The following is a 57,554-nucleotide window of genomic DNA, read 5'->3' as shown; positions in this document are numbered from 1 at the left end:
ACCGATAAAGTTAAAAAATATCAATTTACCTTTAATCTTTTCCTGATGCCATAACCACAATGTTAACCCAGAAAAAATTAATCCTAATCCTGGAGTAATCAACGAAATAAAACAAAGGTAAAAACCAAATAAAATACTGATTACGCTGATAAATTTAGATAGCATTTTCAGTAATTTAATAAATTTGGAAAATTTTCCTATATTTCTTTGTGGTAACGAATATTCCATTTTTTACTCTGGCTAGGGGCTATACTTTAGCAGATAAAGCAATTTTATTAGTTTTTTGAAGTAATTGATACCCGATTAACTACGGAAAATTAAGAATTTGTAATGAAAGAATATAACTCATACTAAATCCGGGTGAAAAACCCCTTTTATTAATGAACCGCTCCAGACACAGAGGACGCAGAGGAAAGACGGAGAAGGTAGAGGGGGTAACTAACCCGGATTTGGTATCAACAAATAGTTAAAATCACATACAAGTAAACCCCGCCTAGAGAGACGGGGTAGCGCCGAGAAATATTTAGGATGTGGTTATCATTTATTGGTTGCGACGATCGGGAAATCTAGTCCCCTGTACCCAGTCCCCAAAACTAGGATTTTCCACCACCAGTAAAAGATATTTTAGATAGTAGAGAGAACTTCCTTTGCAGCGGTTAAAGTGCGATCGATATCTGCATCCGTATGCGCCAAAGAAGTAAACCCAGCCTCAAATTGAGAAGGTGCCAAATAAACACCATGTTCTAACATTCCGCGATGGAAACGACCAAATTTAGCCGTATCCGACTTCTTGGCATCCTCATAATTATGCACTGGGCCACCAGTAAAGAATAGACCAAACATGGCGCTAATGTGACCGCCGCAAACAGCATGACCAGCGTCTTTCGCAGCTTGCAACAAACCATCGCTAAGTTTTTTGGTAATTTTTTCCAAATACTCGTAAGTGCCAGGTTTTTGCAATAATTCCAAAGTCTTAATCCCCGCCGTCATTGCCAAGGGATTGCCGGATAAAGTCCCCGCTTGGTACACTGGGCCAGCAGGTGCCACCATAGACATGATATCCTGTCTACCGCCATAAGCACCCACTGGCAAACCACCACCAATAACTTTACCTAAAGTGGTTAAATCGGGAGTAATGCCAAATTTTTCTTGTGCGCCGCCGTAAGCAATGCGGAAACCAGTCATTACTTCGTCAAACACCAGCAATGCGCCGTTTTCTTTTGTAATTACCCGTAAACCTTCCAAAAATCCGGCATCGGGAGTAATAAAACCTGCATTACCGACAACTGGTTCCAGAATTACCCCGGCAATTTCACCTGGGTTTTCAGCAAACAAAGCTTTCACCGCTTCTAAATCGTTGTAAGGTGCGGTGAGAGTGCTGCTGGTTGCAGCTTTGGGAACGCCGGGGGAGTCGGGTAAACCAAGGGTAGCAACGCCGGAACCCGCCTTCACCAAAAACATATCGGCGTGCCCGTGATAGCAACCTTCAAATTTAATTACTTTTTCACGTCCGGTAAAAGCACGCATCAAACGCAATACCGCCATGCAAGCTTCGGTTCCAGAATTGACAAACCGCACCATTTGAATGCTAGGAACGGCATCAATTACCATTTCTGCCAGGACATTTTCCAGGACTGAAGGTGCGCCGAAACTGGTACCTTTTTCTAAAGCTTCGTGCAGTGCTTTAATTACTTCGGGATGCGCGTGACCGCAGATTGCTGGGCCCCAAGTTCCTACATAATCAATGTATTCATTTCCATCGACATCCCAGATATAAGCGCCTTTAACATGGTCAAAGACGATGGGTTGTCCTCCCACTGATTTGAAAGCACGCACAGGAGAACTCACGCCTCCTGGCATGATTTTCTGTGCTGCTGCAAAAATTTCTTCTGATTTGGTGGTTTTAAAAGAGGTGGTCACCAAAGCTGTCTCCTTAACTGTAAGTCTTTGCCTGTCTTGGCTTTAAAGTCTGTCTCAAGTTAGACGCAACCTAATGATTGACAATGTTACTCTCTCGTTACCCCCAATCTACCCGTAAACCAAAAATGTTATATAAGAGCAATCAAGATTTACCAGCAGATGTGCGCGATCGCCTTTCGGAAGCTGCACAAGAATTATACCGAGCAGCGTTCAATTGTGCTATTCATTGGTACGGTGAAGAGTCAAAAGCTCATCAGGTTGCTTGGTGTGCTGTAAGAACTCAAGCCGCAAATTCTTATAGTACCCTGACTGAGGCTGCAAAACCTTTACTAGTTTAACAAGGCAGAAGTTAAAAATTCTCCCTGTTCCCTGTTACTCGCTCCCAAAAAGGGATCGAAAACGGTTAGAATAAGCAATCTACTCTGCTTTTGTGACCGAAGTTTATGCCTGCTGATTTAACGGCTCTTAACCAGTCTATCCCGATCGAGCAAATTCGCTATGACGAAAAGGGATTAGTCCCGGCTATTGTTCAAGATTACCTTGATGGTACAGTTTTGATGATGGCTTGGATGAATCGGGAATCTTTAGCCAAAACTTTGGAAACTGGAAGAACTTGGTTTTGGAGTCGTTCTCGATCGGAATTATGGCCTAAAGGGGAAACTTCTGGTCATGTGCAAAACGTAAAAAGTATGCGTTATGACTGCGACAGCGACGCACTACTAATTACTGTGGAACAGATTGGTGATATTGCTTGCCATACTGGGGAACGCAGTTGTTTTCATCAAGTAAACGGCTCGAAGATTGCGCCACCTGCTGATACTTTATCACAGGTGTTTGAGGTGATTTGCGATCGTAGAGATCATCCCAATGAAGAGTCTTATACTTGCAAGTTATTTGCGGGTGGAGATAACAAGATTTTAAAGAAAATTGGCGAAGAATCCGCTGAAGTGGTAATGGCTTTTAAGGATGATGATAAAGAAGGTATTGCCGGAGAAGTTGCCGATTTATTTTATCATACTTTGGTCGCTTTAGCGCATCATAATGTTGATATTAAAGCGGTTTATCGGAAGTTGCAGGAACGGCGGAGATAGGTTTTTTGCTATTACTGGGATTGTAGTTTGCAGATTGCTTTGAGGACTTGTAGGATTTGGGGGGTGCGATCGATCTCCCACAAATTTAAATCAGGCATAATCTGATAAGTTGGCGAATCTCCTAACCGAATATAAACAAACTGATAACGCAAACCATTAGTAGCTAATCCCCAAACAGATGTTTGATGATCTAAACTTTGATAAGCATAAGTGAGTAATTGAGACAAACCTGCAACTGGATCAACTAGACTGTTTTTAGATTCAACCACAATAAGCCAAAAAGGTGTATCAGTTGCAGTTCGGATACTCTTATTAACAGCTAAAATGTCTAATCTTCCAGTAATATTGGTATCCTCATCTTCAATCTGAATTTGAGCGATATTCTCTTCCAAACCTATTTTAATAGGAGAACGGTAAAAACCAGCCAACCGCAATAAGGGAAAAGTAGTTAACGCTTTTACCAACCCTTCTCCAACTTTACTTTCTAAAAAATAGTTACGATAATCTTCTACAATTTGCGAAAGTTCCTGCTGTTCAAATTCGGTTAAAGGTTCCAGATTTAATAAAGGTGTAAAAGAACCATTAAATTGCATCTGGAAACCGAAGATACGTTGCACATCTGCTAAGGTTAATTCTTTAGCGTTGCGAGTGTTTGTCATAGCTTTGTTACGATTTTCAAGAACTAAACTCTAACTTACAGATAGCTTTAAGAACTTGCAGCAACAATACAGATTGCTGAGAATAAAATAAATCTAATCTTGGCATAATTAACTGATAAGTTTGCGGATTTCCTTGTTGAATCAACACAAACAAATATTGCAATCCATTAGTCACCATTCCCCAAACTGATGATTGGCGTTCTAAGCTATTGTAAGCATAAGCAAGCAACTGTGGTAAACCTTGAAGAACATCTACTCCCAGTTCTTTTGATTCAATTACCAAAATCCAAAAAGGAACGTTATTTGTCGTAAAAATATTTCTGTTAACTGCGACAATATCAAAACGTCCAGTAATAGTTGTATCTTCGTCTTCAACTACAATATTATCGATACCTTCTTCTACATTAATTTGGATTGGGTAATGATAGAAACCAGCTAATCGCAGCAAAGGAAAAACCGTGAGAAGTTTTACTTGTCCTTCCGAAACTTTTTTCGATCTCACGTAAGGACGAAAATCATTGCAGATTTGGACAATTTCTTGTTGTTCTAAATTAGTTATTGGTTCGAGGGTTAATAAATCTGCAAACGAAACTTCATCTAGTTTTTCTTCTATATTAAGCAGACGATTAACATCGTTAAGATTTAGGTTTCTAGCTCTTAAGGTTATCATGGCTTTCACTCCCGTTTATTTTAGGTTAATGTCAGTTCATATTGCAATACAATCAGTTCATCTGCTTTCAAAATAGCCATTGCATATTCCTGTCCTTGGTTATCAGCAAATTCTACTAAATATTTGCTTTCATTTTCAAAATTGTATACTTCAACAACCGTCCCAACTAACCCAACGGGTAGACTGTTTATAGAAGTATACTGAGGTTCAACTAAAGTTAATCTTTCAGCAGAAATTGGATTGAGGACAGCGACAGTATCTAAAAGTTGGAGGTTTTTATTCTGATTCTTCATGTTCCTGATTAGGATAAAATAAACTTTCTAAGTAAAGTTCAACAGCTTCTTTAATATTTGCTTTCACTTCTTCTAAAGTATCTCCTTGACTTTGACAACCCTCAAGCTCAGGAGAATAGGCGTAAAAACCATCTTCGTCTTTTTCAATGATAATGTTTATTTCCATTAATCTACTAATTTTGCTTGTATAGTTTAATTGTTTTATCTTGACTACCACTAGCAATGAAACTGCCATCAGAAGCGATCGCAACACAACTAACCAAATCTGTATGACCGACGAGCATTCCTATTTCTTTTCCACTACTAATTTGCCACAATTTTACAGTTTTGTCCCAACTTCCACTGATAAGAATTTGATTATCGGGGGAAAAGGTAAGTGCAGAAACTAACCAAGGATGTCCTGAAAGAATAGAATTGCATTGCCAAGTTGTGGTATCCCAAAGGCGAATTGTTCTGTCTTCGCCGCCTGTGGCTAGTAATTTGCCATCGGGACTAAATACGATCGCTCTAACTCCCCCAGTATGTCCAACCAAAGTACAAATTAATTCAAATTTTATTAAATCCCAAATTAGGACAATTTGATCGGAACTTGCACTTGCTAATAGAGGCGAAACTGGACTGAAAGCGATCGCATTTATCCCTAATTTAGCTCCCGATAATGTTGTTATCTGTTCTCCTGTTTCGGGATGCCATAATTTTACAGTTTTATCCGCACTACCACTGGCAAGAATTTGCCCTTCAGAACTGAATGCTAAAGCGTTGACAGCGCCATTGTGACCGACTATTGTGTGAATTTCTTGGCGTTTTTGCAGATCCCAGAGCTTAATTTTGCGATCGCTACTTCCGCTTGCTAATATGTTTGGTGAATGGGGATAAAAAGCAACAGATTTAACTTTTCCTGTATGACCTTTTATGGTAAAATTCTCTTTGATTGTGCTGATATCCCATAAGCAAATTGTTCGATCGTCGCTGACACTGGCAAGCATTTTATCATCAGGAGAAAGAGCGATCGCATTAATCCCAGAAAATAGCCCTCCATCACCGACAAGTGTGGCGTAATTTTCCCAATTTTGTGTGGCAGGAGGTACGGGAATCGGGATTTTTTTACCTCTGAGTTTTTGCATTTCGGTGAGTGCAACTTCAGCAGAAGTAAATCGCTTTTCTAATGAAGGTTCGATTAGGCGATCGAGAATTTGCGCCAAATCATATTCTACAGAACTTGTCAAGTCTGACAGCCAATAATTCCGCCACACCCAACAGTTATTCGCCAAATCAAACAGGTGAAACGGACGAATTCCTGTTAGTAAATTCAGGCAAATAACGCCTAAACTGTAAAGATCGCTGCTGAAAACTGCGCTTCCTCTCACTTGTTCTGGTGCAGCATATTCAGCACTACCGATCGTCGTTTCTGGCACAACAAAGGAAGTTTCTGTCACCAGTTTTGCTGCACTAAAATCGACTAAAAATAAATCATTTAACGATTTTATTTGAATAATATTCTCAGGTTTAATGTCGCGATGGATGACTTGATGGGAATGAATAAATTGGAGAACGGGAAGTAAGTTTTCCAAAATTTGCCAGACTTCTGCGGCACTAAATTGACCCTTTTCTCCTAAAAGTATTGCTAAGTTTTTTCCGGTTATGTATTTTTGTACGAGGTAGAAATAGCCATTTTCGGCAAAACTGTCTATAACATCAGGAATTTGGGGATGCTTGGCTAATTCTTTTAATTTGTCGATCGCATCTCCCCGATCAAGAACTTGCCAAAATTGTTTGATAACGCAAAGGGTAGGAGAATCTTCAGCCAAATCAAAGGCTAAAAATGTTTGTCCAAAGCCTCCCCTACCCAAAACTTTAACCGCACGATAGCGATTTTTGAGAAGCAAAGTAGAGCCACAAAATTGACAGGTTAAAGAATTGCGATCGTAATTTTGTGACTCATTACAACTAGGGTTGAAACAAATTACTTCTTTGCCTTCATGACTCATTTTTATCCTAGCAACTGAAGTTGCAGGCTATATTTAGATCTTGCACCTGTCGTTTTAGCCCGCCTGCGAATCAATTCGCAGGCTAATAGCTCAACTCCACTGAAGTGGACTGAAAGCTTTTGATTTCAAATATTGAAAGCTTTTGATTTCAAATATTTTAGTCCTCTTTAGAGGACTTTAGCTACTCGCGGTGCGAATTGATTCGCAGGCGGATTTTGGGACTGGTGCAAGATCTGAGTATACAGACAAAACCTGCTTTCGCAGGTTAGAAGTCCGCGAAGGCGGACTTCGTTTGTGTAGACGCGGTTTTAACCGCCCTTTTCTAACTCATCTTCTATTTGGCTTTTGACAATTAAATTCTGACCATTACTTTTACCATTACTTTGCAATTCTTTAGTTTGATTCCACAACAACATTCCCATCAAACCATCAACTAAACCTGAACCTTGGCTATTACCGCTAACAGCTACATCGGGAACAACTCGCACTTTGCGATCGCCAATCACCTGCATTAATTGTAACGCCGTGTAAGATTGCGAACCCAAAGCATTTACACCAGCTTGATAAGCATCGGCTTTCGCTTCTCCAGTGACTCGAATTGATTCCGCTTCCCCATGCGCCTCATTAATTTTTGCAGTCGCATGAAGTTCCGCAATTTTAACACCTTGTTCTGCTGTCACGACTTCTTTTTGAATGTCCGCCAAAGCTGTTTCCCGCACCAGTTCTTGACGCTGCGACTGCGCCACCCGTTGCACTTCGTAAGTTTTTTGTTGTTCTTCAGCGATTTTGCGATCGGTCAAAGTTTGCATCAGTTCTGGTGGAGGCGAAATCAAGCCAATCAGCGTATCAACCGCTTGCACATCATAAGCACGCAACGCCTGACGCACGTACTCGGCTGCTTCTGCTTGGCGTTGTGCGCGATCGACCAAGAAATCCAAAATCGTGTATTCTTGTGCAGAATTGCGGAAATAATTACCTACAATTGGACGCAAAACATGATCTACTAAATTCTGCATCGAACCCAAACGAGAAATTACTTTTGGTGCATCAACAGCAGCAACATGAATAATTTGGAAAACTTCTAAATCGAATGTAAAACCATCAAAAGAAAGCAACTTCAAAGCAACCAATTTAGAATCATAACCATGTTCGCCGCTGAATCGTGCCGTAAAGTTCAACACTATATTAGTTGTGGGAACCAATTCCACTTTCATAATCTTTGTGTTGAGGGGATGTTTACCGGGATACAAAGGTTCAATCCAAACGCCTTTGTCACCTTTATTAACTAAATTTCCGTGAGTAAAAGATTCGCCGCTGATATCTTCGTGCGATCGACCCACAAAAGAAATTACTACGCCTACATAACCGATCGGCACTTCCGTCATCGGCACTTGTTCCACCTTCACAAACCAAGGATTGAGATTCCAAGAACCCGACAGCATTACTTGTTCCTGCAAACCTCTACGTCCCCCACCATTGATAAAACTTTGCGCTTTTTGGAAATTATCATGTTGGGGAATTATAGGCCCAGCGATTTCACCTTCTTCAATGGGAATACCATCTAAAGTAGAGACAATTCCCACTCGTTCTGGATCAACTTTGTAGAGTTTAAGTTGCTCTGGTTTCATGCCATGTTTACTAGCATTAGTGGAGGTAATTACCTCAAACAAAGCCGTATTAATTCGATAAGTTCCGGTAGTCAGAACAGCCAACTGCCGACCTTTTTCGCCTCCATTAGTCAGGAACTTACGAGCATTCTGAAAATCATCACAGTCAATGACTTTGCCTAAAATTCTATTAGGTGGAATAGTTCCCCCATCATTAGCAACAATTAAACCGATTTCATCTTGAGGAATAGCGATCACTTGCTCTTTGCGAATGCTATATTGCCAAGGGAAATAACCAAAATGCCATCCCGGTGGCAGGGTATCTGCTTGCAAACCCGCTTCACCATTAAGGGCAATTAATTTACCTGCTGGCAAACTCTTAGCGGCAAATTTTTTGGTAACAATTCCTACTTCTCTTTCGCCAATAACTATTAACCCTAAAATCCAACCAATTTTAGGTAAGAAGATGAAAATTATTACAACCCCTCCTACTGCATAAATCCAGATTGGCAAACTGAAGCCGAAATCAGCTTGCATCAACTGAATTTCTTCAGATTTGGGTTGCTGCTGGTTGATTGGTTGAGGTTTGTTTGAGGCGATCGCACCCGCTGGTATTCCAGCCACCAACAAAGATGCTGCTAAAGGTAAAAACTTGTTAAAAAATTTGAAACGAGACATATATCTTCTATCTCCAATAAAAGTGGAAACTCTCCACTTGCTAACTAATACAATGCCAGCCCTACTTTTTACTGACGTACTTAATTAAGAATTGGGAAAGAATCAAAAAAATATGCAATCTTAAGCCTTAACTTAAACTTAATAATTAAGGCTATTTTCCAGACACCTAGAGAGTATAAAGTAGATTCTAGCCTAACAAATTTTCTCAGTTTGTCCATAGCAGCCTCTCAGCCGCCAAATTGTATCAAAAGTTACAAAAAACTTAACTAAAACATTAAAATATCTAAAATCCGGTAGGAAAGATCGGATTTTATGGCATGATTGCAAAGTAAATATTTTAGCGGTTTCAGCGCAGAGGAAACCTGATTATGGCGCTTAGACTAGGCGACACCGTTCCCAACTTTACTCAAGCCTCCAGCGAAGGCGAGATTAACTTTTATGACTGGGCTGGAGACAGCTGGGTTGTCCTGTTCTCTCACCCCGCAGATTATACACCAGTTTGCACCACCGAATTAGGCGAAGTCGCCCGTCTCAAACCAGAATTCGACAAGCGCAACGTAAAAGTATTAGCGCTGAGCGTGGATGATGTAGAATCGCACAAAGGCTGGATTGGCGACATTGAAGAAACACAAAGCGTAACGCTGAACTATCCAATTCTGGCAGATCCAGATAAGAAAGTTTCAGACCTTTACGACATGATTCACCCCAATGCTACCAACACGGTAACAGTTCGGACAGTTTTTGTGATTGACCCGCAAAAGAAACTGCGTTTGAGCTTTACCTATCCTCCGAGCACTGGAAGAAATTTTGATGAAATTCTGCGGGTAATTGACTCTTTGCAACTGACAGATAATTACAGTGTAGCGACACCTGCTAACTGGAAAGATGGCGAAGATGTAGTAATCGTACCATCTTTGAAAGATCCCGAAGTTTTGAAAGAGAAATTCCCCAAAGGATACGAAGAAGTTAAACCTTATTTGCGGATGACTCCTCAACCAAACAAATAATTTTTAGTTTGGCTGAAGTTTGCCAATTTAGATCCCCGACTTCTTGAAGAAGTCGGGGATCTGAGGGTTTTACTTTATCAACAGGTGCGAAACGTGCGCCCGACGCATCTTGGATAAAATTAGAAAGGTGGAATAGTTTAACCCCAGAACAACAACAAAAGTTTGCGCCGATTTGTCCAGATTTCGTAGTAGAATTAAGGTCGCCTTCAGATAATCTAAAACCTTTGCAGGAAAAGATGGAAGAATATATGAGGGAACCAGGAGTACAGTTAGGCTGGTTAATTGATAGAAAGAATCGCCAAGTTTATATTTATCGTCCAAATCAAGCAGTAGAAATTTTAGATAACCCAACAACTATCAGCGGAGATCCAGTATTACCTGGATTTATTTTAAATTTGAGTAAAGTTTGGTAAATTAAGAGAGGAAATAAAGTATGCTTTCCGAACAGATAGTATTGCGGATGCCGCCACAGTTGCAAATGACAGACGACCAATTTTTTGAATTCTGTCAAATCAACCGGGATTTTCGCATTGAACGCAATCAATTAGGAGAGTTAATCATTATGCCACCCACAGGTGGAACTACAAGCAATCGCAATTTTAGTATAGCTGGGCAATTATATATTTGGTCAGAGCAAGACGGAACGGGTATTTGTTTTGATTCCAACGGTGGTTTTAAACTATCTACAGGTGCAGAAAGAGCACCCGATGCTTCTTGGATGAAACTTTCACGTTGGAATACTTTATCACAAGAACAACAGGATAAATTTGTGCCGATTTGTCCAGATTTTGTAATCGAACTCAGGTCGCCTTCAGATAATCTGAAACCTCTGCAAGAAAAGATGGAAGAATATATGAGGGAACCAGGAGTTCAGTTAGGTTGGTTAATTGATAGAAAGAATCGAAAAGTTTATATTTATCGCCCAAATCAAGAAGTAGAAATTTTAGATAACCCAGCAACTATCAGCGGAGATCCAGTTTTACCTGGATTTATTTTAAACTTGAGTAAAATTTGGTAAGAATATAGGTCAAAATTTTTAATGGGAAGCACTAAGGTAAACTGAGCATGGACATCAAAAACGGATTTATCGGCACAATTGGCAACACGCCCCTAATTAGATTAAACAGCTTCAGCGAAGAAACAGGTTGCGAAATCTTGGGAAAAGCAGAATTTCTCAATCCAGGTGGTTCCGTGAAAGACCGCGCCGCACTTTATATTATTAAAGAAGCAGAAGAGAAAGGCTTACTCAAACCGGGGGGTACAGTAGTTGAAGGAACTGCGGGAAACACAGGTATTGGACTAGCGCATATTTGCAACGCCAAGGGTTACAAATGCCTGATTATTATCCCAGACACTCAATCTCAGGAGAAAATGGACGCATTGCGGACATTAGGTGCAGAAGTTCGTCCCGTTCCTGCCGTACCCTACAAAGACCCAAACAATTATGTTAGACTTTCCGGCACGATTGCTTCGGAGATGGAAAACGCGATTTGGGCGAATCAGTTTGATAATCTAGCGAATAGACTTGCCCATTACGAGACTACCGGAAAAGAAATTTGGGAACAAACAAACGGGAAAATTGATGCTTTCACTTGCGCTACGGGTACAGGTGGAACTTACGCCGGAGTCTCGATGTTTCTCAAAGATCAAAATCCCAATGTTAAAACCATTTTGGCAGATCCAATGGGAAGTGGATTGTACAGTTACGCCAAAACTGGAGAAATTACAATCGAAGGAAGTTCTATCACAGAGGGGATTGGTAACAGTCGGGTGACAGCTAATATGGAAGGCGCACCGATCGATGATGCCATTCAAATCGATGACAAAGAAGCTATTCGGGTAATTTACCAATTATTACGAAAAGACGGCTTATTTATGGGAGGTTCTGTAGGCATTAACGTTGGCGCAGCTGTCGCCATTGCCAAAAAATTAGGCCCCGGACATACAATAGTTACCATTCTCTGTGATGGTGGTTCCCGCTATCAATCACGATTGTACAATCAAGAATGGTTAGCCTCAAAAGGACTATCACCAGATTAGTTATTTGTCATTGGTCATTGGTCGTTGGTCGTTGGTCGTTGGTAATTTGAAAATATTAAACTAATGACAAATGACAAATTGACAAATGACCAATAACCAATGACAAATAACCAATAACCAATGTCTGCGAAAACAGTTTTAATTTGTCAAAGTAAAGGTTGTCGAAAATTAGGTGCTGCAAAAGTTTTAGCAGCTTTTTTAGCGCATCCCGTACCCGACGTTACTGTTACTGCTAGCACCTGTTTAGGACAATGCGGTAATGGCCCGATGGTATTGATAGAACCTGAGCATTTTTGGTACGATCGCGTAAACCCAGATGAAGTACCAGCAGTGATAGAACGACATTTAAAAAATGGTAAACCAGTCCTAACAATGCTTTATGCTAAATTCCATCCCCAATTAAAGTAATCCTCCTTCTCTTCTCTCTGCATCCTCTGCGTCTGGAGCGGTTCAATATTAACCTTAATCTCTAAAAAACTTATGATTGTAGCAACTTCACCCGCCGAACAAAGGGTAATCTTAAAAAATGTCAGTTGGCAAACTTTTGAGAGATTGTTAGTAGATTTAGGAGAAGACAGAGCAATCCGCCTAGCTTATTATGAAGGATTTTTGGAAATTATGACACCTTTGGGAGAGCATGAAAATAACAACCGCTTTATTGATGATTTGGTGCGTGCGATCGCAGATGAGTTAAACTTAAACTTAAAGAAATTTGGCTCTTTAACCTTAAAACGAGAAAGTATGCAACAGGGTGCAGAACCCGATTCTTGTTATTATATCCAAAGTGAACCTTTAGTTAGGCATAAGCAAAACATTAATCTTGAAATTGACCCTCCTCCAGATTTAGTAGTTGAAATTGATATTACCAGCAGTTCTTTAGACAAACGTCCGATTTATGCTGCACTTGGAATTCCCGAATTTTGGCGTTATGATGGGCAGAAATTAGAAGTTTATGTGTTACAAGAACCGATTTTGATTTATAATCAAGTATCGCAAAGTCGGACTTTTCCTTGGTTAGCTTTGGATGCGATTCCTCGCTTCATTCGTCAAAGTTTAATTGATGGGGAAACTGCTACTTTAAAAGCTTTTCGCTCTTGGGTAAGAGAACAGCAATAATTTATTTTAAGTAGATGCAAATAAATAAAGTGATAATAGTTATCTCAGGATAGGGCGGGGCTCTCCTGCCCACCCCACAAGAGTTATAGCTTTCTTGTGGGGTGGGCAGGAGAGCCCGCCCTAGTTTTCACGAGTCAAAAACGGAACTTCGACAACTTCACCTTCCACCTCACCAACTCGCACTTTTAAACCTTCTCCGCCAGCTTTTGTACGCACATAACCCAAACCAAAATAACCATTTTCAGTTTCGGTAAAACTCGTAAGTTTTCCTACCTTTTCATCATCCAAAGTAATCACACTTCCAACTTCCACAGGCGCAGCTAAACGAATCCCCCAAAGTTGCTGTTTCACACCTTTATAAGTGTTCAATCTGGCAATAGTTTCCTGACCAATATAACATCCTTTAGTGAAAGAGATTGTTTGCCACAAACCCGCCTCTAAAGGATTATAATCATCTGTTAATTCTTGGTCTGGAATAGGTCTTCCTTGAGTAATTCTTAACTGTTCCCAACCTTGTTCGCCTAAAGGAACTGCACCTAATTCTACCAACTTTTTCCATAACTTCGCTGCATATTCAGCAGCCACAATTAAAGTATATCCGGGAATTGCTAAACCACTGCCAACAGCAACTCGAAATTCAATATCTTCTAACTTAAATAACTGGTGATTACCATAAGCTTGATTAATAATCGCTTCTGCACCCAATTTTTTAACAATTTGCTCGCTCTCAGGCCCAATTAAACTGAAAGTAGCAGTATCATTAGTAATATCTTTTAGTTTCACCTTGTCAGCAAAAAAGATGTATTTATCCATCCATTGCAGCAAATATTCCCGACGATTGGGCGACACTAAAAGTAACACTGCATCTTCCAAAATATATGCAGTTACTAAATCAATAGTTCTGGCTGTAGAAGAAACAAAAACTGTATCACAACCTGTACCAGGTTTCAGAGATTGCAAATCATTTGTGGTTTGATTGTGTAAAAAGCGCGATCGATCGTCATCGCTAACTAAAATTCTACCCCAATGCGTGCGATCGCACAAAGCCACCCCTTCCCTAGCCGCCAGCAAAGCATCCAACTCATTCCCAAAACTAACCACTATTCCATCTACAATAATCGCCCCAGCCTCTACTTGAATATCACGTAATTCCATCATCCTCACCTACCTCCAAGATAAAAAGTTTACTAACTAGCTGGTAAATTTGTAAATATTTCTGCGATTATCCTCTGCGTCTTCGCCTCCAAAGTTTCCCAATCTACATCCCCAGTTTCATCAATTAAACTAGTATCAATTTGAACATCTTGGCTTTCTAACTCAGAATGAGTAGGCTGGTACTCCAGAAAACACACCTGAAAGCAAAGTTCCCACAAATTTATAGTAAACTCCTGCTCCTTGTGTTGCAAACGCAGTAAATAACCCGGATAAGGGGTTTGTACTTCCTCATAAGTACCCTTCCAAGCAGACTGTTCCAACTGTTTGCGAAGATTATCAACAATCCGAAGATAGGCGGGCTGCATCAACAACTCAGCTTGCTGCCATGCCACCATATTAGTAATTTTCGGGTTCATTGGTATCAATTTGGATGGGAATAGATTTTAGACTATCACTCCTAAGAGGTTCATTGTAACCACTATAAGAGATAAGTGCGATCGCGTCCCTGTTCCTTCGCCCGATACAACGCCCTATCAGCCGTCGCAATCAACTCTTCCGGCGAAGACTCCCGATGGGGAACAATGCTCGACACGCCTAAACTGAGAGTAACATATTGAGCGATCGGTGATTTACAATGAGCAATTTGTAAACCTTTAACCTTAGTCCGAATCCTTTCTGCAATATCAAACGCCGTTTCTGCACTTGTATTGGGCAAAATCACCGCAAACTCTTCCCCACCATAACGCGCCACCAAATCAGCAGGACGATTTACAGTTTCTCGAATCGCTTTTGCCACTTCCTGTAAACAAAAATCCCCCGCCAAATGACCGTAATTATCATTATAGAGCTTAAAGTAATCCACATCACACATAATCAAAGATAAACAATTTGAATTACCTTTAAACCTAAATCCTTGTGCCTCCTCAATTAATAAACGTTGCCATTCTTGGCTCAAGTACATATTAAACCAATACCGATTTGCTAATTGAGTCAAACTATCCAAAGTTGCCAAACGATGTAACTCTTCATTAACTGTCTGTAATCTCTCATAGAGTTGTGCTTGTTGAATAGTAACTCCTACCTGTCTCACCAATTGCTTAAGTAACTCCACCTCTAATTCCTGCCCCTCAGATTTTTGTGAAAGATTCTCGACAATTAAAAATCCCCAGATTTTCCTTGCTTGTCGAATCGGAAGTATTAAATTAGACTTATTTTCAACTTGATCTAGGGGATTTTGGTACTCATTTAAGTTGGGAAAATAACCAGCTTTTGTTTCTTGGTAGTTTTGGATGTAATCAGAACCTTTACTAAGATAAGAGTTATAATTAGCCTCTAAATTCATCAAATCCAAAGATGTTGCCTGCATAGAGTGTTGCCCCAATTGATAAAGAAACACCCGCTCATTTTGCAAAATTCCCCGGAGTTCATTAACAGCATCGCTGAGAATTTCTTCTAATTTAGCAGACTGACAAATTCGCTCTTGCATCAACCCAATTAAGTTCTGAATAGCCATTTGATGTTGAATGCGGAGATTCTGTTCATGCACTTGTTTTTGCAACTCGCAGATAGTTATATTATTTCTAATTCGGACTAAAACTTCTTCTGGTTGAATTGGTTTATTGATATAATCAACTGCACCAATTTCCAAACATTTAATCTTCTCCTCTTTATGAGAGATGTCAGCAAGCAAAACCAAAGGAATATCTTTAGTTATTTTGTTTTCTTTCAATGATTGACAAGCTTTTACACCATTAAACTCTGATTCCGTGATATCTAAAATCATCAAATTTGGTCGGGCATATTCAGCTTGATAAATAGCCGAATCAACACTCTTTGCTACCACTACATTAAACCGAGATTCCGTTAATAACTTTGATAACAAATCAAAATTATTAGCATTATTTCCAATGATAAAAATCAGCCCAGGTTTAGCAGATGCGTTTATTTGAGTGGTGAATCCAGTTTGCGACATGGAGAATTTACTAGCCATTCAGGTATCTGTTAGTACGAAATCGATGACGCTTAACAGTATTCCTTGTTTAGCTAGTGGCTCAAGTGATTAGCCGAGTTGAGTTCCTGTGACAATTAGGTATAAATAACGTGCTAGAAACCTTTGTTACATTGTGAGGGAAAAGGTTTTTTCCTTGTGAGAAAGGTCACAAATGCTTCCGTTTACTCGAAAATCTCTCTGAAGCATCAACCCTGTGGTTCTCTTTGCATCCCCCAAAGGCGCAGGTTACTTTCAGGCAAATCAAAAGTCTTAACCACCTGAAAACCCCGCTTTTGGTAAAAGTTGACATTTTTTTCGCTATCAGTCTCCAAATAACAGGGCAAATTTTCCCCATCTGCTTGTTTGAGTATCGGTTCGATGAGCTTTCCACCCACACCTTGACCTTGATAAGCGGGGTCAACACCCAGTACATTTAAGTACCAGTGGGGCTCCGACATACATTCTTGATGACAATCTTCTATTTTGTTAGATAGCGAAATTACCCGTCCAATCCCTCCCCAACCAACTTTAAATGGCAAAGTTAAAGCGAACTGAACTGTGTGCCATAAGCCCATAGGATATTTGCCTGGGGGTATCCAAATTGCCACACCCTTCAAAGCATCAGTTGTGTAAATTGAATCAAAAGGCTGGCTGTAGCGCAATGAAGAGATAAATATCTGCTTCATTTTACCCATTCTTTTTTGATCTTCTTTTGGGAAGATGTAACTAAAAACTGGCTCATTCTCGAATGCTTTTGCCAGTACTTCGCTTGCTGCTGGAATTTGTTGCGCTTTCAGATGAATGATTTCGTTGTTTGTCATTGGTGAATCTGCCTATTTTATAGATAGAGTATAGCGTTTGATGATTTTACTGCCTCTCAGGGGGTTGCTCTCTCCAACAAATCTAAAAATCTTAGCTAAGGTTATTGGCAAACATCAAAATAACGGTTATGCTATATCCAAGAAACTTAGCCAAGATTTTTGGTAAGCAGCCAATGTCCAAGATTATTTACGATGTCATCCAGCGTTTTGAGGTAGAAAACGGCGTACCCCGCTTAGTTTCGACGAATATCCAAGTGATTCAAGGTGGCGAAGATTTGCAATCTTTGGTTATCAGTTTGCTGACTGAAATGGGTTTTTATGAGAAGTTTGAGGAGAAAAGAACATCTCAATACATAGGTTATCGTCTTAAAAATCCAGCAAAAGGAGATAAACGTTATCAACTTGTTTTAGCGCAGCGCAAAGAGGGATTATGTATTTCTGCGCTTAAAGAAATATTAGACCCAAATTTGTTAAACCTCATAAATTGGCCTTACGATGATCAATTAAGAGAGATTTGGGATTCTCAAAAAGGAAGATATTGGGTTATTCCCAGTAAAAAAGACATTTTCTTTGCTTCGATGAATCCAGAAATTTGGTACTTAATAAAAGGAAAAATAGCAGGAAATTTTAATTTTAGAAACGCCATCTCTGACTCTCCACTTGGACCAATTAGTAATAGTGATAGTTACTTAACACTCAGAGAGGATAAACTTTTTCCTTACGCTTGGCAAGTATGTATCAATTCTAAAGAAGTTCTAGAAGAATTTATTATTCAATTTGCAAAAGTTTTAATGGAGCAAAAGTAATGTCTATTAAACTCAAAAGATTGGTTAATCCATACGAAGAAAGAATGTTAGAGTTTCTCCATACTTGCGTAGAAGCAGATTACAAAATTCACACACAGGTTAGCTTATCTCAATTTTGTGAAATAAACAGTCCAATCGACTGGGACTTAAGAAAATTCTTCTTTGTTGAGTATAAACATAACAGAAATCCAGCCGGAGATATTTTCGTACAAGCTGAAAAACTAGTTCGACCTGCAACAATAGATGAAATACCTTGATTATGTCAGTTAAACAAATATCATTAATTCCAGAACAGCTAGTTGATTTCCAACAATGGAAACAAGCTAATGATGATGAATTCTCACTTTGGGATTATCTTTTTGGAGTTGCCAATGCGGAAATAGCGATCGCATTCACCAAACTATTTTTACCTGATATTATCGAACATGAAGGCGGAATATTTTTAGCTGAAGCTTTCAATCGAGAAACCTACGAACAGTGGAAAACTAAACTTGGCAACGACATCATAGCAATTGAAAAAGTAATGAATCATCAGCATATTGATGACTTGCTACCAGGTACAGAGAAAGTTGGGATCGATAACTTGTATTATTTGGGAAATGCGATCGCGCAAATGTGGACAAGTCGCCTAAAATCACTTTATCCTGAGCGAAACTTTCAAGTTAGCTGCGATCGAGATGAATATACTGTTGTGGTAACATTCTGCCAGATACCATAACAAATAAACAGTTATTTCCATTCCTACACATTTAATAAAATTTTCCTAACATACCCTAACTAACCACCAATCCAAGGTGATACAATCAACATCCAAGCTAGGGGTGCCCATTTTGGGCTGAGATTAGACCCTTAGTACCTGAGACTGGGTAATACCAGCGGAGGGAAGCTGTTTATCCGAGGAATCAAATATGCGAACAGAATGGGTCGCCAAGCGGCGTGGGGAAGCTAATGTCTCTCAAATGCACTACGCCCGCCTGGGTGTCATCACCGAAGAAATGCACCACGTTGCTAAACGGGAAAATCTTCCTGTTGAGTTAATTCGGGATGAAGTAGCAAGAGGACGGATGATTATCCCTGCTAACATTAACCACACTAACTTAGAGCCGATGTGTATTGGCATCGCCTCCAAGTGCAAAGTTAATGCCAACATTGGTGCTTCTCCTAATTCTTCTAGTATTGATGAAGAAGTCAATAAGCTAAATTTGGCGGTGAAATATGGCGCTGACACCGTGATGGACTTGTCCACAGGTGGCGGAAACTTAGATGAAATTCGCACTGCTATTATTAAAGCTTCGCCTGTTCCCATTGGTACAGTGCCAATTTACCAAGTATTAGAAAGCGTTCACGGAAAGATGGAAAATCTTACCCCTGATGACTTTCTTGATGTGATTGAAAAACACGCTCAACAAGGCGTTGATTACATGACAATTCACGCAGGTATTCTAATTGAATATTTGCCGTTAGTGAAATCCAGAATTACGGGAATTGTTTCTCGTGGTGGTGGAATTATTGCTAGATGGATGTTGCATCATCACAAGCAAAATCCTCTTTACACTCACTACCAAGACATCATTGAAATCTTCAAGAAATACGATGTTTCTTTTAGTTTAGGTGATTCTTTGCGCCCAGGTTGTACTCATGATGCTTCCGATGCTGCCCAACTTGCAGAATTAAAAACCCTTGGCAAATTAACTCGCAAAGCTTGGGAACATAATGTGCAAGTAATGGTCGAAGGGCCAGGTCATGTACCGATGGATCAAATTGAGTTTAATGTGAAAAAACAAATGGAAGAGTGTTCCGAAGCACCTTTCTATGTTTTAGGGCCATTGGTGACAGATATTGCTCCTGGTTATGACCATATCACTTCTGCGATCGGGGCAGCAATGGCTGGTTGGTATGGTACTGCAATGCTATGTTATGTAACGCCTAAAGAACATTTAGGTTTACCGAATGCGGAAGACGTGAGAAATGGGTTAATTGCATATAAAATTGCTGCCCATGCTGCGGATATTGCGCGTCATCGTCCGGGAGCACGCGATCGCGATGACGAACTCTCCAAAGCCCGTTATAATTTCGATTGGAATCGTCAATTTGAATTGGCATTAGATCCCGATCGGGCCAAAGAATACCACGACGAAACCTTACCAGCAGACATCTACAAAACCGCTGAATTCTGCTCAATGTGTGGGCCAAAATTCTGCCCAATGCAAACAAAAGTTGATGCCGAAGCATTGGAAGAATTGGAGAAATTCTTGGCAAAAGATCAGGAATCTGTAGCAGTTCCTAGCGTCTAAAATTAAAGTAGGGTGGGCAAAAGCCCACCTGAAAACTAGCGGAAGTTTTCAGATACTTTAAAATGTCTACATATTTAATTATTGAAATATTCCTTGGGAATAAATAAGGAATCCACAGAAATTTGTCATCAATCATTGGTCATTAGTCCTTACTACCCCACAAAAAACTTAGAAGAACATCTGTGTTCATCTGTGGACATCTGTGGTAAAAATCCAAATTTATGCACCCCAGCAAAAATCTAGAAGAACATCTGCGTTTATCTGCGCTCAAAAAAAAGTTATATTAAGTAGGTGTGTCAGATACCTTTCATTTTGGATATGATTACTAATTTTCGGCTTATGATGCACCGGAGAACCTGAAAAATGCCACAAAATTAATAACTAGCAACTGGGGTGAAGTAATCAGAAAAAGTGTTATGGAATATGAAAATATCAAGTATGAATTAAAGACTTCTGCTGCCCTGAAACTGTTACGAAGCCAAAATGCAGCATTGATTATCAGCTTTTTATATAAACAGTTTAAGGTTACTCAACGAGTTTCAGTTGCTCAAAGCGAGCTAGAAACAAAGTTGGAAGACTATCTCGATTGTTTGCAGGATATAGAGCCAGAATCTTACCCTCGATCGCCTAAAGAGTATCTGAGTGAATGGTGTGACGATCGGATTTTGAGAAAAACATTTGATAGTGGCGACGAGCCAATATTTACCCTAACTCCAGAAGCAGAGAAAGCGATCGCCTGGTTAGAAGATTTGCAAAAAAGGGATGAATTTATCGGTACAGAATCTCGCTTTCTGCAAATCTTCGACTTATTAAAAGAAATTCAAGACCGCAGTACAACAGATGTGGAAACGCGGATTGCTCAATTAGAACGCGATCGCGATCGCATTCAACAGGAAATTGACCAAATTCGTCAAACAGGAGTTGTTGAACCTTACAACACAACACAATTACAAGAACGATTTTTGTTAGCTAATAAAGTGACTCGTCAACTGATAGCTGATTTTAGAGAAATTGAACAAAACTTTCGCAATTTGACTCGGAAAATTCAGGAGGCACAGTTAGAGAAAGATACCCGTAAAGGAATGGTACTTGGTCGAGTATTAGATGCCGAGCAAGAATTAAAAGAATCCGATCAGGGAAAAAGTTTCTACGCCTTCTGGAATTTTCTGATCTCAGACAGTAAACGCCAAGAACTCAAATCTATGATTCAAAAGGTTTATCAGTTAGAAGAACTGCAACCCTTGACTCAGGAGAATCGTTTACTACATCGGATTGAGCGGAGTTTATTGGATGCGGGAGAATATATCGTGCAATCCAATCATCGCCTCACTGAAAAACTGCGTCAGATCTTGGATGAACGCAATCTCCAAGAAAATCGCCGCGTTGCTGAACTGATTACTGAAGTACAACACCTTGCTTTGAAAGTGGCAGAGGATGCTCCCACAGAACCAGATTTTTGGACATTAGAAGGAGATCCCTCTGTTCATCTGGTGATGGAACGTCCTCTGCACCAGTTGGAAGAAACAGAGGTGCCAACTTTTTCTCTAGATTTTACCGACTTGTCAGATATTACCCTGGATGAGGAAATCGCTGAACTTTACCAACAGTTTTATGTAGATGAGGACTTGTTAGCCAAGCAAATTGATCAAATACTAGAACACTGTTCAACTATTACGCTCACAGATTTGATTCAACTCTATCGAGTGACGCAGGGATTACCCGAAATAGTCGCTTATCTAGCGATCGCCACAGAATCCGATCGCCATTCCATCGAATGTAGTACCATTGATTACATTACCATCCCCAGTTTACAACCAGAAAAGCAACTCAAACTCACCCTGCCACGAATCATCTTCCGCCGCTGATGGCTCAAATGATACAACCGCAACCCTACGCCCCCGTTATTCTCAAACTTCTCCAAGGAGCAATGTATAGCGATGACCCCCATTGGGATCGTTTGCAAAGTTATCTGACGCAGGTTAAGGATTACTTTGGCAAAATTGGTTTGCAGGTTCGGAATGACGAAGCCGAAGGATTTGCTTATCTCGAACAACCAGAACCTGACCCAGAAGATCGTACCGACCCCCCTCTACCTCGTCTAACCGTTCGCCGTCAATTGAGCTTCAAAGTAACGGTTCTCTGTATTTTACTGCGCCAAGAATTGCGACTGTTTGATTCGGGCGATACAACTGGACGGTTGGTGCTGAGTATGGAAAAATTGCGAGATTTGTTACAACCCTACCTACCCGAAGGGAATAATGAGGAAAGATTTCGGCGAGAAGTAGATAGCCTAGTCAAACAAGCGGTAGAATTCGGATTTCTGAAACCCCTGTCTGGACAGGATGAAAATTACGAAGTGCGCCGGATTCTCAAAGCCAAAATTGATGCTGATAACTTGGAACGCTTGAAGCAAAAGCTAGAATCTTATGCAAATGCTCCTACCCCTTGAAGATTTTGATTCTCCTGACAATGCCCACGCAGGCTTTCGTCTGCAAAGGTTTGAAGTACTCAACTGGGGTACATTTGACCAACGCCCCTGGACACTCGATTTGCAAGGAGGAATTGCTTTACTGACAGGGGCAAACGGTTCGGGAAAATCAACTTTAGTGGATGGTTTGCTGACGTTACTCGTTCCCAACAAACGCCGTAACTATAATCAGGCTTCTAGTAGTTCTGGGAAGAAAGAGCGGGATGAAAAAAGCTATGTGCAGGGAGCCTATAGTCGTATTCGATCGGAAGAATCCAAGGGCAAAGATCAGCTATTGCGAGAAAAAGCTACCCTTTCCGTTCTGCTGGCATATTTTAGTAATCAAATCAGCAAGCAAAATGTAACCCTGGCACAGGTGTTATGGATGGAAAATGGTTCGGTGCGAAAGTTTTTTGCGATCGCAGATACTGAATTATCGATCGCCACTCATTTTTCCCAATGTAAAAATATTACTGACCTGAAGAAACAATTAAAAGCAAACAAGGTAGAAATTTTTGAGGAGTTTGTTAAATATAGCCAGCAATTTTGTAAACGTCTCGGTCTGCAATCTGAAAAAGCATTGGATTTATTTAATCAAACGGTCAGCATCAAGGAAATTGGTGGACTCAACGACTTCGTTCGCAATCACATGCTGGAAAAAACCGATGTCCAAACCAAAATCCGCGAGTTACAAGAAAGCTATGAAAATCTTACCATTTCTCACACCGCCATTCAAAATGCCCGGAAGCAGTTGGAGGCATTGCTACCCCTGACAAAAGAAGCAGAAAAGTACAGACAGCTGAAAGATGATGTGTTGAGTTTGCAGAGAGATCAGTCTCTTGCACCGATATTTTTTGCCAGTAAAAAGCTGAATCTGTTGAGCCAACAAATCCAAACGAACGAACAACAAATAACTCAACTTCAACATCAACGAACTGAAAAAGATCGTCAGCTAAACAACTTGCGTCAACAAGAAAAAGACCTGGAATTTACGATTAAACAAGATAGTGTTGGGCAACGACTAAAGGAACTTACGCAACAAATTCAAAGATGCCAGCAGGAAGTTAAGAGTAAGAAGGAAAAGGCAGAAGAGTACGATCGCCTTGCCCAACGATTAACTCTTTCTGAATACAGCGATCTCCAAACCTTCTATTTGGCAATATCCCAAGGAAAAGCACTGAAACAAAAAATTGAAGCTGCCTTACAAACACTAGAGACACAACGAGATGAACAAAAACTAGAGTATGCTAATCAGCAAAAACAACAAACTGAATTAAACGGCGAGTTAACATCTCTTCGTAGCCGGAAAAGCCAGATTCCTAAAACCAATCTTGACATTCGCGATCGCCTACTCGATGACTTAAAACTGAATGATACTGAGCTTCCCTTTATTGGAGAGTTGCTTCAAGTTCGGAAAGAAGCGCAGGAATGGGAAGGAGCTATTGAACGTCTATTACATGGCTTTGGCTTGTGTATTCTAGTTCCCGAATCCCATTATCAAGTAGTAAATGCTTATGTAAATCAAACTCACCTGCGGGGAAGATTAGTTTATTATCGCGTTAAGAGTACGGAAATCAACCCCACACAACGCGCCCTTAATCCCCAGCAAATTCCCTATAAATTGGAAATTAAAGATGATAATAAAATATTCTTTCAATGGTTACGGAATCAATTAGCGCAACAGTTTAACTATGTTTGTTGCGACACCATTGAACAGTTTCACCATGAAACTCGTGCCATTACTCGCACCGGATTGATTAAACATGGTGGAGAACGACATGAAAAGGACGATCGCTCTAAGATTAGCGATCGCAGTCAATATATTTTGGGCTGGAACAATGCCAGCAAGATTAAAGCTCTAGAAGTAGAACTAAAAAAGATTAACCAAGAACTTGCCGAAATTGACCTACAAATTAAATCCTTAGAGCGTCAACGCAGCCAAAGATCGCAACAAAAATCATGGCTGCAAGATTTCATGAAGTTCGCTGATTTTGCTGAAATTGATTGGCGAAAGGCAGATCTCGATCGCCTCAAACTCCAAGAAGAACGGCAACAGCTAGAAGCCAGTTCCGATCGGCTAAAACAACTTGAAATACAACTTCAAGCAACTCAAACAGAAATTAATCAGGCAGAACAACAGCGAGAACGCTTAATTCGAGAAATTCAGACTCTTGAAGATAAACAACAAAAATTTAGGAAAGAACAGAATGAATGTGAGATAAAACTTCGAGAAATTGGAGCCTCAGAAATAGAAGCTTTTGAAAAGCGCATGGCAGTTAAACTTAGGCAATATTCAATGACATTGGAAATGATCGATCGGGATGAAAAAAACCTGAGTGACTACTTACAAGAGCAACTCCGTCAAAAAGAGGGTCAGCAAAATGAGTCTCGAAGCTCACTCGAAAGGCAGATGCAGAATTTTAAGAATGCTTTTCCTGACAAAGTATCTGAGTTAGGTACATCCCTTGATTATTTAGATGAATATCTGCATTTTAAGACCAAAATTGAACAAGATGATTTACCTCGACATGAACAACGCTTTAAGCAACTTATGACTGAGAAAGTAATCATTGCCATTGCCATGTTTAAGAGTTCTTTGGAAAAGCAAGAAGAAGAAATTAAACAAGGCATTGAAGAACTCAACGAATCATTGCAGAAAATCAACTATACAGATTCTACCTATATTAAACTCTGCTGCGATCCGAATCGTCACAAGGAAATTCAAAAATTTAAGGAGGATTTGAAAGTCTGCCTGGGTGATGTGGCGCGGTACAGTGCCGAAGATAATGAAGAACGATTTCAAAATATCCGAACTCATCTAATTGAACGATTCAAATCAGAAGAAAGATGGACAAGCTTAGTCACTGATGTACGTAACTGGTTAGACTTTTCAGTGAGCGAACGTTATCGCTCAGATGATAGCGAGAAAGAACACCATACCGACTCTTCTGGAAAGTCCGGTGGGCAGAAAGTAAAGTTAGCTTATACAATCCTAGCATCTGCGATCGCCTATCAATTCGGGCTAAACCAGGACACAACAAAACAAAGATCTTTCAGATTTGTTGTCATCGACGAAGCATTTAGTAAATCAGACGATAGCAATGCTCGTTACTCAATGGAACTCTTCAAAAACCTAAATCTTCAACTTTTAGTTGTTACCCCAAAAGACAAAATTAATGTAATAGAACCCTATATTTCGAGCCTTCATTTTGTTTCTAATAACACAGAAGGAAACTATTCTAAAATTCACTCTATACCAATCGAAGAATACCGCAATAACCGCCAAGCTACTCTCGGATTAAATCGTGATGAATCCCACTCAAATCAAACAGAAATGTGAGCAACGCTATGCTTCTTTCCTGAGTTCAATTGTCACAGAAGAGAACTTTTTCCCTATTGAGTTCCCAGTTGGCTCTCTCCCCAAAGACTATATTGCTCTACGCGAAGCAGTCACTCAGTTAATAGATAAATCGAAACAGTCTTTAGGTTATGGATACACCCTTGAATTAGAAAATCGAAAAACTCAAAAATATGGATTACAATCTTTGCCTAAGCGCATTATTATCGACAGCGAAAAAGACTATTTAAAGCTAATCAATAAGGAAAAAGAAGTTTTAAATTTCCAGAAAAATGTAGCTTTAATCCGGGGAAAAGTTCCTGAATTGAACTCCTGGATTTATCATAACCCTTTGCAAGTAATTGAGTATAGCGATCGCTGGGATGATTTACTTAAAGTTTGCCAGTATTTTCAACATAATCCCAAGCCTAGCCTTTATATTCGAGAACTCCCGATTCAAGTTCACACAAAATTTATCGAGCAAAATCAAAAAATTATTCGCAGCCTTTTAGAAGTAATTATTCCGGTTGAATACCTTGTATCCATAGAAGGAGAGAAGGATTATACATTTGAAAAACGGTTTTCCTTAAAATATCGTGAACCTCTGATCCGGATTAGGTTTCTAGACCTATCAGTAAAAGTAAAATATGGTTTTCCTGTCGCTGATCTCAGCATCCCTTTATCTGAATTTAGACAACTAAACTTAGACATACATCACTGTTTCATTACTGAAAACTTGATGAATTTTCTAACTCTACCCCCTTTAGAAAATAGCTTAGCAACATTTGGTAGCGGCTATGCCATTCAAACCTTAAAAACTGCCAGATGGCTATCGCAGTGTCCTATCTTTTATTGGGGAGATTTAGATGTTGATGGGTTTAAAATACTATCCCAACTAAGGTCTTATTTTCCTCAAACAATCTCCATTATGATGGATATGAAAACATTTGAAACCTTTGACGAATTTGCGGTTTCTGTGGTGGTAGCAACCGCCGAAAATTTACCTCATCTGACTTCTGAAGAAAAAACTCTCTATACTCACCTTGCACTTCATCAAAAACGTCTGGAACAAGAACGTATCAGTCAAGATTACGCCAATCAATTTCTCTATAATTTAATGCAGCAACCGTTTTGAGTTAATCTGAGCAGTGGGTTATTTATCCTCTCTCAACTATTAACTTAATCTCTAGTAACCCAAGTTGCTAGTTATAAGATTAGTCTTATTCTTTGTACGTTGTTGGGCTTTAGCCCTCTTATCAAACCTGGCATAAGAGGGCTAAAGCCCAACAACGTACCTTTATGTAAATAACTAGCAACTTGCGTTAGTAAAATTAACCAAACTTCCTGACAGCCAGAATTTAAATACTCTAAAGTAAAAATTTTCGATTTTAAATTTTTGGTTTCAGTCCATTAAAATGGACTTGAGCTATTAGCCCGGAAATTGATTTCCGGGCGGGCTAAAAGCACAGGTGTAAGACTCAGCTAAATGAATTTGAGTCTTTATGGTATCCTAAACAAATTTACCCAGCGCAGCTTCATAAGAAACGAAATAACTTTAATTTAAACTTTTAAATGTTTATCCCGCTCTTGAATTTCCTCAATCCCAAAAACCGCTGAAAACTTCAACCCAACGGACTTATAAAACTCTTCACCACCCTGCTTTCTATCCACCAAAGAAATCACTTCTTCCACAGTGTAACCAGCTAGGCGCAATCTCTCCACCGCCTTCATTGCAGACTGTCCAGTAGTCACCACATCTTCCAAAACTACCACCTTTGCACCATCTGGTAAATTTGGCCCTTCCACGTAAGCTTTTGTACCATGACCTTTAGCTTCTTTTCTGACAATTAAAGCGGGAATTGGGCGATTTTCTAAAGCAGAAATTACACTTACAGCTGATACGATCGGATCGGCACCCAAAGTTAACCCAGCTACACCTTGCGTATCTGCGGGTAACATTGATAAAAGTAAACGTCCGATCGCCAAAGCCCCTTGCGGATGCAAAGTCACTTGTTTACCATTAATGTAATAAGAACTCTTTTGCCCAGAAGAAAGGACAAAATCTCCAGATTGATACGCCAACTGACAAAATAAATCTAGGAGTTCCTGCCGTAAACTCGTCAAATCAGATGAAGTTTTAATTCCACTAGTCATTACAGTAATTAATCTAAATCAGCCAACCATGATCTTAGACTGAAAGATAGGCTAATATTTGGAAAAAAGTGAGGGTGAAATTATGGTCATGCGCCTTAGCAGTTTGATAGCAGCATTAACGCTGAGTGCTGCCACTAGTTTATTTGCCACTACTGCCAAAGCTCAATTCGGAGTAGATTGTACAAACGGCATAGATTGTGTCAACCCTTTTCCCCCAACAGGTTACACACTAGATGAAGCAATGGATCGTGCCTATTACAGGTTCGATAAGCCAGCTTACCAAGATCAACTTTTGCCCAGACAACTTTACTACATTTTTGGCCCCAGCCTCAACCCGTTTCGCGGCAATTACCCAGAAATTGAAATTACCCAGGACGTTCAGGAAGTTCATAACCTTTACGTAGAAGCTCTGAGATTGCAAAATACTAGTGGCCCAGTGTTGCGAACTAGAAACTTACCCAACCCTTACAACTCCTCTTTGTTGCAACTCCAAAATAGTTTTATTACTAACCCAAACCGAGTTCCCGGAGTCGAACTTTACAACGAAGAATTACCCCCACAGTAGATTATTGCCACAAAGTTCGTAGTAGGGACTTTAGTCCTATTTGCCAACACACAGCGGACTGAATTCCCTACTAGCAAGCAACTAGGGGTGATTCTACTTAGTTGAAAATCGGCAGTGCAGGAGTCGAACCTGCCTGAGGCGAATTATGAGTTCGCTGCCTAATCCGCTCGGCCAACTGCCGGAAAAAGATTTTTGCCTACAAAGCGGTATAAACACAGTGTTTTATAATACCACTTCCAAGACATCCCAGCTATAAGCTCTTTAATTGTATAATCAATCAGGTAAATTCGACAAGCTTTAAAGCCAGCTGAGTATAATTGAGCGTTAGTGGAAGCAAAATGGCGAAAAATATAACATCCATAAAAAGATTGAACCCAACAGCAGTACTGACAATTACTTTGCTAGCACTGATGCTTGTGGGGGGCTTTTTGAGTGGAATATGGGGGTTTGCTTTAGGTAGGGAAGCTCTCAAAGGAGTCAGTCAACCAGATGCTCGTCCAACAGCCAAAAAGAACCAGAAAGACTCCCAGTTGGCTTCAAAACCCCTGATTTTTCTCAAAGAAGCCGATATCATTAAGACTGTAAAAACTCGGATACAGGAGAAGGGGAACCAAACCAAACCGGAAAAGAAAGAAGCAGACAGTAATACCGACAATAAGTTAATTGCCAAAGCTGAAGCCGCTCAAAAACCGCCAACTCAGCCAGGGTTTCCTATTACCACCAAAGATAAGGGTGTAGTGTTGGAAATTCGTTCAACTCGTCAGCAAGAAGGTTTTTTAATGCTGGATGTTAGCTTAAAGAATGAAAGCTCTCAACCAGTACAGTTTGTTTATACTTTGTTAGATGTTACTGATAACTGGGGAAGACCTTTAAGCGCTAATATAGAAGGTTTGCCAGGACAATTACCTGCTAATAGTCAGGCATTTACTGGGACAGTAAATATTCCGAATTCGGTGTTGGAAAATGCCGAGCAACTTTCTTTAACGTTAACAGATTATCCCGAGCAAAAAATTCGGCTGCAAGCTGTTGGTATTCCCGTTGCCAAATCTAGTAATTAATTAGTAACCCTTTTTTAGTAATAATAGTTTTTCCTTAAATGTTTGCCACTGTTGTGGTTTTGTTAGTGACCAATCAGGGATTGAGTAATCAAGTTCCCATAGTTCTCACTTGGTCAGATGTGGGATTTCGGATTTTGTCGGTGTTGTTGCTAATTGCAATCAACGCTTTTTTTGTTACTGCTGAGTTTTCTATGGTTTCGGTGCGTCGATCGCGCATCAACCAATTAGTCAACTCCGGCGACATTCCGGCAAAAACCGTTCAAGATTTGCAACGGAGTATCGATCGCTTACTTTCAACTACCCAACTGGGAATTACCCTTTCCAGTTTAGCTTTGGGTTGGATTGGCGAAAATACAATGGCGATATTAGTCGCCAGCTTTTTGACTCGCTTACCATTACCTCGATCGCTAAATCAAATGATGGCTCATACTTTAGCCATTCCCCTAGCTTTTTTCCTAATTGCTTATTTACAAATTGTTTTAGGCGAGTTGTGTCCTAAATCAGTTGCCTTACTTTATTCGGAACAATTAGCTAGATTTTTAGGGCCACCAAGTTTAGCGATCGCACGCTTTTTTAACCCCTTCATTTGGATTTTAAATCAATCCACTCGCTTTTTATTAAGACTAGTGGGAATTCGTTACACTGGGCAAGGTTGGCGAACACCAGTTACCCCCGAAGAATTACAACAAATTATCACCACTTCTACCGAATCAACAGGGTTAGAAGCTGAACAAAGAGAACTGTTAAGAAACGTCTTTGAATTTGGCGATATTACCGCAGAAGAAGTAATGATTCCCCGCATTAGTATTGCCGCTATTCCTAGTACCGCCACCTTCCGAATACTACTTTATGAAATCGCCGCCAATGGTCACTCCCGCTACCCAGTTATGGGAGAATCTTTAGATGATATTCGGGGCATTATTGACTTTATCGAATTAGCTGAACCTTTAGCCCAAGGAAATCTGAATTTAGATACTCCCATTCAACCTTGGATTCGTCCAGTGAGATTCGTTCCCGAATACACACCATTGAGTCAATTGTTGCCGATGATGCAGCGATCGCACCAGCCAATGGTAATGGTAGTGGATGAATTTGGCGGCACTGCTGGATTAGTCACAATTAATGATTTAATTGCCGAAATAATCGGTGATACTAACGAACCGGAAAACCCCGAAGAACTAATCATTCAAAGTTTAGATGAACAAAGCTTCTTAGTCCAAGCACAAATAAATTTGGAAGAACTTAACGACCTGTTAGACTTCAATTTACCTTTAACTAATGAATACCAAACATTAGCAGGTTTCTTACTTTACCAAGCCCAAAAAATTCCCCAAGTTGGAGAAAGTTTAATCTATAATAACTTAGAATTTACAGTGATGTCTGCCCAAGGGCCTAGATTACATCAAATTCGCGTCCGTCGCCTCGACTCAACTTCAGATTTGATGGAAAATAGCAGCGAAATAAATCCTGTAAATAAAACTAAGAATCCCACAACCAATGACACCAGTTCCGACTCTGACCTTATTTCAGATTAAATGAACAGCTAATTAGGAAAAAATTCAACATTCATCGCTTGTTCTGGAGTATAAGGACAAACTTCAGGAAACACCTGTTCATCTAACAGAGTCTCTTTAATTGCTAAAGCTAAACCAAGTTCGTAAGCATCAAGAAAACCCTGACTTAAATATGCTTTTAGACTAGGGCTATCCTGCAAAAGCAATTTAATTTGAATCCGCTGCTCGCGAATAGTACCTAACCAACTATTGCTCCGCTTTTCTGATTGAAATTGCCACTTTAGTAAATGTCCCAATAACACACCTAATCGATTTCTTAATTCCTGGCGCTCTTTCCTACCCAAACTTTCAATTTCCTCAATTAAATTAAATGTGTCTAACCTATTCCACTGCTGAGTTCTGAGCAAATTAACTTGCTGTAGCGTCCAAGCATAAAAATCTCTTTCATAAAGGTCAGAACTAGAACTTATCTCCATTTTAAATCTTTAGTTAACGGCTACTTACTAATAATAATTTACTGAAGAAACTGAGGACTGGGTAAATTTAGTAGGTTGGGTTTTTGTTCCACCCAACCTAATTCTGATGGACTGTCTACGCTGCTTTACTTTGCTTGCGAGAACGCCAACCCAAACCAACTAAAGCTAATAGTCCAACAAGCATACCTGGTTCTGGAACACTTTGAGGTTCAAGCAAATTTTCACCGTCAAAAACAAGTCCTGTGTCAAAGTTGGCGAGTTCTAACTCATCGAGAATGAAGCTTTCTACAGAGATACTATCATCAAACCAATTATAGCGATCGGCTAATGGAGCCTCTGCTTGACGATTCCAGCCTGCACCCGATGAAGTTGTGCCAGAACTGCCAGCAATAGTGGGAGCAGAACGTCCTAATAACTGAGCAAGATAATTAGCCGCACCGCGAATCCAATTAACAGAAGATGACACGCGAACTGAAGCTGAGATATCGCCGTAGTCTGCATTCAAAGAGCCATCAGTGGCGCTGATAAACGAATGAACGCCAGCAACCCGACCGTCGATGAACATTCCACCACCGCTATCTCCCGGAGCCAATTGATATTCTAACTTTATTAAAATTCCTAATCAAAGTAATTTGGGTTAATAATAGCAAAAATGCCCAAACAACATCCAAAAATATCAGCATTAATCCTGAACAGACATTATAATTATATAAAAATCCTGCTAACTAAGTATTTTTACTAATTAAATGAAATTTAAAATAGTCTATTTTTCGGCATAATCCACCGGATCTTTTAAACCCAATTCCGCAAAAGCCGCTAAACGTAAGCGACAAGAATCACAAACACCGCAAGCTTTTTCCCCACCAGCATAACAAGACCAAGTTTTTTCCCAAGGCACACCTAAACTATTACCTAATTGAATAATTTCTGTTTTTCTTAAATCAATTAAAGGCGCAACAATTTTAATTGGTTCACTGATCTGACCTTGCTTAGTTCCCAAACGAAAAACTTCCTGCATTGCTTGGATATAATCAGGACGGCAATCTGGATAACCAGAATAATCCAAAGCATTGACCCCAATGTACACCTTGGATGCACCGATCGCTTCGGCATATCCCAGCGCAAAACTCAAGAAAATCGTATTTCTCGCAGGCACATAAGTAATTGGAATACTTTGTCCCATCTGGGAGAGCGATCGATCGATCGGCAAATCAATCTGATTATCCGTCAGCGCCGAACCCCCCCACAAACGTAAATCAAAACTCACAACTTGATGTTCCTTAACCCCAGCAAATCGCGCAATCTCATGCGCTGCGGCTAATTCCCGACGATGACGCTGCTGATAATCAAACGAAAGTGCATAACAATCTAACCCATCCTTTCGAGCTTGATAGAGCACAGTTGACGAATCTAAGCCCCCAGATAGTAAAATCACCGCTTTCATCATCTTTCCCCTTTCGCTACTCCTTCTAGCTTTTGTTTTCGACGGTTTGAGCCAACAGCATAAAAAGCCCTCTTGGTCAACGTAACCTGTGTAGGAACTTTGAGTCTGCTTATAAATTCTTAATCAATGGAGCCACTATGTTACCATCTGGATGGTTTTTGACGGCTATAAGTAAAAAGACCGATCGTGGTGTAGGAGCATACCAGAGTGCAAGAAAGCATCTCCGTAAGATTTGCAAATGCTTATATGCAACGAAATATAGAACCGTTGCGAATTGGGGTCATCGGAGTAGGTAACATGGGGCAACATCATACCCGTGTCTTAAGCCTACTCAAAGATGTCGAACTAGTCGGAGTGGCAGATATTAACGTAGAACGTGGCTTAGACACTGCCAGTAAGTATCGCGTGCGCTTTTTTGAAGATTACCGCGACCTACTGCCTCATGTAGAGGCAGTTTGCATTGCCGTACCGACTCGCTTGCATCATTCAGTAGGAATGACCTGTCTGCAATCAGGCGTTCATGTTTTGATTGAAAAACCGATCGCAGCTAGCATCAACGAAGCTGAATCCCTAGTAAATGCAGCCGCCCAATCCGGGCGCATTCTCCAAGTCGGACACATTGAACGCTTTAACCCAGCATTCCAAGAACTGAGCAAAGTCCTCAAAACCGAAGAACTGCTGGCACTAGAAGCACACCGCATGAGTCCCTACTCAAACCGAGCTAACGATGTCTCTGTCGTCTTGGATTTAATGATTCATGACATAGACTTGTTGCTGGAATTAGCAGGTGCGCCAGTGGTGAAATTAACCGCCAGTGGTAGTCGTGCTTCTGATTCTGGTTATTTGGATTATGTAACCGCTACTTTAGGCTTTAGCAACGGCATTGTGGCAACTCTGACTGCTAGCAAAGTCACCCACCGCAAAATCCGCCGCATTGCTGCCCATTGTAAAAACTCTCTGACTGAAGCCGACTTCCTCAATAACGAAATTCTGATTCATCGCCAAACTACCGCCAACTACATGACTGATTACGGTCAAGTACTCTATCGGCAAGATGGTCTAATTGAGAAAGTTTACACCAGCAATATTGAACCGCTCCATGCAGAATTGGAGCATTTTGTCAATTGCGTGCGTGGTGGCAATCAACCTTCTGTAGGTGGCGAACAAGCTCTCAAAGCTTTGCGTTTAGCAAGCTCAATCGAGCAAATGGCGCTAGATGGTCAAATTTGGCATCAGAAAGAGATAGAGCGCCTTAATAATCAATCACCTTTGCAGGTGTAAATTTAACCAATTGTTTCTTCCCTGTCTGTAATGGCTGATGATTTTAGCTCTAATAATTGTCCAATAGATTGAGTAATTGCTTGGCTAACTTGCAAATTACCTTGATAACTGAGGTGAATATGATCCCTATATAAACTTTCTTTGGACTTGGCAGAGTTAAAAAAAGGCAAAAAATCCAGATATAAAATTTGTTTGCTGGCAGTGAATTCGGTAAGACGTTGGCGTTCTTTAATCTCGTAATCACGGGGCCCAGGTTCGCCAACTTCTCGCAATAATGGTGTCATTGCTAGCAAAAATTTGCTGTTGCTAGATTTGGCGTTCGCCCCAATTTCCTCAATAGCTGCTAAATTAAACCCAACTCGATCGCCTTCTTCCTGATTCAAAGCCGTTAATTCCGGTATATTTGGTGCAGGCAAAACATAGCGAGTCACAACTTCTTGTAATGCCAACAAAGGTTTTTGAGCGGGGTAATTGCGATCGCGTCCCACCTGTAAACTAGAAGGCGCAGTAGCAAACAAATCATCAGTATTAATTAACAACACCACCACTTGCGCCCCAAAAGTACCAAACCTTTTTAAATAAGCTAACTCATTCCTCGGCCCCCAAGAATTTGCCGAAGCATTCAGAACTTCCACTTCCCTAAACTCATCTTTGGCAACAGTAGCTTTTAACCCACTTGCCATCATTGCCGATAAAATATCAGCTTGATCCGTCCACCAACCCCCATTGGCGATCGAATCTCCCAACAACAACACCCGCAAAGTTGACTCCGGGCAAGTTACAGAAATCGCCCCACCCCGCATCGAATACTCATTAATCTCAATGCGATTCCCAAATCGCCGCGTTTGCTGATTCGGCGCTAGCAAATAACCAATCTCTGCATCTGTAATATAAATTAATGGATTGCCGAAGCCAAAGCGCGATCGTAATCCCACTTCCAAAATTAACAACAAAACAAAAACCGTCGCCAAAACTATCAGCAATACTTTCATAGGTATTTTCTCCCCCCACTTATACTCATCTATAATCCTCCGTTCGTTGCAAGCACTTCAGTACTAAAAAACTTTCTAAAGATATGTTTAATTCTTGAGTTTTGTACCATAAGGTAATAGACGAAGGTAGCAACAGCTAGTTAATTTAATAATTGAAACCTTTATTTTCTACAACTTTGCAGCGCTATGACAGACTTAAATCGTGGCATTATGAAATTCGAGGGAGCCGACACCCCCAAAGCTGTTACTATTTCAGCAATCATAGTTCTAGGTACCATTGTCGGCTTAATAGTTTGGGCAATCAGTTCCGCTTACGCCGTCGGCTAGAAAAAGGCAGGGGGAGCTCTTGAGCAGGGAAAAATAAAGATTAATGGTTAATGGTTAATGGTTAAATTTAATTCCCCTTGTCCCCTTGTCCCCCCATCCCCCCATCCCCCCATCCCCCCATCCCCCCATCCCTGCAACTCTTAAATTGGTGTGAGTTTGTACAATAAAACTGCTTTTCTTCCTCTAATCTGAGGACGTTGCAATAGAAAATATTAAATTCTGGGCAAACTACCAGAAGGCAACGTTGAACTGAGGCAAGAAGAAAAAATGGTACAACTTACACCAAATCCTAGTTATAGTTTAGCTATTCGCATTGAATTACCTAACCGTGCCGGAATGTTAGCCAGTGTGACTCAGGCGATCGCTTCCGTTGGTGGTAATCTAGGACAAATTGATTTAATCGAGCAATCACGTCACGTTTCGATTCGGGAAATTACCGTTGATGCTGCCAGTTTGGAACAAGATGAGGAAATTATTCAAGCAGTTAAGGCAGTACCCGATGTCAAAATCATTGAAATTTACGATCGCACTTTCAATCTACATAGAGGCGGAAAACTCAGCGTCAACAGCAAAATTGGCTTAAAAAGCCAATCTGACTTAGCAATGGCTTATACTCCTGGTGTGGGTAGAATTTGCACTGCGATCGCCCAAGACCCAGAAAAAGTTTACAGCCTCACCATCAAACAAAACACAGTGGCGATCGTTACCGATGGTAGCGCCGTCTTAGGATTAGGCAACTTAGGCCCTGCTGGTGCAATGCCAGTTATGGAAGGCAAAGCCATGTTATTCAAAGAATTTGCTGGTATTGATGCCTTCCCCATTTGTCTTTCCACCCAAGACACCGAAGAAATTATTCGCACCGTGAAAAATATTGCCCCCGTTTTCGGTGGCGTTAACCTAGAAGACATTGCCGCACCCCGTTGTTTTGAAATTGAAAGGCGACTGCGACAAGAATTAGACATTCCCGTATTTCACGATGACCAACATGGTACTGCGATCGTTAGCTTAGCAGCCTTAATTAACGCCCTGAAATTAGTCAAAAAAACCTTATCAGAAGTTCGCATTGTCATTAACGGTGCAGGCGCAGCTGGAATCGCCATTGCCCGCTTACTCAAAAAAGCAGGCGCAGAAACCATCTGGATGTGTGACTCCAAAGGCATTATCTCCCACAGTCGCACCGACCTCAACGAAGAAAAACGCGAATTTGCCGTCAAAGCCCAAGGTTCTCTCGCCGGAGCCCTCCAAGGCGCAGATGTTTTCCTCGGCGTTAGCGTTCCTGGTGTTCTCACCCCGGAAATGGTCAAATCAATGGCAAAAGACCCCATAGTTTTTGCAATGGCAAACCCCATTCCCGAAATCCAGCCAGAATATATTGTCTCAGATGCCGCAGTCATCGCCACAGGTCGTAGCGACTACCCAAACCAAATTAATAATGTTTTAGCCTTCCCTGGCGTATTTCGAGGAGCCCTAGACTGTCGCGCCACCACCATCACCACCACCATGTATTTAGAAGCTGCTTATGCCATTGCTTCCCTAGTTAGTCCCACTGACCTCAGCGCTGAACAAGTCATCCCTTCCGTGTTTGACAAACGAGTTGCCACAGCTGTTGCCAGTGCAGTTCAACAAGCAGCACGCTTAGAAGGTGTCGCCCGTTGTTAATAGAAAAGAGCGACAAAAAAGCTTTCGTTCTGAATTAACACCCCTAAAATTCGCTGCTCCCTTATGCAGCGAATTTTGACACTCACGCCAGCTAAAAGCGAAGCAACCTGATAAATCTTCAAATCGCAATCCCATTTCAAAATCCTTGGCAAACTGTACCAATTGCTTTGAAATCAGATGGTTAATATGGGTCATGATACGTCTTTCACGTTGCTCTAATCGTTTTACTTCCTTATTCCCAAACAAAAAGTTGCTCTGGAAAATATTGAACCAATTGTTGATGCTTTAACTACGGGGAAAGTCACTCATGATTATCCGATTACCGTTGAAGAAGCTACAGAATTAGGTTTACCAATTACAGTCGGGTTGCCTAACGCTATTTACAATTTAATGGAACTATATCCCCAATCTCAAGGTGGAAAACCTTCCGTAATGTATATTCCCATGCCTTACGAAAGTCGTCCAGCTTTACCGGAACCAAAAGGTAGACCTTTGCCGGAAAATGGTCAAGTTTAAGTGTAGATAATCTCAGGTTTTGTGTCTAGCACCAAAATCTTTAATCGCGTCAGGAGAAAAGGGGATAGGGTAAGGGAATATCCCACCTTGACCCTTTTCTCTTTCCCTTTTTCCTGTGGAGTATTAATGATGACACCAGTACACAAATTAATCATTAAAAAGAAACGGCTAACGCGAAAACTGATATTTGAAAGAGTGATGGCTGCGATCGCCCTAGCCAACCTAACCCTAGTTATATTTGATATAACATACATACCTTGGCGCAACTTCTGGCTACAGGGTAATATCAGACTGGGTAATTTAACAGTTAAAGTTCCTTTACCCCCGATTACTAAATGGTACGATCCAGTTAAAGGCATTGAACCACATCGAGACACAGCACGTTATTTAAACACAGTAAACCAACTAGAAAAACAAATACCACAAACAGGATTACAGTCACCTCAAGTAGAAAAAATGTTAGCAGACTTGCGACTGCAAAGCACAGAAATGATTGAGACAAATCCTTTTGCAGTTGCTAACAAAACAGGTACATTAGAAAAAATTAAAAATCGGATGCGGCGACATCTCGACAATGAATCTTCCAAAGCATCTTTTCGAGAATTTTGGAGTTATTCCTTTCTATCCCAAAGAGGTTGGGAAGAGGAATTAGCTTTTTTTAAAATCCGAATTAAACCGTTAATTGAAACTAATTATTTCCGTCCAGTAGGCGAAAACGGTGAACCAGTTGATTTTTTCTTTGTTCGCATTGACTGGATATTTTTCCTAATTTTTACTATTGAATTAATCGCCAGAGTAATTTATATTAGTCGCACCCATAAAGGCGTAAGTTGGCGAGAAGCAATCTTATGGCGTTGGTATGACATTTTCTTACTTTTACCGTTTTGGCGCATTTTAAGAATAATTCCAGTTGCCATGAGACTCAAAGAATCTAAAATCAGCAGTTTCGATAAATTCCAACGACACTTGAACCAAATAATTATTGCTAACTTTGCCGAAGAAATTATCGAAGTAGTCGTAGTAGGAGTAATCGAGCAAATGCAATCTTCCATTCGGCGGGGAGATGTAAGCGATTGGTTATCTCACTCCCAAAATCGCCCTTATATCGACCTCAATGATATTGATGAAGTCGCAGAAATTAGTAACATAATCACCAAATTAGCAGTTTACCGAATTTTGCCGAAAGTACAGCCAGACATTGAATTATTACTGCGGCATAATATAGAAAGCGTGCTGCAAAATTTACCAGCTTACCGCAGTTTACTAGGTATTCCCGGATTAACCAACTTACCAAAACAATTAACCGAAAAATTGGTAGCAGAAATTTCCCAAACCACATATCAAGGTTTAACAGCAGCGATCGAAGATCCCGTAGGTGCTAAACTATCAGGAAATTTGGTAAATCATTTAGGGGAAGCGATCGCGCAAGAAGTAAAAAATCAACATACCATAGAAAGAATTCAGAGCTTACTAATTGATATGCTCGAAGAAATCAAAATTAACTACGTCGAACGCCTATCTCATGAAGATATGGAACAAATAATAGAACAAACCCGACAACTGCGCCAAAGAAGCGAACCCAAAGCAGTAGAAATTCTCCCCTACAAGCGAAAGTAAACCCGAGCGATCGAAAAACCAGAGTCAGCGTGAACTACCCCACCGTAGAGACGGATGGGGAATTCTGCCCGACATTTGAGTTAAGCAAGACTTTAGCTAATCCGTAAGTTAGAATACAATCAAGACTGTGACGCAGTAAAAGTAAAACCAAGAAACCTTCTGAAAAGAACAGTAGATCGCAGAGGTAGCTTGGTAATACTGGCGCTATCTCTCCTAATCAAGAGCAGGAAAGTCTTAAGTAATCGGTTCCCCTAATCCCCGGAAGTCAACCGAGGGATTTTGTTGAAGGAATAATTCTTTCATGGGAAGTGGGTATTTGCCCCACTTTTTTTATTGGAGTTGACGGATGACTCATCCCTTAGTACCACAAATAATCGAAATCGCTAACCCCATTGCCGAAGCCTTATGCTTAGAAGTTGTGGGCGTAGTATTTCACACCAACCAAAGCCCTCCCGTATTGCGAGTAGACATTCGGAACCCTGTGCAAGACACTAGTTTAGATGACTGCGAACGGATGAGTCGGGCCCTAGAAACCAGCTTAGATGCCACAGACGTAATCCCAGACGCTTATGTACTGGAAATTTCCAGTCCGGGGATTTCTCGCCATCTATCCAGCGATAGAGAGTTTATCTCCTTTAAAGGATTTACAGTACTCGTCAATACATCCGAACCTTATGAAGGCAAAAGTGAGTGGCGAGGAAAACTGATCAAGCGAGATGAGACATCAGTTTACTTGAACCAAAAAGGACGGGCGATCGCCATTCCCCGTCCCTTAATTAGTAGGGTGCAACTGGAAGAGAAAGAGTAGCACTAATCGATTTTAGATTGCCGATTTTCGATTTTTGGTTCCTGCTGTACTGTCGCCTAGCCTGTGCGTAGGATCGATCGCTAATCTAAAATTCACCCACCAGACTGTCACCGCAAAAAAACAAATAGGAGGCTTTTTACTTGTGACGATCGTTAAATTACCAGGACTAAAAGACTTAATAGAAAGCATTAGTCGAGAACGTAACTTACCCAAACACTCCGTTAAAGAAGCACTGCGCGAAGCACTTCTCAAAGGATACGAACGTTATCGACGCACGCAAAACATGGATCGGCGGCACTTTGACGACAACTACTTCGACAACTTAGAAGTCGAACTAGACGTAGAAGAAGAAGGCTTTCGCGTTCTCGCCACCAAAAGCATAGTGGAAAAAGTCGCCAACCCCGACCACGAAATCGCCCTCGATGAAGTCAAAGAAGTCGTCGAAGAAGCCCAACTAAGCGACACCGTAGTATTGGATGTCACGCCGGATCAAGGCGAATTTGGGCGCATGGCAGCGATTCAAACCAAACAAGTACTCTCCCAAAAACTGCGAGATCAGCAACGGAAATTAATTCAAGAAGAATTCCAAGACTTAGAAGGAACAGTTTTACAAGCCAGAGTCTTGCGGTTTGAACGGCAATCAGTAATCCTGGCTGTCAAGAGTAACTTTGACCAACCAGAAGTCGAAGCCGAACTACCCAAACGAGAACAACTACCCAACGACAACTACCGCGCCAACGCCACCTTTAAAGTATTTCTGAAAAAAGTTCGGGAAGGCCCGCAAAGAGGCCCACAACTGCTAGTATCCAGAGCATCAGCCGGATTAGTAGTTTACCTATTTGCCAACGAAGTCCCAGAAATTGAAGACGAAGTGGTACGGATAGTCGCCGTAGCAAGGGAGGCTAATCCGCCCTCACGTTCCCTTGGCCCTCGGACTAAAATAGCAGTAGATACGTTAGAAAGAGACGTAGACCCAGTAGGTGCTTGCATTGGCGCTAGAGGTTCGCGGATTCAAGTAGTAGTCAACGAATTACGGGGAGAGAAAATCGACGTAATTCGCTGGTCCCCCGATCCGGCTACTTACATTCAAAATTCCCTCAGTCCAGCCAGAGTCGAAGAAGTGCGGTTAGTGAACCCCGAAGGTCGGCAAGCTCACATTCTCGTTACCGAAGATCAACTAAGTTTAGCTATTGGCAAAGAAGGGCAGAACGTTCGGCTAGCAGCCCGTTTAACTGGTTGGAAAATCGATATTAAAGATATTGCCAAGTACGACGCAGCAGCGGAAGACCAGAAAATTGCTGAGGCAATAGCCAAAGGACAAGCCGCCAGCATGGATGCCCAGACAGGAGATAGCGTCAGAATCTACAGCTTAGATGATGATACAGAAGAAACAGACTACGATGAAGATACATCTGTGCCAGAAGATGAAGAATAAGAGTGAAAGCTAACTATCGACGTTGTATCAGTTGCCGGAAGGTAGATTTAAAGTCAAATTTTTGGCGCATTGTCAGAGTCTATCCATCCCGGCAGGTACAATTAGATGAGGGCATGGGGCGATCGGCCTATCTTTGTCCCCAAGCCAGCTGTCTGGAAACAGCACAGAAAAAAAATCGCTTGGGCAAGACATTAAGAGCAACCGTACCCCCAGAGCTATATCAAACCTTATGGCAACGTTTATCCAATCAGCCTGAAACAGCGAATCCTACACCTCCAAAGGCGAGCCAGGGAGACTCTTGAGATGGGGGGATGGGGAGACTCTTGAGATGGGGAGCAAGAAAAGTCTTTAACTCAAAACTCAAAGCTCAAAACTTTACTTCTACCTTCTGCCTGTTCCCTTTCCTCGCCAAAAAGTCCCGCTTTAGACCAATAGCCGAAAAATCAGTTGGCTCATGCCATGCTATTGGATGCCACAATAGTAGAAGTTATAGTTAAAGAACCAATGGAGTTAAATAAATAGCGATAACAAGCACATTTAAGAAAAATTTGGTGCAACATTAGAAGAGTGGGTGTGAAGCGTTTGCCAATCGCCTGGGAGCAATCCGACTATTTGACGGACGCAGGCAAAAACAACTACTTTAGAAGTGGACTCTGAATTTATTAACCTATTTCAGAGGCCCCAGTCAAGTAAAAAGCTTTCATAGGTTTTTCCTTGACAACACCAACACTGTTTGAACTCCGCCAAAGGAGGCAGCGTTCCAATGATGTAATCAACTATCAAGCAACAGTGGCTCTATCGAAAAGAGTAACCACTGGTAGGATTCAAGGGGAAAGCGTGGATGAACAACGGCAAAGTCAGAATTTACGAGTTATCACGGGAATTGAATTTGGAAAATAAGGATATCCTTGCTATTTGCGACCAGCTGCGAATTCCGGTAAAAAGCCATAGCAGCACCATTCCAGACGCGGATGCAGAACGCATTCGTACAGCTGCGGAAAAATACACCGCTCAGCATTCTTCTCCAACTAAAGAGGTAATGAATCGAGTCTCAACATCAGGTTCTAGAAATAACCACAACACACAAGCTAGCGCTAATGCGCCCGGATTGGGAGCTAAACCTAATGCTCCCAAAAAACAACAGATTTTAGGAATTCGCCAGCATCAGGAGATCTCCAACAACAACCCAGGCAAGCCACAGGGGCCAACAGTTGCGATTCCCCCCAGAGCGCCAGTTAACAATCAGCCAACGCAGTCATCCGTAAAACCGACAGCGCCGAACAAACCAGTGCGTCCCAATCCTCAACCGGAGACGATCGCTAAGCCAGCAGATACGGACAGGGAAACATCGGATGATAAACCGGATGGTAAACCGGATGGTAAACCCAAACCATCACAAAATTCAACTGTTACTGCTGCGGTAGCACCAAAACCCAAGCTGGTTGAACCACCACCAAGACCAAATGCGCCCAGCGCTAACGTCCCGCTGCCAACACCACGACCTCAACCGCAACAACCGCAACAACCGCAACCAGCACAGGCAGTTGAGCAGCCAAAGCCAGACCAACCCAAGAGCGAGCAACCCCGGAAAAAACTCAAACCAGTAGGACAACCAAAGGATCGGCAAGAAAGACCGGAAAAAGTTGCCCCTACAGGTGAGAAACCAAATCGACCAGCCGCAGTTGCCGCACCAGTACCAGCAATCCCAGAACTGCAACGCCCTAAACCGCCAGTCAGACCAACCGCCCCCGCAGCGTTGAAACCTACTGGTAGAACTGTTGCTGAAGAAGATGTAGAACCAGTAATACCTGAAGATATAGATTTAGACGGCAAACAACGCAAGGCAGACAAAGAACTGAAGCGACCTGTGGCGATTCCGCCAAGGACACCGCCCAAGAGAAAGAAATGGGAAGAAGAGGAAGAAGAACAACCGCAAAAGGCGGCGAAGCTGGCTGGTAAGGGTAAACGCAGCAAGCAAATCATTGATGAAGACGAGATTGACTTTGACGATCCCGAACTCGATGCTTTAGCTCCGGCGATTCAAGTCAGTTTATCTGTAGCTCGTCCACCGAAGCCAAAAGCAGCCAAACCAGCACAGCCTACACCTGTTGCTACACCAACAGCCAGAGTTAAACCTTCACGAGATGGAGGTAGCGCTAATCGAGCAGCTAACAACAGGCGCAATCGTGAAGAAGTAGCACCAGAACGCCCACAAAAGCTAGTATTAACGGGCAATATGACCGTGCAGGAACTAGCCGCAGCTTTGGGAATAGCGGAAACGGAAATCATCAGACGGTTATTCATGAAGGGAATTCCCGTTAGCGTGACCCAAAACTTGGATAAGGCTACTATAACAATGGTGGCAGACGAAATAGGTGTAGAAGTAGAAACTGCTCAGAAGCAATCGGAAGCTACTAAGGGTAGCGAGATGATTGATGCTGAAGACCTGGAATACCTAGAGCGTCGTCCTCCAGTTGTTACCATCATGGGTCACGTCGATCACGGTAAAACCAGCTTGTTGGATGCAATCCGAGCTAGCAAAGTGGCTCAGGGAGAAGCAGGCGGGATTACTCAGCATATTGGTGCTTACCACGTAGATGTTCAGCATAACGACGAAACTCAACAGGTCGTATTTCTGGATACTCCGGGTCACGAAGCCTTTACTGCGATGCGGGCAAGGGGAGCTAGAGTCACAGATATTGCCGTGTTAGTGGTCGCTGCTGATGATGGGGTACAACCTCAGACAGTGGAAGCGATTAGTCACGCTAAAGCTGCGGAAGTGCCAATTTTGGTGGCAATTAACAAGATTGATAAGCCAGAAGCGCAGCCCGATCGCGTTAAGCAAGAATTAACCGAATTTGGTCTAGTACCCGAAGAATGGGGCGGCGAAACCATTATGGTGCCAGTGAGTGCCATCCAAAAAGAAAATTTGGATACACTTCTGGAAATGATTCTGCTGATCGCTGAAGTAGATGAACACCTCTTGGCTAACCCGAATCGGGCAGCTAAAGGTACTGTAATTGAAGCTAACCTGGATAAATCTAGAGGGCCTGTGGCTACTCTGTTAGTTCAAAATGGTACTTTGCAGGTCGGTGATATCCTGGTTGCAGGATCGGCCTTCGGTAAAGTTCGGGCGATGATTGACGATCGCGGTCAGCGTGTCGATGCCGCAACACCTTCGTTCGCTGTAGAAGTCTTAGGTTTGGGCGATGTTCCCGCAGCAGGTGATGAGTTTGAAGTCTACCAAGATGAGAAGAAAGCTAGAGTAACTGCCGAAGCACGCGCCGAACAACAACGGCAATCTCGCTTGATGCGCGGTGTGACTCTGACTACCCTCTCGGCGCAAGCTCAAGAAGGAGAACTCAAAGAACTCAACTTGATCTTGAAAGCAGATGTTCAAGGTTCTCTAGAAGCGATTATCGGCTCATTACAACAATTGCCCCAAAATCAGGTGCAAATTCGGATCTTGTTAGCAGCACCAGGGGAAGTTACCCAGACAGACGTTGACCTAGCCGCAGCAAGTAACGCTGTAATTATTGGCTTCAACACTACCCTGGCTAGTGGCGCACGCCAAGCCGCTGACCAAGCTGGCATTGATGTCCGCGAGTACAACATCATTTACAAACTCTTGGAAGACATCCAAGGGGCGATGGAAGGCTTGCTGGAACCAGAATTGGTAGAAGAACCCCTTGGTCAAGTGGAAGTCCGGGCTGTGTTCCCTGTGGGTCGAGGTGCGGTTGCTGGTTGTTACATTCAATCTGGCAAGGTGATCCGTAACTGCAAAGTGCGGGTACGCCGCAATGGTCAAGTGATTTACGAAGGCTCTTTGGATTCCTTGAAACGGATGAAGGAAGATGCCAGAGAAGTCAATGCCGGATTTGAGTGCGGTATCGGTATCGATAAGTTCAACGACTGGCAAGAAGGCGACATTATCGAAGCTTACCGCATGGTGACGAAACGCCGGACTTTGACTGGCAGTTAGGTCAAAATGTAAAGTTTTCGATAGTTTTGAGTTTTGAGTTTTGAGTTTTGAGTTAAGTTACTAACTTAAAACTCATCACTTAAAACTCATCACTATATGTTCCCTTCTTTTTGGTCTGAGCCTTTCCTCTGGATTCATTTGGCTGGTATAGCCGCTTTCCCGATTTGGTTAGGGTTAGTGCTGCTATCTTTAGCGATCGCAGATCCCCTATTGCCAGCTTGGTTAGAGTTTAGTTTAATTGCAGCTATTGGTATTGTTCCGGTTTTGTGGATGCAGTTGGTAAAACCCTTTAATATTTTCTGCATCTTGGTAGTAGCTCTCAAGCCAGAAGTACTAACTGTTGAACAAAGAAAGATTTTGAGTTTATTTAAACGCCCTTTAGAAAAGGTAGGAGCGATCGCCGCACCATTGTTTTTACTTTTGGTGCTGTGGCAAATTTATAGAATGGCTCCTCTGGTATTGGGAATCTCAACTTTAGCACCATCCTGGCGAATTGTTGGTTTGTTAGTTGCTGGAGTAACTTTTCTGTTATCTAATCTGTTTTTTCAGATTCCTTTGAGTGTTTTGGGTGTTTTACTCACTAAAGAATCTACATTTGCGACTACAGAACCTTACCCCGTAGAAAAGATTCCTGCCGATTTTACGATCGCTGGTGTTCAAGTAGATAGAATTTTACCCAGAAAATTGTCGCCAAAAACACCAAGCTAAAATTCAAATTCATTCACAATAGAAGGTACTAAGTCTACTTCATCCACCTAATCTGTTATTCCTCTTTGTGATAGTTATGGCTAAACAACCTACCTCTTCCAACATTCAAGATATTAATGATGCTCAAATCTGGGACAACCTCAAAGAAGCGATCGCTTCTTGTTCCGGTTTTGAGCGCTGGCAATATGAACAACAACTCGATCGAGATGATACCAGCCTTGATTATCGAGTCCGCCGTTATCTACGCGAAACTTTAGAAACATTAGCTTATTAAATCGATCGCTTTCGGTGCAATTAGTTTCTCAATTCTCAAGACTGCTGCTTCTAAGCTGGCAGTTTTTTTCGTTTAAAAACTAAATTACAATTAATAACTTTACTACCTATAGCGCTTGCATATCCAGTGTTGAATGTGGTAAATCAACAGCTAAAAACCTTATAGATGACTTTCATCTGTACCAAGTATAAAAATATAGCACTCAAAATACCCGAAAATGGGTAAAAGCTTGGCAACTCTTATCTATCAGGTGACTATTTTGAACCCGAATTCTCCTAAATCCATTCAACCTGCTAAAACCCTAAAAGCTGGATTAGCCGCATTCTTGCTTTCTGCTTCTAGTGGATTAATTTTACTTCCGGCTGGGGCAAATCAGTTAATTTCCCAACAAACAACTCCCACAGTTGCACCTACAGCTGCCAATATTATTTACGTTAATCCCCAAACAGGTAATGATAGTGCTGGTGCTGGCAACCAAGCTGCACCTTATCGCACTATTACATTCGCGCTCCAACAAGCGCAACCGGGAACAGTAATTCAATTAGCACCAGGTTCTTACACCGCGCAAACTGGCGAAGTTTTCCCCTTAACCGTCAAAAGTGGCGTAAGTTTACGGGGGAATGATTCCACTAGAGGTCAGAGTATTGTAATTCTCGGTGGTGGTAAATATCTTAGCCCCACTTTTGCAGGTCAAAACGTCACAATTATAGCGGAAAGTGAATCTGAAATTCGCGGGGTGAGTGTGACTAACCCGCTCAAACGAGGTACAGGTGTTTGGGTGGAATCGGGCAATCCGACTATTGCTAATAACACTTTTAGTGATAGTAAGCGGGAAGGAATATTTATTACTGGGGAAGCGAATCCCAAAATAGAAAATAACCTGTTTACCCGCAATGATGGCAATGGAATATCTGTGGCGCGTGCTGCTAAAGGGCAAATTTTGCGTAACCAGTTTCAGAGTACAGGTTTTGGTATTGCTATTGGGGGTACATCTTCTCCGTTAATTGCGGAAAATCGGATTCTGCAAAATACTGATGGTGTTTATATTAATGATTCTGCCCGTCCGGTGTTGCGGAATAATTTAATTCAAAATAATGCCCGTGCTGGTATTGTAGTCACGATTAATGCTCAACCTGATTTGGGAACCGACACTGAACCAGGAAATAATATTGTTCGTAATAATGCCAATGTAGACCTGCAAAATGCTACTTCTACAGTTACTATTTTGGCGATCGGGAATGATATTAACCGCAGTCGCATTTCCGGGCGAGTCAATTTTGTCGCCGCAACGGTAAAACCGCCCACTGGTGGAACTAATGCTGCTTTTATAGATATTGAAGGACACTGGGCAAAACCTTATATTGAAGCCCTCGCCGCTAAAGGTATCTTAACTGGTTATGAAGATGGTACATTTCGTCCCAGCGAACCAGTTAACCGCGCCCAATTTGCCGTCATTATTCAAAAAGCTTTTGCCCCCGCACCACAGCGCCCCAGCATGACTTTCGCCGATGTCAGAACTAATTTTTGGGCTTTTCCTGCCATTCAAGCTGCTTACCGAGGTGGTTTTTTATCTGGAGAAGGGCGCAATTTCCGACCTGAACAACAAATTACCAGAGTCCAAGCATTAGTGGCTTTAGCAACTGGTTTAAAACTGCCTAATGGTAGTACTACTGTGCTGACTTTTTACAAAGATGCGGCTCAAATTCCCAGTTACGCCGCCCCAGCTGTCGCCGCTGCCACTAACCAAAAGTTGGTGGTAAATTACCCAGAGCAAAGTCAGTTAAATCCCAACCAAGTTGTCACTAGGGCTGATGCCGCTGCTTTTGTGTATCAGGCGATGGTAAATTCGGGACGTGCAGAAGCGATCGCTTCCCCTTACGTAGTCACCATTTCCTCCAACACCCCATCACAAGCTGGCGGACAATAATCCGTTCGTTGTAAACACTTCAGTGTTTCCTAGTCAAAGAGAAACACTGAAGTGTTTACAACAAACATAAAGCACCAGCCTCAGTTAAGTTCTGGGGCTGGTGCTTTGTTCTGACTTTAAAAAGCTGTCAGTTTTTTTAGATTAGGGGTCTTTATATAGGCTGACCCCATTGAAAAACCTGGTATTTATGTCCAGGAGGGATTTTATAGTCAGGGTCTTTATATAGGCTGACCCCGTTTCAGACTCTTATATTGTGGCAGGAATATAGCGAAATCCTAAAATTGTTAATGTTTTTTTTATATTTCTTACCAAGTTTCTTGAATTGTTGCGTTTTGTAACTTTATCTTTCTTATACGTTACCTGAGTGGAAATTATCTAAATCTTTAGAATTTATTAATATTCCCAGTTATTGATTTACGCTACAAGTCACGCTTGGCTTTTTTCGCCTGGGATTTTTTGGCGGCTCGTGCTTCTAAGCGGAACAGCCACACCATTAAAGCTAATATACCCAGTTGCAGGGCAAAATTAGGCAGGGCGGTGTCAACTTCTCGACCTGCGGTCAGTTGGGACAAAAACACTACAGCGCCAATGAGTCCAGAAGCGCCAAAAGCTATGTAAATAAACTGTCGCAGACCTCGATAAGGGGCTTTGATCTCTTCTTTGAGTCGAGAGTATTTTTCGGAGTTGGGGGGTTGGGGAGTAGTCATGGGATTTTAGATTTTAGATTTTGGATTTGGAAGCCGCCAAAGAATTGTAATACAACTATAATACAAGAAGCCCAGTCAGACTCGATGGGAAGACTGGGTGTGGTTGTCGTTCCCAAGCCAAGACATGGCAAAATTTGCAGATGTCGTCCGATATTTTCGTCCTTATAAGACGATCGCACTTTTGAGCATTACCGCTGCGAGTGTGTTTGAGATCGTTGACCTAGTGGTTCCTTACAGCATTGGGCAAATATTAAACGTGCTATCTGGACAGCGTTTAGATGGCCCATTGCAAACAGCGATCGCAGCAGTAGCCACACTTACCGGGATACCTGCAAATAAGATTTTATCCCTAAGTGTGTTGTTAGCAATCATCTTTTTTGTCACTGTAGTTAGAGCACCAATTCAACCTTGGATTAGTTCTTGGTTTCATTGGAGTATCGCCCTGCGTTCTCGGCGGGACAATTCTCAAAAAGCCTTAGAAAAAATCCTCACCTTACCATTAGAATTTTATGACGAAAACAACCCCGGTCGAATTGCCGGAAGAGTCGCCAGAGGCATTTCCAATCATACCTGGACTTACCCAGAAGTGGCTGGACAATTAATTCCCAAACTCGCCAGAGTCTTGGGAATTTTTGTAATTATTTGGTTGATAGAATGGCGAATTGCTATTCTATTTTTGGTTTCTTTCGTACTAATTCTGGGCTTTAGCCTGAAAAATCTGCAAGACATAATCAAAATCGAAGAACGGATCGATAAGTATATGGAAAATACTGAAAGCCGTACTTCGGAGATTATCACCAACATTAAGACAGTCAAAGCGTTTGCCACCGAAAAAACCGAACTAAAACGACAAAATGAACGCCTAGACCGAGAATTGAAAGTAATTGAATACCGAGTTCACAAAAGTTACGTCAAGTTGAATACTTGGCAAAGAACAGTGATTCAATTCTTTGTGTTCATGATGTTAGGGTTGACCCTAGCTGCGACAGTTGGAGGACAAATTTCTTTAGGGCATTTTGTCACGACTTTAACAGTTTCTAGCATGGCTTATGCCGAGTTAGAACCGATTAGTACCTTGGCAGAAGTTTTTGCTCGTCGCTATGCTTCCATGCTGCGATTTCACGAATTTATTCAGCAACCAGTTAGTGAAGATGTACTCGGTTTAAGCCCAACAGAAAAGAGTTTGCCTCCTACTAATAGCTATCAGTTTACGGGCAAAATTGAGTTGAGCAAAATGAGTTTTGGCTATAGTAGCGATCGCCAAGTCCTGCAAAACATCAACTTGCTAATTGAACCCTATCAAACTGTAGCTTTAGTCGGGCGTTCTGGTTCAGGGAAATCGACTTTAGTCAAATTACTATTTCGGTATTTTGAACCAACCCAAGGGCAAATTTTAATCGATGGAGAAGACATTCGCAAGCTTGATGTTACAGCTTACCGACGCAGATTAGCGATCGTCCACCAAGAAGTAGACATCTTCAACGGTACAATCCTCGATAACCTAAAATATGGCAATCCCAACGCCACATTTGCCGAAGTAGAGGAAGCTTGTCGCATCGCCAGAGTCACCGAAGTAATTGAGGAAATGCCCCAAGGTTACTATACAGTCGTTGGAGAAAGAGGCGTAAGACTTTCTGGTGGACAGCGACAGCGTTTAGGAATTGCCAGGGCGCTGTTAGTCAATCCCGATGTGCTAATCTTTGATGAAGCAACCTCTAGCTTGGATTATGAGTCTGAGCGATCGATCCAGCTAGCAATGCGAAGTATCTTAGGCACTCGTACCACAATAATTATTGCCCACCGACTCAGCACCATTCGGGAAGCAGATAAAATCATTGTGCTAGACCAAGGTCAAGTCGTCGAAGTTGGTACACACGCCGAACTATTGCACCGAGAAGGAATATATCATCGCCTCCACTCACTGCAAGAAACAGGCGAGCTAATTTAAGCTAAAAAAGTGAGCCTTCTTACTGTTTTAGGTAAAAATAAAAGGTGAAAGAAAGCTTTGCTTTCCTTTTACCTTTTATCCTTTACTCCACCTGTTAATTCCCCCGTACTTCCTTTCTACCCCCGTCAGGTAGAAAAGAAAATCAAACCCTTACTCCGGCAAAGAGTTAAGTAATCAGAAAAATACGATTGGGAAAAGACAAGAAAAAATTTGTTTCCAGGATGGAGTAAATGTCTTTTTCCTTCCTTAGCAACCAGTGATTCTCATATCCCAGCAGTCTTACTTACTAACTACCACTGAAAGTGGCCCCCTTTTGGGTAATATTTGGCTTGATATCTCAGCCTTAGTAATCATGCTGTTATTATCAGCCTTTTTTTCGGGCGCAGAAACCGCAATTACCGGACTAGACAATTTTAAACTCCGCGCCTTAATTAAAGAACAAGGAGATCCCCGACGGATTTTTACGTTAGTACTGGAAAACCGCGCCAAGTTTATCACCACTCTTTTAATTGGTAATAACCTGGTAAATAATTTTTCCGCTATTCTGACAAGTAACCTATTTGCCCTTTGGTTAGGTAATGCAGGCATAGGAGTTGCCACAGCAGTTGTCACCTTTTTAGTGCTAATTTTTGGGGAAGTAACGCCTAAATCCTTGGCAATTACTCATGTTATGCCAATTTTTAGGTTAGCAGTGCGTCCAGTTTACTGGCTCTCAATTCCCTTGTCTCCAGTAATTTATCTATTTCAAAACATCGCCCAAAGTGTAATCCGCCTGTTTGAGAGAGGTAGCGTTCCCGAAGGAGAATCTTTAAGAGATCTCCAACTGATGATTGAAGTATTGGGTGGTAAAGGTTCGTTGGATTTAGATAAGCATCAGTTATTAACTAAAGCTTTAACGCTAGACAATCTGATTGCCCGTGACGTAGTTAAACCGAGAATTGAGATGCGGACAATCTCCCACGAAGCAACCTTAGAAGACTTGGTGAATCTTTGCTTAGAAACAGGTTATTCCCGCATTCCCGTACAGGAAGATTCCAAAGATGAAATTGTCGGAGTAGTTCACCTAAAACGAGCATTACAACATCTCAACAGTTGTCAAAAAGACGATCGTTCTAAAGTAATGGTGAGAGAAGCAATGGACTCGCCTTTCTATGTTCCTGAAACCAAGCGAGTACCCAGTTTACTCAAAGAGATGCTACAGTCGCGGTTACATTTGGCGATCGTAGTCGATGAGTACGGCGGAACTGTGGGTTTAATTACCTTGGAAGACATCCTCGAAGAGTTGGTGGGAGAAATTTACGATGAAAGTGACATTCCTCCCAGAGTCAATATCGGTAAAAGTAGACTGCCGCGCCTTTAAACCAAACTCTTCCTTGTCAAGGAATCAAGACAAAAAAAATTTTGAGCAAACCTCTTGCCAACCCAAAAATTGAGTGCTACTATTAGTAATCGTGGATCAAACGGGTCGGTGCCCGAGTGGTTAATGGGGGCGGACTGTAAATCCGCTGGCTATGCCTACGCTGGTTCAAATCCAGCCCGGCCCACCTTCCACGATTGCCCGTGTAGCTCAGTGGTAGAGCACACCCTTGGTAAGGGTGAGGTCACGAGTTCAATCCTCGTCACGGGCTTTTGAACAATCATGATACAGTAAGGGTTTCAGGCTTTTGTCTTGCTTTACCTTTTGTATTAAAACTGGTTAATCAAGTCATCTGACCTAAGAAATTGACATAAAGCGTTCAAGCTTTGAATCCAGGCAAAATCATCGTCACTAACAGGTGGTATCGGAGGCTGAGTGTAGTCGATCGCTAGATCCAGTGCCGCTTCTTCATAAGTTTGTTTCAATACAGCTGGCAAATCAATCACAGGTTCTCGATCGCCTGGGCATAAAGGTAACAAAAAGCACGGTAACGATTCTCGCAAATTAAAGGGATACAGATCTGCGGCTGGGCGACAATTTGCACGGCTGACCAAAATTCGGTAATCGGATGCCATTCCTCCTGCCATAAGCATCGGTTCGCCAGTTCGTAGCAAATCGATTTCCACCAAATGAGCAGTGCTATTCAACACAGCTTGGCGTTTAGCATTGTACTTGACTTTGCCTTCTCCTGCCCGCTTGTTCTTAGGTGAGAGCTTGACTAAATCGGCAAATTCTTCACTAAACTTACTTATAGTTGCCTATAGTGAGGAAGTTATGTGGAAGGTTTCAGAATTTGGAGATTTGGTTGGAGTTTCGGCATCGACACTTCGTAGATGGGAGCAAGAGGGCAAGCTAATCCCAGAGCGCACACTAGGGAATCAGCGAGTCTACAATGAAACCCACTTGGCGACAGCTAGAAGCCTTAAAACAGGAAAATACCCACACAAAGTTTTGATTTATTGTCGAGTCTCATCCAACAACCAAAAAGATGACTTGCAAAGCCAAGTTAAAGCAATGGAGCAATTTTGTTTAGCTCAAGGTGTCTCTGTAACAGAGACAATTCAGGAAGTTGGGGGAGGCTTAAACTTTAAGCGTCCAAAGTTCTTGCAGGTCATTAAGTGGGCAATACAAGGCGAAGTTAATTTGTTATATGTAGCCCACAAAGACAGATTGTGTCGCTTTGGGTTTGAGCTTATCGAACAGTTAGTGCAATGGGGTGGGGGATCGATAATTGTGGCTAACGCCGAAACTCTGTCCCCGCAAGAAGAATTGACTCAAGATCTCCTGTCTATAATCCATTGCTTCAGTTCCCGCCTTTATGGATTACGCAAATACAAAGCTAAAGTGAAGAAAATTGTAGACGGGGTTGATCCTTGCTCTGATTGCAGATATACTTAGCTAAGTAAATAAGTATAGGTAGATTTGGCAATGTACGCAATCAAAAGAGAGTTGCAACTAAATAACAAAGAAACCTCTTTAATGCGTGGCATTGCTGGCTTGAGGAGATTTGTCTACAACTTTGGGCTAGAGATGTTGGTTGCCAGTTGGAGTTTTGAGGGTGTTAAACTGGGCGACTCCAAAGGGATTGATATTATCAAGCAAGTCTTCACCCAAGTAATCATGAAGATGCCTGAGTATGCGTGGACAAAGCAATACCCGTCTACTGTGTATCAGTCAGCTTTTATCGATCTGAAAAAGGCATTTAAGAGATGGCGACAAGGATTGAGTGGTTTTCCCAAAAAGAAAACCAAAAAGAAAGGTGATTCGTTTACGGTTTACAAAACATCTGGCATTTACCCAGAAAAAGGTAAGCCGCCAATCCCTTTTACTAACCGAGTAGTCATCAAAGCAGGTAAAAGAATTCAACTTCCTGGATTAAGGGAATTTAGGCTATCAGAAAAGATAGGCTTTATTTGCAGTTCGCAAACCTTCACGGTTACTAGAACTGCGGATAAGTGGTTTGTTTCTTTTGTGTTGGATGCCGAAAAAGTTCCGACTATCTATCACCCAATGGAACGGGTTGGAGTCGATTTAGGGGTAAAAACTTTGGCAACCGTTTCTGACGGAACTTGTTACGCCATGCCAGGAACTACAAAAAGGGCGAAAACCAAGCTCAGTAAATTGCAATGGCGCAATCGTAACAAGGTTTTAGGTAACAAGAAGTTAGGTATCAGGGCATCCAAAAACGCCAAAGATTATTACTCCAAATTAGCTCGGCATCATGCAAGGATTGGCAATATTCGCCGCGATACGGTTCACAAAATGACAACCGATTTGAGTCGTCGCGCTTATTGCATTCGGATTGGCGCGACCTGAACTGGTCAGTAGAAACTGGGAGCCGACTCCCATAAGGGTTTCACACCCCCTACCCTCATATAAAAGACTTGCAAAAGTCCGGTCACGACCTAGTAAGCAATGAACCAGTCGGAATGCAGACCATAAACGTAACCGAAACTAGACAAGGCCATGTCCGGTTAGGAGCTAGAGGGTTTCTCTAAAGATGAACGAAAGTGAACTATCGTCTAAACTGCGTAAATGCAAAGGAGTGAAAGAGCCTGAAACACTCCAACCAAAATGGTAAATGGGTAGAAACTATAGCTCAATGCTCTATAGATTGTGTGAACAAAATCCCCATCGCAGAATAGATAGCATCTAAAAGAGAAATAAATTCTATTGACACAACAGGGTAAGCCCTACAAAGTCTAAGGACAGGTCGAAATCCTTAGTAGGTCAAAGGTAACAATGACGGAAATCTTTGGAGGGTAAAGGATGGATGAAAAAGCGAATGCTGACCTGTAATGGGTCAGATAAGGGTAGATACCCTTGACCGAAAGGAATAGCAGACTTCATCTGGGTTTTACACGAAATAAGAAATGTAAAGGGTAACGAACTAAGGCACAAGTTAGATATGCTATATCGCATAAACGGAACCGAAGATAAGCTGAAGGACTGGAGCCAAATAAACTGGCACCGAGTCAAGAAAGCTGTTAGAAACCTAAGACAAAGAATATTTCGTGCCAAACAACTTGGTAACTTCCGCAAACTAAGAAACTTGCAGAAGTTAATGCTTAGAAGCTACGCAAACCTGTTATTAGCAATCAGACAAATTACTCAAACCAACGATGGTAAAAAGACAGCGGGGATTGATAAGGAGGTTATTAACACCCCTGCCCAAAGAGTAAAACTTGCGAACAAATGGGGTAAGGTTGATATTAAGCCTACTAGAAGGGTAATGATACCTAAACCCAATGGCAAGAAACGTCCACTTGGTATCCCAACTATTAGAGATAGAGTCTTACAGCTAATAACAAAGAACGCACTAGAACCTGAATGGGAATCCATGTTTGAAGCACACAGCTATGGGTTTCGACCTGGAAGAAGTTGTCAGGATGCTATCGGACAATCCTTTATTAGGCTGTCGTCAAAAAATAACGGCAGCAATGACAAATGGGTTCTAGAAGCTGACATTAAAGGCTTCTTTGACAATATCGCCCACGAATCTATCCTTGAAAGTATTAGGGATTTCCCAGGATATGAACTAATAAAAGGATGGTTGAAAGCTGGTTTCGTTCTTAAAGGAGAGTTCAACCCAACAGAACAGGGTACCCCACAAGGAGGAGTTATTTCGCCCCTCCTAGCCAACATAGGATTGCATGGATTAGAAACATACATAAAATCCACCAACCCCAAACTTGGTGTGGTTAGATATGCTGATGACTTTATAGTTACAGCTAGGGACAAAGCTAGTCTCGAAAAAGCCCAGAACCAGATACAAGCATGGATGAAGCAAAGAGGACTTGAACTCAACTCTGAGAAGACGGTGATAACACCAATAGAAGATGGTTTTGACTTCCTTGGCTTTAATCTAAGGCACTACGATGGCACACTATTAATCAAGCCATCCAAGAAGAAAGTACTCGCCTTCTGTAAAAGGATAGGAGAAGAAATTAAAAAACTAGATGGAGCCACACAGGAAAAAGTCATAGCAAAACTGAATCCCATTCTCAGGGGTTTTGCTAACTACTACAGAGGAGTAGTTAGCAAAGAAACCTTTTGCTATATCTCACACCGAGTATGGCAGTACCTCTGGCGTTGGGCAAAGCGTAGACACCCCAACAAATCACAAGTATGGGTCAAACATCGATACTTCAAACGAGTCAAAGGAGTAGATTGGACGTTCTGTGTACAGACAGAACGCCAAGGCAAGACAAAGGACATTATGCTCTTTAATATTGCCAAAGTTCCAATACAGCGACACATAAAAGTTGCTGGCACAAACTCCCCAGACAACGCAAATCTTAGAGAATATTGGGAAAAACGCTCAGACAAATACGGTAAGGTCTACTGGGAGAAAAACAGCAAATACTATAACGTTGCTAAACTCCAAAACTGGAAATGTCCCGTATGTGGCGACCCACTATTCAACGGTGAAGAACTAGAGACTCATCACATAATACCTGTCGCAAAAGGTGGCTCTGACGACACAGACAACCTAATGCACCTACACGCAGCGTGTCACAAACAGGTACACTCAAAACCCAAGTTGAATGGCTTGAAGTAAAGCTTGAGCCGTGTGTTGGGAAACTGACAAGCACGGTTCTTAGGGGAGGTGCGGGTAGCAATACCCAATCCTTACCCGACAGGATTTAAACGTCTCAGGGATGATGGCGAACCACAAACTTGCATCAGCAGTTAGTGATAATTGCTTCTATGAAGTGCGTCGTCAATTGGTTTATAAACAAAACCACTATGGAACCAAAGTTGAGCTAGTTGACCGATGGTTTCCTTCATCCAAGACCTGTTCTT

At 41.6% G+C, this 57,554-nt stretch carries 55 protein-coding genes, 3 tRNA genes, 3 pseudogenes and 1 riboswitch (2 of these 62 only partly in view); of the genes and pseudogenes, 40 read left to right on the top strand and 21 right to left on the bottom strand.

Annotated features, from left to right (window positions below; all coding sequences use genetic code 11):
• Both ACE1CI_RS25355 and hemL read right to left on the bottom strand, forming a co-directional pair.
• Nucleotides 1-228, bottom strand: partial view of an ATP-binding protein gene (locus ACE1CI_RS25355; protein WP_496615803.1) — the start only. 2,796 nt of this gene lie to the left of the window's left edge; 228 of the gene's 3,024 nt are visible here — the first part of the coding sequence; its start codon is at nt 226-228; its stop codon lies beyond the left edge, outside the window.
• A 396-nt stretch (nt 229-624) separates the two neighbouring features.
• The gene (hemL, locus tag ACE1CI_RS25350; protein ID WP_413268407.1) at nt 625-1,923 is read right to left on the bottom strand and encodes a glutamate-1-semialdehyde 2,1-aminomutase; all 1,299 of its coding nucleotides are present in this window, start codon (nt 1,921-1,923) and stop codon (nt 625-627) included.
• A gap of 122 nt (nt 1,924-2,045) precedes the next feature.
• On the opposite strand from hemL, the gene ACE1CI_RS25345 reads away from it, so the two are divergent.
• On the top strand, nt 2,046-2,258 hold the full coding sequence (locus tag ACE1CI_RS25345) for a ChaB family protein (RefSeq protein ID WP_413268408.1): 213 nt from the start codon (nt 2,046-2,048) through the stop codon (nt 2,256-2,258).
• 105 nt (nt 2,259-2,363) lie between these two features.
• Nucleotides 2,364-3,011: a bifunctional phosphoribosyl-AMP cyclohydrolase/phosphoribosyl-ATP diphosphatase HisIE gene (gene hisIE / locus ACE1CI_RS25340; protein WP_413268409.1), complete on the top strand. Its 648-nt coding sequence runs from the start codon at nt 2,364-2,366 to the stop codon at nt 3,009-3,011.
• Between the two features lie 11 nt (nt 3,012-3,022).
• Here hisIE and ACE1CI_RS25335 read toward each other — a convergent pair whose 3' ends face one another.
• The 6 genes from ACE1CI_RS25335 to ACE1CI_RS25310 form a co-directional block, all read right to left on the bottom strand.
• Nucleotides 3,023-3,670, bottom strand: coding sequence for a restriction endonuclease subunit R (locus tag ACE1CI_RS25335; protein WP_413268410.1), 648 nt, complete (start codon nt 3,668-3,670; stop codon nt 3,023-3,025).
• Between the two features lie 16 nt (nt 3,671-3,686).
• Nucleotides 3,687-4,340 carry a restriction endonuclease subunit R gene (locus tag ACE1CI_RS25330; RefSeq protein ID WP_413268411.1) on the bottom strand — a complete coding sequence of 218 codons (654 nt, stop codon included), beginning with the start codon at nt 4,338-4,340 and terminating at the stop codon, nt 3,687-3,689.
• 20 nt (nt 4,341-4,360) lie between these two features.
• On the bottom strand, nt 4,361-4,633 hold the full coding sequence (locus tag ACE1CI_RS25325) for a DUF4926 domain-containing protein (RefSeq protein ID WP_413268412.1): 273 nt from the start codon (nt 4,631-4,633) through the stop codon (nt 4,361-4,363).
• Complete coding sequence (locus ACE1CI_RS25320; RefSeq protein WP_413268413.1) at nt 4,617-4,799, bottom strand: type II toxin-antitoxin system HicB family antitoxin; 183 nt, start codon at nt 4,797-4,799, stop codon at nt 4,617-4,619. The genes ACE1CI_RS25325 and ACE1CI_RS25320 overlap by 17 nt, the downstream gene beginning before the upstream one ends.
• Nucleotides 4,800-4,806: 7 nt before the next feature.
• Nucleotides 4,807-6,621 (bottom strand): protein kinase domain-containing protein, encoded by a 1,815-nt coding sequence (locus ACE1CI_RS25315; protein WP_413268414.1) that lies wholly within the window; start codon nt 6,619-6,621, stop codon nt 4,807-4,809.
• Nucleotides 6,622-6,929: 308 nt separating this feature from the next.
• Entirely contained in the window at nt 6,930-8,906 is a 1,977-nt protein-coding gene (locus tag ACE1CI_RS25310) for an SPFH domain-containing protein (RefSeq protein WP_413268415.1), read from the bottom strand.
• A gap of 368 nt (nt 8,907-9,274) precedes the next feature.
• Here ACE1CI_RS25310 and ACE1CI_RS25305 point away from each other — a divergent pair, with 368 nt between their 5' ends.
• From ACE1CI_RS25305 to ACE1CI_RS25280, 6 genes and pseudogenes are all read left to right on the top strand, one after another.
• Complete coding sequence (locus tag ACE1CI_RS25305; protein ID WP_413268416.1) at nt 9,275-9,913, top strand: peroxiredoxin; 639 nt, start codon at nt 9,275-9,277, stop codon at nt 9,911-9,913.
• Nucleotides 9,914-9,972: 59 nt separating this feature from the next.
• Nucleotides 9,973-10,326 (top strand): annotated as a pseudogene (locus ACE1CI_RS25300) (Uma2 family endonuclease); the annotation flags it as partial.
• 20 nt (nt 10,327-10,346) lie between these two features.
• Entirely contained in the window at nt 10,347-10,931 is a 585-nt protein-coding gene (locus tag ACE1CI_RS25295; protein WP_413268417.1) for a Uma2 family endonuclease, read from the top strand.
• A gap of 47 nt (nt 10,932-10,978) precedes the next feature.
• Nucleotides 10,979-11,953: a cysteine synthase A gene (locus ACE1CI_RS25290; protein ID WP_413268418.1), complete on the top strand. Its 975-nt coding sequence runs from the start codon at nt 10,979-10,981 to the stop codon at nt 11,951-11,953.
• A gap of 120 nt (nt 11,954-12,073) precedes the next feature.
• Nucleotides 12,074-12,361 carry a (2Fe-2S) ferredoxin domain-containing protein gene (locus ACE1CI_RS25285; RefSeq protein ID WP_413268419.1) on the top strand — a complete coding sequence of 96 codons (288 nt, stop codon included), beginning with the start codon at nt 12,074-12,076 and terminating at the stop codon, nt 12,359-12,361.
• Between the two features lie 72 nt (nt 12,362-12,433).
• Nucleotides 12,434-13,069: a Uma2 family endonuclease gene (locus tag ACE1CI_RS25280; RefSeq protein ID WP_413268420.1), complete on the top strand. Its 636-nt coding sequence runs from the start codon at nt 12,434-12,436 to the stop codon at nt 13,067-13,069.
• A gap of 120 nt (nt 13,070-13,189) precedes the next feature.
• Here the strand turns inward: ACE1CI_RS25280 and ygfZ are convergent, their stop codons facing one another.
• From ygfZ to ACE1CI_RS25260, 4 genes are all read right to left on the bottom strand, one after another.
• A complete protein-coding gene (gene ygfZ, locus ACE1CI_RS25275) occupies nt 13,190-14,227 on the bottom strand; it encodes a CAF17-like 4Fe-4S cluster assembly/insertion protein YgfZ (RefSeq protein ID WP_459564063.1) in 1,038 nt (345 codons plus the stop codon).
• Between the two features lie 29 nt (nt 14,228-14,256).
• On the bottom strand, nt 14,257-14,640 hold the full coding sequence (locus ACE1CI_RS25270; protein WP_413264622.1) for a hypothetical protein: 384 nt from the start codon (nt 14,638-14,640) through the stop codon (nt 14,257-14,259).
• 62 nt (nt 14,641-14,702) lie between these two features.
• Nucleotides 14,703-16,214 (bottom strand): GGDEF domain-containing response regulator, encoded by a 1,512-nt coding sequence (locus tag ACE1CI_RS25265; protein ID WP_413264623.1) that lies wholly within the window; start codon nt 16,212-16,214, stop codon nt 14,703-14,705.
• A gap of 206 nt (nt 16,215-16,420) precedes the next feature.
• A complete protein-coding gene (locus ACE1CI_RS25260; protein WP_413264624.1) occupies nt 16,421-17,035 on the bottom strand; it encodes a GNAT family N-acetyltransferase in 615 nt (204 codons plus the stop codon).
• Between the two features lie 128 nt (nt 17,036-17,163).
• Here ACE1CI_RS25260 and ACE1CI_RS25255 point away from each other — a divergent pair, with 128 nt between their 5' ends.
• From ACE1CI_RS25255 to ACE1CI_RS25220, 8 genes are all read left to right on the top strand, one after another.
• A complete protein-coding gene (locus ACE1CI_RS25255; RefSeq protein ID WP_496615799.1) occupies nt 17,164-17,841 on the top strand; it encodes a hypothetical protein in 678 nt (225 codons plus the stop codon).
• Nucleotides 17,841-18,098 carry a hypothetical protein gene (locus ACE1CI_RS25250; protein ID WP_413264626.1) on the top strand — a complete coding sequence of 86 codons (258 nt, stop codon included), beginning with the start codon at nt 17,841-17,843 and terminating at the stop codon, nt 18,096-18,098. Before ACE1CI_RS25255 ends, ACE1CI_RS25250 begins: the two co-directional genes overlap by 1 nt.
• 2 nt (nt 18,099-18,100) lie before the next feature.
• Entirely contained in the window at nt 18,101-18,559 is a 459-nt protein-coding gene (locus ACE1CI_RS25245) for a hypothetical protein (RefSeq protein WP_413264627.1), read from the top strand.
• 89 nt (nt 18,560-18,648) lie between these two features.
• Nucleotides 18,649-18,742: riboswitch (TPP riboswitch) on the top strand.
• A 7-nt stretch (nt 18,743-18,749) separates the two neighbouring features.
• Nucleotides 18,750-20,135 (top strand): phosphomethylpyrimidine synthase, encoded by a 1,386-nt coding sequence (gene thiC, locus ACE1CI_RS25240; protein WP_413264628.1) that lies wholly within the window; start codon nt 18,750-18,752, stop codon nt 20,133-20,135.
• Between the two features lie 416 nt (nt 20,136-20,551).
• Complete coding sequence (locus tag ACE1CI_RS25235) at nt 20,552-22,000, top strand: DUF3375 family protein (protein WP_496615798.1); 1,449 nt, start codon at nt 20,552-20,554, stop codon at nt 21,998-22,000.
• A complete protein-coding gene (locus ACE1CI_RS25230) occupies nt 22,000-22,584 on the top strand; it encodes a DUF4194 domain-containing protein (protein ID WP_413264630.1) in 585 nt (194 codons plus the stop codon). The genes ACE1CI_RS25235 and ACE1CI_RS25230 overlap by 1 nt, the downstream gene beginning before the upstream one ends.
• Nucleotides 22,562-25,942, top strand: a complete 3,381-nt coding sequence (locus ACE1CI_RS25225) for an ATP-binding protein (protein ID WP_413264631.1) — start codon at nt 22,562-22,564, stop codon at nt 25,940-25,942. The genes ACE1CI_RS25230 and ACE1CI_RS25225 overlap by 23 nt, the downstream gene beginning before the upstream one ends.
• Nucleotides 25,911-27,074: a DUF3322 domain-containing protein gene (locus ACE1CI_RS25220; protein ID WP_413264633.1), complete on the top strand. Its 1,164-nt coding sequence runs from the start codon at nt 25,911-25,913 to the stop codon at nt 27,072-27,074. Before ACE1CI_RS25225 ends, ACE1CI_RS25220 begins: the two co-directional genes overlap by 32 nt.
• 425 nt (nt 27,075-27,499) lie before the next feature.
• Here the strand turns inward: ACE1CI_RS25220 and pyrE are convergent, their stop codons facing one another.
• Nucleotides 27,500-28,093: an orotate phosphoribosyltransferase gene (gene pyrE, locus ACE1CI_RS25215; protein WP_413266238.1), complete on the bottom strand. Its 594-nt coding sequence runs from the start codon at nt 28,091-28,093 to the stop codon at nt 27,500-27,502.
• Between the two features lie 82 nt (nt 28,094-28,175).
• Here pyrE and ACE1CI_RS25210 point away from each other — a divergent pair, with 82 nt between their 5' ends.
• Nucleotides 28,176-28,658 carry a hypothetical protein gene (locus ACE1CI_RS25210; protein ID WP_413266239.1) on the top strand — a complete coding sequence of 161 codons (483 nt, stop codon included), beginning with the start codon at nt 28,176-28,178 and terminating at the stop codon, nt 28,656-28,658.
• A gap of 108 nt (nt 28,659-28,766) precedes the next feature.
• On the opposite strand, the gene ACE1CI_RS25205 is transcribed toward ACE1CI_RS25210, so the two are convergent.
• Nucleotides 28,767-28,839: transfer RNA gene (locus ACE1CI_RS25205), tRNA-Ile, on the bottom strand.
• 157 nt (nt 28,840-28,996) lie between these two features.
• On the opposite strand from ACE1CI_RS25205, the gene ACE1CI_RS25200 reads away from it, so the two are divergent.
• A complete protein-coding gene (locus tag ACE1CI_RS25200; protein ID WP_496615797.1) occupies nt 28,997-29,716 on the top strand; it encodes a hypothetical protein in 720 nt (239 codons plus the stop codon).
• Between the two features lie 38 nt (nt 29,717-29,754).
• Nucleotides 29,755-31,251, top strand: a complete 1,497-nt coding sequence (locus ACE1CI_RS25195) for a hemolysin family protein (protein ID WP_413266241.1) — start codon at nt 29,755-29,757, stop codon at nt 31,249-31,251.
• A gap of 8 nt (nt 31,252-31,259) precedes the next feature.
• On the opposite strand, the gene ACE1CI_RS25190 is transcribed toward ACE1CI_RS25195, so the two are convergent.
• The 3 genes from ACE1CI_RS25190 to queC all read right to left on the bottom strand — a co-directional run bounded on the left by ACE1CI_RS25190 (nt 31,260) and on the right by queC (nt 33,150).
• A complete protein-coding gene (locus ACE1CI_RS25190) occupies nt 31,260-31,706 on the bottom strand; it encodes a DUF29 domain-containing protein (protein ID WP_413266242.1) in 447 nt (148 codons plus the stop codon).
• A gap of 115 nt (nt 31,707-31,821) precedes the next feature.
• A complete protein-coding gene (locus ACE1CI_RS25185; protein WP_413266243.1) occupies nt 31,822-32,298 on the bottom strand; it encodes a PEP-CTERM sorting domain-containing protein in 477 nt (158 codons plus the stop codon).
• A gap of 171 nt (nt 32,299-32,469) precedes the next feature.
• On the bottom strand, nt 32,470-33,150 hold the full coding sequence (gene queC, locus ACE1CI_RS25180; RefSeq protein ID WP_413266290.1) for a 7-cyano-7-deazaguanine synthase QueC: 681 nt from the start codon (nt 33,148-33,150) through the stop codon (nt 32,470-32,472).
• 246 nt (nt 33,151-33,396) lie between these two features.
• On the opposite strand from queC, the gene ACE1CI_RS25175 reads away from it, so the two are divergent.
• Entirely contained in the window at nt 33,397-34,431 is a 1,035-nt protein-coding gene (locus tag ACE1CI_RS25175; protein ID WP_413266244.1) for a Gfo/Idh/MocA family oxidoreductase, read from the top strand.
• Nucleotides 34,432-34,433: 2 nt separating this feature from the next.
• Here the strand turns inward: ACE1CI_RS25175 and ACE1CI_RS25170 are convergent, their stop codons facing one another.
• Nucleotides 34,434-35,423, bottom strand: a complete 990-nt coding sequence (locus tag ACE1CI_RS25170; RefSeq protein ID WP_413266245.1) for an SGNH/GDSL hydrolase family protein — start codon at nt 35,421-35,423, stop codon at nt 34,434-34,436.
• Nucleotides 35,424-35,633: 210 nt separating this feature from the next.
• On the opposite strand from ACE1CI_RS25170, the gene ACE1CI_RS25165 reads away from it, so the two are divergent.
• Nucleotides 35,634-35,750, top strand: coding sequence for an RNA polymerase subunit sigma (locus ACE1CI_RS25165; protein WP_459564110.1), 117 nt, complete (start codon nt 35,634-35,636; stop codon nt 35,748-35,750).
• Between the two features lie 267 nt (nt 35,751-36,017).
• Nucleotides 36,018-37,409, top strand: a complete 1,392-nt coding sequence (locus tag ACE1CI_RS25160) for a malic enzyme-like NAD(P)-binding protein (protein ID WP_413266246.1) — start codon at nt 36,018-36,020, stop codon at nt 37,407-37,409.
• Nucleotides 37,410-37,517: 108 nt separating this feature from the next.
• On the opposite strand, the pseudogene ACE1CI_RS25155 reads toward ACE1CI_RS25160, so the two are convergent.
• Nucleotides 37,518-37,643 (bottom strand): annotated as a pseudogene (locus ACE1CI_RS25155) (RNA-guided endonuclease TnpB family protein); the annotation flags it as partial.
• Between ACE1CI_RS25155 and ACE1CI_RS25150 the strand changes: the two are divergent.
• The 10 genes and pseudogenes from ACE1CI_RS25150 to ACE1CI_RS25105 form a co-directional block, all read left to right on the top strand.
• A pseudogene (locus ACE1CI_RS25150) lies at nt 37,644-37,925 on the top strand (SDH family Clp fold serine proteinase); the annotation flags it as partial.
• A gap of 126 nt (nt 37,926-38,051) precedes the next feature.
• Complete coding sequence (locus tag ACE1CI_RS25145) at nt 38,052-39,542, top strand: hypothetical protein (RefSeq protein ID WP_496615796.1); 1,491 nt, start codon at nt 38,052-38,054, stop codon at nt 39,540-39,542.
• A 346-nt stretch (nt 39,543-39,888) separates the two neighbouring features.
• Nucleotides 39,889-40,350 (top strand): ribosome maturation factor RimP, encoded by a 462-nt coding sequence (gene rimP / locus ACE1CI_RS25140; RefSeq protein WP_413266248.1) that lies wholly within the window; start codon nt 39,889-39,891, stop codon nt 40,348-40,350.
• A gap of 142 nt (nt 40,351-40,492) precedes the next feature.
• On the top strand, nt 40,493-41,785 hold the full coding sequence (gene nusA, locus ACE1CI_RS25135) for a transcription termination factor NusA (RefSeq protein ID WP_413266249.1): 1,293 nt from the start codon (nt 40,493-40,495) through the stop codon (nt 41,783-41,785).
• Between the two features lie 2 nt (nt 41,786-41,787).
• On the top strand, nt 41,788-42,087 hold the full coding sequence (locus ACE1CI_RS25130; protein WP_413266250.1) for a YlxR family protein: 300 nt from the start codon (nt 41,788-41,790) through the stop codon (nt 42,085-42,087).
• Nucleotides 42,088-42,499: 412 nt separating this feature from the next.
• The gene (locus ACE1CI_RS25125; RefSeq protein WP_413266251.1) at nt 42,500-42,685 is read left to right on the top strand and encodes a hypothetical protein; all 186 of its coding nucleotides are present in this window, start codon (nt 42,500-42,502) and stop codon (nt 42,683-42,685) included.
• The gene (infB, locus tag ACE1CI_RS25120; RefSeq protein WP_413266252.1) at nt 42,627-45,767 is read left to right on the top strand and encodes a translation initiation factor IF-2; all 3,141 of its coding nucleotides are present in this window, start codon (nt 42,627-42,629) and stop codon (nt 45,765-45,767) included. The genes ACE1CI_RS25125 and infB overlap by 59 nt, the downstream gene beginning before the upstream one ends.
• 96 nt (nt 45,768-45,863) lie before the next feature.
• Nucleotides 45,864-46,475, top strand: a complete 612-nt coding sequence (locus ACE1CI_RS25115) for a low-complexity tail membrane protein (RefSeq protein ID WP_413266253.1) — start codon at nt 45,864-45,866, stop codon at nt 46,473-46,475.
• Nucleotides 46,476-46,551: 76 nt separating this feature from the next.
• Entirely contained in the window at nt 46,552-46,749 is a 198-nt protein-coding gene (locus ACE1CI_RS25110) for a hypothetical protein (protein ID WP_413266254.1), read from the top strand.
• A gap of 217 nt (nt 46,750-46,966) precedes the next feature.
• On the top strand, nt 46,967-48,676 hold the full coding sequence (locus tag ACE1CI_RS25105; RefSeq protein WP_413266255.1) for a DUF1565 domain-containing protein: 1,710 nt from the start codon (nt 46,967-46,969) through the stop codon (nt 48,674-48,676).
• A 419-nt stretch (nt 48,677-49,095) separates the two neighbouring features.
• Here the strand turns inward: ACE1CI_RS25105 and ACE1CI_RS25100 are convergent, their stop codons facing one another.
• Nucleotides 49,096-49,383: a photosystem II assembly family protein gene (locus ACE1CI_RS25100; RefSeq protein WP_496615795.1), complete on the bottom strand. Its 288-nt coding sequence runs from the start codon at nt 49,381-49,383 to the stop codon at nt 49,096-49,098.
• A gap of 124 nt (nt 49,384-49,507) precedes the next feature.
• Between ACE1CI_RS25100 and ACE1CI_RS25095 the strand changes: the two genes are divergently transcribed.
• The 4 genes from ACE1CI_RS25095 to ACE1CI_RS25080 all read left to right on the top strand — a co-directional run bounded on the left by ACE1CI_RS25095 (nt 49,508) and on the right by ACE1CI_RS25080 (nt 52,959).
• Nucleotides 49,508-51,331, top strand: coding sequence for an ABC transporter ATP-binding protein (locus tag ACE1CI_RS25095; protein ID WP_413266257.1), 1,824 nt, complete (start codon nt 49,508-49,510; stop codon nt 51,329-51,331).
• 256 nt (nt 51,332-51,587) lie between these two features.
• Complete coding sequence (locus ACE1CI_RS25090) at nt 51,588-52,691, top strand: hemolysin family protein (protein ID WP_413266258.1); 1,104 nt, start codon at nt 51,588-51,590, stop codon at nt 52,689-52,691.
• 102 nt (nt 52,692-52,793) lie between these two features.
• Nucleotides 52,794-52,875: transfer RNA gene (locus ACE1CI_RS25085), tRNA-Tyr, on the top strand.
• Between the two features lie 12 nt (nt 52,876-52,887).
• Nucleotides 52,888-52,959: transfer RNA gene (locus tag ACE1CI_RS25080), tRNA-Thr, on the top strand.
• A gap of 58 nt (nt 52,960-53,017) precedes the next feature.
• Here the strand turns inward: ACE1CI_RS25080 and ACE1CI_RS25075 are convergent.
• Complete coding sequence (locus ACE1CI_RS25075) at nt 53,018-53,500, bottom strand: DUF4058 family protein (RefSeq protein ID WP_413266292.1); 483 nt, start codon at nt 53,498-53,500, stop codon at nt 53,018-53,020.
• A gap of 22 nt (nt 53,501-53,522) precedes the next feature.
• Here ACE1CI_RS25075 and ACE1CI_RS25070 point away from each other — a divergent pair, with 22 nt between their 5' ends.
• From ACE1CI_RS25070 to ACE1CI_RS25055, 4 genes are all read left to right on the top strand, one after another.
• A complete protein-coding gene (locus tag ACE1CI_RS25070; RefSeq protein WP_459564109.1) occupies nt 53,523-54,146 on the top strand; it encodes an IS607 family transposase in 624 nt (207 codons plus the stop codon).
• 30 nt (nt 54,147-54,176) lie between these two features.
• Nucleotides 54,177-55,064 carry an RNA-guided endonuclease InsQ/TnpB family protein gene (locus ACE1CI_RS25065; protein WP_413266260.1) on the top strand — a complete coding sequence of 296 codons (888 nt, stop codon included), beginning with the start codon at nt 54,177-54,179 and terminating at the stop codon, nt 55,062-55,064.
• A gap of 592 nt (nt 55,065-55,656) precedes the next feature.
• Nucleotides 55,657-57,309, top strand: a complete 1,653-nt coding sequence (ltrA, locus tag ACE1CI_RS25060; RefSeq protein ID WP_413266261.1) for a group II intron reverse transcriptase/maturase — start codon at nt 55,657-55,659, stop codon at nt 57,307-57,309.
• A 100-nt stretch (nt 57,310-57,409) separates the two neighbouring features.
• Nucleotides 57,410-57,554, top strand: the 5' portion of a protein-coding gene (locus ACE1CI_RS25055) for an RNA-guided endonuclease InsQ/TnpB family protein (RefSeq protein WP_413266262.1). The gene runs 185 nt beyond the window's last position; 145 of the gene's 330 nt are visible here — the first part of the coding sequence; it begins with the start codon at nt 57,410-57,412; its stop codon lies off the right edge, out of view.

The sequence above is a fragment of the Floridaenema flaviceps BLCC-F50 genome, from assembly GCF_041929275.2.
GTDB classification, from domain to species: domain Bacteria; phylum Cyanobacteriota; class Cyanobacteriia; order Cyanobacteriales; family Aerosakkonemataceae; genus Floridanema; species Floridanema flaviceps.
Note: the sequence above shows the minus strand (reverse complement) of the source record. Positions and strands in the feature narration are given on the sequence as shown.

Excerpts from the sequence above, each read along its gene's own strand:
- ACE1CI_RS25345 (WP_413268408.1), top strand. The coding sequence starts at position 2,046 with ATGTTATATAAGAGCAATCAAGATTTACCAGCAGATGTGCGCGATCGC.
- hisIE (WP_413268409.1), top strand. The coding sequence starts at position 2,364 with ATGCCTGCTGATTTAACGGCTCTTAACCAGTCTATCCCGATCGAGCAA.
- ACE1CI_RS25335 (WP_413268410.1), bottom strand. The coding sequence starts at position 3,670 with ATGACAAACACTCGCAACGCTAAAGAATTAACCTTAGCAGATGTGCAA.
- ACE1CI_RS25330 (WP_413268411.1), bottom strand. The coding sequence starts at position 4,340 with ATGATAACCTTAAGAGCTAGAAACCTAAATCTTAACGATGTTAATCGT.
- ACE1CI_RS25325 (WP_413268412.1), bottom strand. The coding sequence starts at position 4,633 with ATGAAGAATCAGAATAAAAACCTCCAACTTTTAGATACTGTCGCTGTC.
- ACE1CI_RS25320 (WP_413268413.1), bottom strand. The coding sequence starts at position 4,799 with ATGGAAATAAACATTATCATTGAAAAAGACGAAGATGGTTTTTACGCC.
- ACE1CI_RS25315 (WP_413268414.1), bottom strand. The coding sequence starts at position 6,621 with ATGAGTCATGAAGGCAAAGAAGTAATTTGTTTCAACCCTAGTTGTAAT.
- ACE1CI_RS25310 (WP_413268415.1), bottom strand. The coding sequence starts at position 8,906 with ATGTCTCGTTTCAAATTTTTTAACAAGTTTTTACCTTTAGCAGCATCT.
- ACE1CI_RS25305 (WP_413268416.1), top strand. The coding sequence starts at position 9,275 with ATGGCGCTTAGACTAGGCGACACCGTTCCCAACTTTACTCAAGCCTCC.
- ACE1CI_RS25295 (WP_413268417.1), top strand. The coding sequence starts at position 10,347 with ATGCTTTCCGAACAGATAGTATTGCGGATGCCGCCACAGTTGCAAATG.
- ACE1CI_RS25290 (WP_413268418.1), top strand. The coding sequence starts at position 10,979 with ATGGACATCAAAAACGGATTTATCGGCACAATTGGCAACACGCCCCTA.
- ACE1CI_RS25285 (WP_413268419.1), top strand. The coding sequence starts at position 12,074 with ATGTCTGCGAAAACAGTTTTAATTTGTCAAAGTAAAGGTTGTCGAAAA.
- ACE1CI_RS25280 (WP_413268420.1), top strand. The coding sequence starts at position 12,434 with ATGATTGTAGCAACTTCACCCGCCGAACAAAGGGTAATCTTAAAAAAT.
- ygfZ (WP_459564063.1), bottom strand. The coding sequence starts at position 14,227 with ATGATGGAATTACGTGATATTCAAGTAGAGGCTGGGGCGATTATTGTA.
- ACE1CI_RS25270 (WP_413264622.1), bottom strand. The coding sequence starts at position 14,640 with ATGAACCCGAAAATTACTAATATGGTGGCATGGCAGCAAGCTGAGTTG.
- ACE1CI_RS25265 (WP_413264623.1), bottom strand. The coding sequence starts at position 16,214 with ATGGCTAGTAAATTCTCCATGTCGCAAACTGGATTCACCACTCAAATA.
- ACE1CI_RS25260 (WP_413264624.1), bottom strand. The coding sequence starts at position 17,035 with ATGACAAACAACGAAATCATTCATCTGAAAGCGCAACAAATTCCAGCA.
- ACE1CI_RS25255 (WP_496615799.1), top strand. The coding sequence starts at position 17,164 with ATGCTATATCCAAGAAACTTAGCCAAGATTTTTGGTAAGCAGCCAATG.
- ACE1CI_RS25250 (WP_413264626.1), top strand. The coding sequence starts at position 17,841 with ATGTCTATTAAACTCAAAAGATTGGTTAATCCATACGAAGAAAGAATG.
- ACE1CI_RS25245 (WP_413264627.1), top strand. The coding sequence starts at position 18,101 with ATGTCAGTTAAACAAATATCATTAATTCCAGAACAGCTAGTTGATTTC.
- thiC (WP_413264628.1), top strand. The coding sequence starts at position 18,750 with ATGCGAACAGAATGGGTCGCCAAGCGGCGTGGGGAAGCTAATGTCTCT.
- ACE1CI_RS25235 (WP_496615798.1), top strand. The coding sequence starts at position 20,552 with ATGGAATATGAAAATATCAAGTATGAATTAAAGACTTCTGCTGCCCTG.
- ACE1CI_RS25230 (WP_413264630.1), top strand. The coding sequence starts at position 22,000 with ATGGCTCAAATGATACAACCGCAACCCTACGCCCCCGTTATTCTCAAA.
- ACE1CI_RS25225 (WP_413264631.1), top strand. The coding sequence starts at position 22,562 with ATGCAAATGCTCCTACCCCTTGAAGATTTTGATTCTCCTGACAATGCC.
- ACE1CI_RS25220 (WP_413264633.1), top strand. The coding sequence starts at position 25,911 with ATGAATCCCACTCAAATCAAACAGAAATGTGAGCAACGCTATGCTTCT.
- pyrE (WP_413266238.1), bottom strand. The coding sequence starts at position 28,093 with ATGACTAGTGGAATTAAAACTTCATCTGATTTGACGAGTTTACGGCAG.
- ACE1CI_RS25210 (WP_413266239.1), top strand. The coding sequence starts at position 28,176 with ATGGTCATGCGCCTTAGCAGTTTGATAGCAGCATTAACGCTGAGTGCT.
- ACE1CI_RS25200 (WP_496615797.1), top strand. The coding sequence starts at position 28,997 with ATGGCGAAAAATATAACATCCATAAAAAGATTGAACCCAACAGCAGTA.
- ACE1CI_RS25195 (WP_413266241.1), top strand. The coding sequence starts at position 29,755 with ATGTTTGCCACTGTTGTGGTTTTGTTAGTGACCAATCAGGGATTGAGT.
- ACE1CI_RS25190 (WP_413266242.1), bottom strand. The coding sequence starts at position 31,706 with ATGGAGATAAGTTCTAGTTCTGACCTTTATGAAAGAGATTTTTATGCT.
- queC (WP_413266290.1), bottom strand. The coding sequence starts at position 33,150 with ATGAAAGCGGTGATTTTACTATCTGGGGGCTTAGATTCGTCAACTGTG.
- ACE1CI_RS25175 (WP_413266244.1), top strand. The coding sequence starts at position 33,397 with ATGCAACGAAATATAGAACCGTTGCGAATTGGGGTCATCGGAGTAGGT.
- ACE1CI_RS25170 (WP_413266245.1), bottom strand. The coding sequence starts at position 35,423 with ATGAAAGTATTGCTGATAGTTTTGGCGACGGTTTTTGTTTTGTTGTTA.
- ACE1CI_RS25165 (WP_459564110.1), top strand. The coding sequence starts at position 35,634 with ATGAAATTCGAGGGAGCCGACACCCCCAAAGCTGTTACTATTTCAGCA.
- ACE1CI_RS25160 (WP_413266246.1), top strand. The coding sequence starts at position 36,018 with ATGGTACAACTTACACCAAATCCTAGTTATAGTTTAGCTATTCGCATT.
- ACE1CI_RS25145 (WP_496615796.1), top strand. The coding sequence starts at position 38,052 with ATGATGACACCAGTACACAAATTAATCATTAAAAAGAAACGGCTAACG.
- rimP (WP_413266248.1), top strand. The coding sequence starts at position 39,889 with ATGACTCATCCCTTAGTACCACAAATAATCGAAATCGCTAACCCCATT.
- infB (WP_413266252.1), top strand. The coding sequence starts at position 42,627 with ATGAACAACGGCAAAGTCAGAATTTACGAGTTATCACGGGAATTGAAT.
- ACE1CI_RS25115 (WP_413266253.1), top strand. The coding sequence starts at position 45,864 with ATGTTCCCTTCTTTTTGGTCTGAGCCTTTCCTCTGGATTCATTTGGCT.
- ACE1CI_RS25110 (WP_413266254.1), top strand. The coding sequence starts at position 46,552 with ATGGCTAAACAACCTACCTCTTCCAACATTCAAGATATTAATGATGCT.
- ACE1CI_RS25105 (WP_413266255.1), top strand. The coding sequence starts at position 46,967 with ATGGGTAAAAGCTTGGCAACTCTTATCTATCAGGTGACTATTTTGAAC.
- ACE1CI_RS25100 (WP_496615795.1), bottom strand. The coding sequence starts at position 49,383 with ATGACTACTCCCCAACCCCCCAACTCCGAAAAATACTCTCGACTCAAA.
- ACE1CI_RS25095 (WP_413266257.1), top strand. The coding sequence starts at position 49,508 with ATGGCAAAATTTGCAGATGTCGTCCGATATTTTCGTCCTTATAAGACG.
- ACE1CI_RS25070 (WP_459564109.1), top strand. The coding sequence starts at position 53,523 with ATGTGGAAGGTTTCAGAATTTGGAGATTTGGTTGGAGTTTCGGCATCG.
- ACE1CI_RS25065 (WP_413266260.1), top strand. The coding sequence starts at position 54,177 with ATGTACGCAATCAAAAGAGAGTTGCAACTAAATAACAAAGAAACCTCT.
- ltrA (WP_413266261.1), top strand. The coding sequence starts at position 55,657 with ATGCTATATCGCATAAACGGAACCGAAGATAAGCTGAAGGACTGGAGC.